Raw genomic sequence first — 46,056 nt, 5'->3', positions numbered from 1 at the left:
GGCTGGTGCCCGAGAAGGTGGCGGTGGAGCGCAACCTGGAGGTGGTGCCGCGCTCCACGCTCGCCGACGTGCGGGTGGAGGATGGCGACGACTACGAGATCGTCCACTTTGTCGGCGGCGGCGATCATCCGATCGCGGGGGTCGGCGGCGGCGATCATGCCGCGGCTGTGGACACCGACAGCTGGACGGTGGCGGGCCGCACCTTCCGCTCGCGGCTGATCGTCGGCACGGGCAAGTACAAAGACTTCGCCCAGAACGCGGCGGCGCTGGAAGCGTCGGGCGCCGAGATCGTGACCGTGGCGGTGCGCCGGGTCAACGTGTCCGACCCGAAGGCGCCGATGCTGACCGACTATATCGATCCCAAGCGCTTCACCTATCTGCCCAACACCGCGGGCTGCTTCACCGCCGACGACGCCGTGCGCACGTTGCGGCTGGCGCGCGAGGCGGGCGGCTGGGACCTCGTCAAGCTGGAGGTGCTGGGCGAGGCGCGCACGCTCTATCCCGACATGCGCGAGACGCTGAAGGCGACCGAGACCCTGGTAGCCGAGGGCTTCAAGCCGATGGTCTATTGCGTCGACGATCCGATCGCGGCGAAGCAGCTGGAAGAGGCGGGCGCGGTGGCGATCATGCCGCTGGGCGCACCGATCGGATCGGGGCTGGGCATCCAGAACCGGGTGACGATCCGGCTGATCGTGGAGGGCGCCAAGGTGCCGGTGCTGGTGGACGCGGGCGTCGGCTGCGCCAGCGACGCGGCGGTGGCGATGGAACTGGGCTGCGACGGCGTGCTGATGAACACCGCGATCGCCGAGGCCAAGGACCCGGTGTTAATGGCGAGCGCGATGCGCGCCGCGGTGGAGGCGGGCCGGCTGAGCTATCGCGCCGGGCGCATGGGGCTGCGGCGCTATGCCGATCCGTCGAGTCCGCTGGCGGGGCTAATCTAGCAGTAGAACCGTCCCCAGGTTGAGCTATCTCCGTTCGGCCTGAGCGAAGTCGAAGGCTAAGCCTTGCGCGCAGCCAAGTGCTTCGACTTCGCTCAGCACAAACGGGCATGGGGTTCAGAGCCCTGAATCGAGCGCGTACCCTGCCGAGCGGACGGTGCGAATGATATCCTGGCGGCCGCCTTCGTTGATCGCCTTGCGCAGGCGGCGGATGTGGACGTCCACGGTGCGCGCCTCGATGTCGCTGTCGTGGCCCCAGACGCTGTCGAGCAGCCGCTCGCGCGAGAAGACATGGCCGGGATGCTCCAGGAAGTGCTTGAGCAGGCGGAACTCGGTCGGCCCGAGCGGGACGATCGCGCCGCCGCGGCGGACCTTGTGGCCGACCGTGTCCATCTCGAGGTCGGCGTAGCTCAGCACCTCGCCGGCGAGCCCAGGACGCACACGGCGCAGCACCGCACCGACGCGCGCGACCAGCTCGCGCGGGGAGAAGGGCTTGGTGACGTAATCGTCCGCGCCCGTCTCCAGCCCGCGGACGCGATCCTCTTCCTCGCCGCGCGCGGTGAGCATGATGATCGGCACGTTCTGCGTCTCGGCGGCGCGGCGCAGCCGGCGGCACACCTCGATCCCCGACAGACCCTCGACCATCCAGTCGAGCAGGACGATGTCGGGCACCTTCTCGCGCGCGAGGAGCAAAGCCTCCTCGCCATCGATGGTGTGCGCGACCTCGAAATCCTCGCGCTTGAAGTGCCAGACCAGCAGTTCGGCGAGGCTGGCATCATCCTCGACCAACAGCATGCGCGCCTTTGCCATCAGCCGTGCGCCTTCTCACGATCCGCCATGCGGGTACCGGTGGCGGCGAAATAGACCATCTCGGCCACGTTGGTGGCATGGTCGCCGATGCGTTCGAGGTTCTTGGCGACGAACAGCAGGTGCGCGACCTGGCTGATCGTCTTCGGATTCTCCACCATATGGGTCACCAAAGTCCGGAAGATGCTGTCGTAGAAATCGTCCAGCGCGTCGTCACGCTCGCAGATGGAAAGCGCTGCGTGGGCGTCGCGGGCGGCAAAGGCATCGAGCACGTCGTGCACCATCTCGGCCGCCATCTTGGCCATGGCGGGCAGGATCGAGATTGGCTCGATCCGGTGCTCGCTCTCGATCTGGGGCACGCGCTTGGCGATGTTCTTGGCATAGTCGCCGATCCGCTCGACCACGCCGGCGATCTTGAGCGCGGCGACCACCTCGCGCAGGTCGTTGGCCATGGGTGCGCGCAACGCGATGGTGCGCACCGCCATCCGCTCCACCTCCGCCTCGATTGCGTCAATCTTGGCATCCGCAGCCTTCACCTCGGCGGCGAGCTCGGCGTCGCCGCGCTGGAGCGCGCGCATCGCCTGCTCGATGGCCTCCTCCGCCATGCCGCCCATCTGGCTGATGAGGCCGCGCAGGGTGACGATGTCCTGGTCGAACGCCTTGAGCGTGTGGTCCTGCCCTTGAGCCATGGTGCGATCCTTCACCCGTATCGCCCGGTGATATAGTCTTTCGTGCGTTCTTCACGCGGATTGGTGAAGATGTCCGAGGTCGGGCCATGCTCGATCAGCCGGCCGAGATGGAAGAAGGCGGTCTGCTGGCTGACGCGCGCCGCCTGCTGGAGATTGTGGGTGACGATCACGATGGCGTAGCGGCCGCGCAGCTCGTGGATCAGCTCCTCGATCCGCGCAGTGGCGATCGGATCGAGCGCGCTGCACGGCTCGTCCATCAGGATCACCTCTGGGTCGACCGCGATCGCGCGAGCGATGCACAGCCGCTGCTGCTGGCCACCCGACAAGGCGGTACCCGAATCGTTCAGGCGATCCTTGACCTCGTTCCACAAGCCGGCGCGGGTGAGCGAGGCCTCGACGATGCGGTCCATCTCGCTTTTCGAGGAGGCGAGGCCATGGATGCGCGGGCCGTAGGCGACGTTCTCGTAGATCGACTTGGGGAACGGATTGGGCTTCTGGAAGACCATGCCGACGCGGGCGCGCAGCTGGACCACGTCCATGTCCTTCGAATAGATGTCCTCGCCGTCGAGGCGGATGTCGCCCTGCACGCGCGCCGAGGGCACGGTGTCGTTCATTCGGTTTAGGGTGCGGAGGAATGTGGATTTGCCACAGCCCGAGGGGCCGATAAAGGCGGTAACGTCCTCCTGATCGATGTCGATCGAGACACCGTCGATCGCCTGCTTGTCGCCGTAGAAGACATTGACGTCGTGGGCGGTGATCTTGTGTGTCACCAGCGGACCTCGAACCTGTTGCGGAGATAGATGGCGAGCCCGTTCATCGCCAGGAGGACGACGAGGAGCACGATGATCGCGGCGGAGGTCTTCTCCACGAAGCCGCGGTTCACCTCGTCCGACCAGAGGAAGATCTGGACGGGCAAGGCGGTGGCGGGATCGCGCAGCCCCTCCGGCGGAGCGGCGATGAAGGCGCGCATGCCGATCATCAGCAGGGGCGCTGTCTCGCCCAGCGCGCGCGCCATGCCGATGATCGTGCCGGTGAGGATGCCGGGCAGCGCCAGCGGCAGCACGTGATGGAAGACGACCTGGACGGGCGAGGCGCCGATGCCGAGCGCGGCGTCGCGGATCGAGGGCGGCACCGCCTTGATCGCGTTGCGCCCGGCGATGACGATAACCGGCATGGTCATCAGCGCGAGCGTGAGCCCGCCGACGATCGGCGCGGACCGGGGCAGGCCGAAGGTGCCGAGGAACACCGCCAGGCCGAGCAGGCCGAAGATGATCGAGGGCACCGCCGCCAGATTGTTGATCGACACCTCGATCAGGTCGGTCCAGCGGTTCTTGGGGGCATACTCCTCAAGATAGAGCGCCGCGAGCACGCCGATCGGGAAGGCGAGGCCGAGCGTAACCACCATGGTGAGCAGCGAGCCCTTGAGCGCCCCCCAAATGCCGACGCGGGTAGGGTCGGTGGAGTCGGCGGCGGAGAGGAAGGTGCCGTTCCAGCCGCGCGACAGGCGGTCGCCGAGCGTGGCGACGATCTTCTCGGCCGCCGGCGCGCCATCGCCCTTGTAGGCGACGTCGACATCGGCGTTGACCGGCACGGAGATGGAGGCGCGACGGCGGAGCAGCGAGGAATCGTTCTTGAGCGCCTCGCGCACCACCTGCCAGGCGCCGTCCGAAAGCAATTCCGCGCCGCCTGCCTGGGGGAAGGCGGCGGACGCGGCATTGTCCACCGCATCCTCAAGGCCAGCGCCGGCGAGCGCAAGATCGGCGCCGCGGCCGCGCAGCTGGGCGCCATCCACCTTCAGGTTCGCGGCAGCGAAGTCGATCGGCAGCGCGATCTCGGTGCGGGTGAAGCCGCTCGCGCCTTGCGCCAGCATGGTGAACAGCAGGAAGGCGAGGAACCCGGCCGACAGCGCCACCGCGGCGAGACCGAGGAAGCGGAAGCGGCGCTCGGCGCCATAGCGGCGACGGATGCGGCGCTGCATCGCCTCCGTCCGCCAGTCGGTCGGCGTACGGTCGGCGGGTTCGGCGCCGCCGGTGGGCAGCTGCGCGACGAGCGACTTACTCATACGCCTCCCGGTAGCGTTTCACCACGATCAGGGCGACGATGTTGAGCAGCAGAGTGATGACGAACAGCGTCAGCCCCAGCGCGAAGGCGGCGAGCGTCTTGGCCGAGTCGAACTCCGCCTCGCCGGTAAGCAGGTCGACGATCTGGCGGGTGACGGTGGTGGCGCTGGCGAAGGGGTTGAGCGACAGGGTCGCCACGCCCGAGGCGGCCATCACCACGATCATCGTCTCGCCAATCGCGCGGCTGACCGCGAGCAGCACGCCGCCGACGATGCCGGGGAGGGCGGCGGGGACGAGCACCTTCTTGATCGTCTCGGACGAGGTGGCGCCCATCGCCAGGCTGCCGTCGCGCATCGCGGTGGGCACCGCCGCTATCGAGTCGTCGGCCATGGAGGAAACGAAGGGGATGATCATGATCCCCATGACCACGCCCGCCGCAAGTGCGCTCTCGGAGGACGCCCAGGAGACGCCGATCGAGACCGCGAAGCCCCGGATCGCGGGGGCGACGGTGAGTGCGGCGAAATAGCCATAGACTACGGTGGGGACGCCCGCGAGCATCTCCAGCACCGGCTTCATCCAGCGGCGCGTGGTGGGGCGGGCATATTGGGTGAGGTAGATCGCGCTCATCAGCCCGAAGGGGATCGCCACCGCCATCGCGATCACCGCGCCGATGAAGAACGTGCCCCAGAACAAAGGCACCGCGCCCAGGCTAGCGCCGGGATCGCGCGCGTCGATCACCTGGGGCGACCAGTGCAGCCCGAACAGGAAATCGGTGATCGGCACGATCGCGAAGAAGCGCGCGCTCTCGAACAGCAGGGAGGCGACGATGCCGATGGTGGTGAAGATCGCGATCAGCGAGGCGGCGAGCAGTACGCCCATCGTCACCCGCTCCACCTGCGTGCGCGCGGAGAAATCGGGCCGGACGCGCAGGAAGGCGAGCGCGCCGCCAGCGAAGGCGAGCAGCAGCACCAGCGCGGTTGCGATCCAGTCGTAGCGCGCCTGGGCATCGCGATAGGCAGGGGCGAGTTGCTCGGCGAGCGGGTTGAACGCGCCCGACATGCGCCCGGTGGCGAGCGCCCGCGCTTCGGCGAGGATCGCGCCGCGCTCGAACCCGGGCGGGGGCAGGTGTGCTCCGGCGGGCGTGGCGATCACCGCTTCGGTGACCAGCGCAGGCGAGGTGAGCGCCCAGACGAACAGGAACAGCAGCGGCGGCAGCACCGTACACAAAGCGACGAACCAGCCGTAATGGCGTGGCAGCGACGAGAAGCGCCGTGCGGTGCTGGCGCGGAACCGCCGCGCGCGGGTGCGGGCGCTTGCCCAGCCGACCAACGCCAGGCCGACGATCAGGATCACGAGCGCGGTGCCTGACATCAGTGTAGTTCCGCCGGATCGAGCGGGGTGCCGGTGCGGATGATCGCCGCCGAGCGCGCGCGGATCGCCTGGGGCGCGGCGATCAGTCCGCGCTTCACCATCGGACCGTCGGGATTCCAGAGCGTCGCATAGACCTCCAAGAAGCGTTGCAGGCCGGGGATGGCGCGCAGGTGCGCCTTCTTGACGTAGAGGAGCAGGGGGCGGGCACCCGGATAGGCGCCGCTCGCGATCGCGTCATAGGTCGGCTCGATGCCGTTCAGCGGGACGCCCTTCACGGTGCCGGCATTCTCCTCGAGATAGGAATAGCCGAACACGCCCAGCGCATTTGGGTTGGCGGAGAGCTTCTGGACGATGAGGTTGTCGTTCTCGCCCGCATCGATGTAGCCGCCGTCTTCGCGCACGCGCAGGCAGCGCTGCTTGTAGGCGTCCTCGTCGCGCTCCTTAAGCGCCTTGGCCTGCGGATCGGTGGCCTCGCAGCCGGGAGCGAGGATCAGTTCGGCGAGCGCATCGCGGGTGCCGCTGGTGGCGGGCGGGCCATAGACCTGGATCGGCACCGCGGGCAGCGCGGAATTGACGTCGCGCCAGGTGCGCGCGGGGTTCGGCCGACCCAGCGGGGTGGCGGCGAGCGCGCGATAGATGTCCGCCGGGGTCAGCGCCATCGCCGGGCCGCGCATCGCCTCGGCAAAGGCGATGCCGTCGATGCCGACCTGGATTTCCAGGATCGGGCCGACCCGGTTCTTCTGGCAGGTGTCGTACTCGCTGCGCTTCATCCGGCGCGAGGCATTGGCGATATCCGGGTGCGCGGCGCCGACGCCGGCGCAGAACAGCTTCATTCCCGCGCCGGTACCGGTCGACTCGATCACCGGCGGGCGCGCGTCAGGATCGGCGGCGACGAAGCGCTCGGCGGCGATGGTGGTGAAGGGATAGACGGTGGAGGAGCCGACGACAGCGATCTGATCACGGGTGCCGCCCCCGCCGTTCGCCTGATCGCGACAGGCGACGAGCGAAAGCGCGGCCAGCGCGACCATCGCAGCGATGCGTTTCATCGAGTCCCCTTGTGGCGCAGTGCGCCGCCGCCCCCATGTGACGCTCCGGTTACGCCTTGATGACATCGAGCACCGGCAAGGTGACCGTGACGCGGGTTCCCTTGCCCACCACGCTGGCGATGTCCAGCCGTCCGCGGTGCCGTTCGACGATGTGCTTGACGATAGCGAGGCCGAGGCCGGTGCCGCCCAGCGAACGGCTGCGGCCGGGATCGACGCGGTAGAAGCGCTCGGTCAGCCGCGGCAGGTGCTCGGGGGCAATGCCCTCGCCCTGGTCGGTGACGGTGAGCCGAATCGCGCGTGGCCCATCGAGCGCGACGATGATCGATACCGGCGTGCCGGGAGCGCCATATTTCAGGGCGTTACCGACGAGATTGTGGATCATCTGCGAAAGCTGCACGCGATCTCCGGCAACGGGCGGCAGCGGCGCTTCGGCGGCGATCTCGATCGCGCGGTCACGCGCGGCATGGCCGACCGCCAGCTCGTCACGTGCCTGGCACACCAGATCGATCAGGTCGACGGGCGCGGACGGCGAGCGGTACTTCTCCGCCTCGATCCGCGACAGCGACATTAGGTCCTCGACCAGCCGCTGCATGCGGTGTGCCTCATCGAGCACCACGCGCAGGAAGCGCTGGCGCAACGCGGGATCCTCCCCCGCTTCGTCGCTGAGCGTCTCGACATAGCCGAGGATCGAGGCGAGCGGGGTGCGCAGCTCGTGGCTGGCGTTGGCGACGAAATCGACGCGCATCCGCTCGGTCGCGTAATTGCCCGTCTGGTCAACCAGATAGACGACGCGGGTGCCGTCGCCCACCGGGGTCACGTGCATCTGCCAGCGCTGGTCGAGCGTGCCGATGCCGACCAGGTCGACCGGGGTCAGCGTGGCACCGTCCAGATTCGCGGTCAGCCGCTCGGCCGCAGCGGGGTGGCGGATCGCGGTGCGTGCGTCCTCCCCTGCGACATGCTCGCCCAGCAGCGTGCGTGCGGCGCGGTTGGCGATGGCGATACGGCCGTCCTGTACGACAAGGACCGGTGCGACGATCGCGTCGAGAACGGTTTCCACCGGCTGCGGCAATGGTGGCGGAGGGGGAGCATCGACATCCTCGTCCTCCTCTTCCTGCTCGGCGGCGAGCAGCACCGCCACAGCGCCGAACACGAGCGTCGCCGCCGCCCCGACCAGCGAGGATGCGACCGCACCCACGATCGCAGCGGCAATCACGACGATCCCCAGCGCAGGCCAGACGCGGAACGGCAGATCGAACATGCGCAAGCCGTAGTCCGCCGCTGCCCGTTGTCAAAGCGGCGCAAGCGTGCGGGCGATCACGGTTAACGTGCCGGGCCGGGACGCCGTACTTCGCCTGCCTTGCCGACGCGTTACGATTATGAAAGGCCCGCCGACTGATAAGGACGGCGATGCGCGACCAGGACGATTCCGAGCTTGCCCCCGCGAACGCCGCGCGCCGCCGCGTGCTGCGGCTCGGCGCCACCGGTGCCGCCGCGGTGGTGACGATCCGGCCGGCGCTGGCGGCGACCGCGGGATCGGTGCTCAACTGCGACATCGCGGTGCCCGAGGCGGCGAACCGCTCGAAGTGGATCAAGGCGGACGGCACATTGGTGCCGGCGGGAACCTGGGGCTCCTATCCGCCGGCATGGCGGACCTATTCGGGCGAGGAGGTCCGCTCCGCACTGTACGAGGGCGACAACCTGCCCTGGACCACCAGCGGCCAGACCAGCGCCTATCTGAATTATATCCGCAGGCTGCAACGCGGCAACAGCGGCTTCACCTGCTTCGCCTCGATCCAAAACCCGCGCGGGTGAGCTGCTATCGCGCGCCATCCGCCGAGGCGATGGGGGTGGCCGAACTCGACGACCTGGCCGTGATCTATCATCGGCCTTCCGGCATGACCCATGTGGTCGAGCCGCTTGTGCCCGAGCTGCTTGCGGCGCTGGGACGCGATTGGACTTCGGTATCAGAACTGCTGGAGCGGCTGCGCGCGCAGTTCGAGATGCCCGATGCGGATGCGGGCGTGCTCGCCGCGCGGCTCGACGAACTGGTCGAGGCCGGGCTAGTCGAGCGCGGGTGAGGCACCAGACCAAGCTCCGCATCGGCCCGGCGAGCTTCCGCATCGGCAGCGACTGGCGGGCGCCGATCGCGGCGTTGGAGCGACTGTACGCGGAGTATCCACGCTTCGACGACGTGCCCGACTATACCGTCCGGCTGCGCGCGCCGCGGCCGTGGCGGCGGGTGATCCGGCCTAGCGTGCTGATCGAGGGCGATTTCATGCTGCCCGACGCCGCGCCGCTGCCGCTGGCGCATGGGCTGCTCGCGGCGGAGATGGGGATGAACCTACAGCTTGCGCTGGGGCACCGCCGCCACCTGCTGCTCCATGCCTCGTGTGTCGAGCGCGACGGGCGGGCGCTGGTGATGACCGGCGAGTCGGGTTCGGGGAAGTCGACGCTGGCGGCGCTGCTGTCGGCGCGTGGCTGGCGGCTGATGGGGGACGAGTTCGCTTTGCTCGATCCCGAGACGGGGCTGATCCATGGTTTCCCCCGGCTGGTCAGCCTCAAGAACGCCTCGGTGGCGGAGGTGGAGCGGGCGGTGCCGGGCGCGCGGTTCGGGCCGCTGCTGGCGGGCACGCCCAAGGGCGACATCCGCCACCTGGTGCCCGACGCGCGGGCGATCGCGGCGATGGACGTGCCGGCGACGCCGGCGCTGCTGCTGTTCCCGCGCTACGGCGCCGCCGCCGACGCGCGGCCGGTGCCGCCGTTGGAGGCGTTCGTGCGGCTGACGCAGGCGTCGACCAATTACGTTTCGATGGCGGAGCGCGGGTTCGCGGCGTTGACGCGATTCGTGCGCGAGGTGCCGGCGCTGGCGGTCGACTATCCCGATACCGCGGCGGCGCTGGCGGCGGTGGAGCGGGCATGGGCGTGAGCGACGCGGCTCTGCTGGTTCGCGCGCTCGCAGAGCCCGAGACGGTGCTGGCGCTGGATGTGGAGAGCTGGACCGCGCTGCTGACGATGGCGCGGGCCGAGCGGCTGATCGGCAGCCTCGCCGAGCGCTGCGCGGGGCTGGAAGTGCCAGTCGCGGTGTCGCGGATCCTGGCGGACGCGCGCGACGCGGCGGTCGAGCAGCGGCGGGCGGCGCTGTGGGAAGCGGAGATGGCGCGCCGGGCGCTGGCGCCGCTCGGCTGCCCGGTGGTGCTGCTCAAGGGCACGGCCTATGCCGCCGCGGGGCTGGCGGCGGGGCAGGGGCGCTTCATCGGCGACCTCGATATCCTCGTGCCGCGCGGGTGGCTCGACGCGGTGGAGCGCGCGCTGCTGGCGCATGGCTGGGAATGGGTGAAGCCCGACCCCTATGACGACGCCTACTACCGGCGCTGGATGCACGAGCTGCCGCCGCTGATCCACCGCGAGCGCGACCGGATGATCGACGTTCACCACACGATCCTGCCGCTCACCGCCCGGCCGAAGCCCGATGCGGCGGCGCTTGTCCGCCAAGCGGTGCCGCTCGACAACAGGTTGGAGGTGCTGTCGCCGGAGGACATGGTGGTCCACGCCACCGCGCACCTGTTCGCCGATGGCGACCTGGCGGGCGGGCTGCGCAACCTGTGGGACATCGACCGGCTGGTGCGGGAGTTCGGCGAGGAGGAAGGGTTCGAGGGGCGGCTGCTGGAACGTGCCCGTCTCCACCAGCTAACGCCTGCGGTAGAGCGCGGGTTGCGCCTGTCGCATGCGCTCTATGGCACGCCGGTGCCAGAACGACTCGCCAAGCTGAGGTCCTCCGACCGTCTGTTCCGCCGCCGCCTGCTCGCCCGCGACGGCTGGGGGCGGCCGACTCGCCCGGTGACCGAACTCGCCTTCTACGTCCGCTCGCACTGGCTGCGCATGCCGCCGGCGATGCTGGCGCGGCACCTGTGGATCAAGTGGCGGCGCGGCGGCGCGACCGGATAGCGGCGACCAGCAGCAGCGCGACCGCGATCGCGGCGGTATCGGCCAGCCAGTCGAGAATGTCGCAGTCGCGGTGCAGCGCGGGGATCGACTGGACGACCTCGATCATCGCGCCCAGGAACGACAGCCGCTCGCCCACGCGCCACAACGAGGCACTCGGAAAAGCGCGGGCGGCGAGCAGCGACAGCACCGCAAAGGCGGTCATGTGCCGATATTTGTCGCCGAACCCCTCCAGCGCGAGCTGCGGCGGATCGGGCAGCAGCGCCATGGTGACCGCCACGACCAGCGCGGCGGCGAAGAGGACGAGGCGAAGCAGCATGCGGCGGCTCATCCCAGCCGCTCCAGCGCCGGCACCAAGGCGGCGAAATCATCGATCACCGCATCGGCGCCAAGCGAGTCGACCTCGTCCGGGGAGAAGCCGAAGCGGCAGGCGATCACCGGCACGCCGGCCGCCGTCGCCGCCCGCACGTCATAGATCGAATCGCCCACGAATGCCGCTCGTCCGCCGCCGCAGCGCCGCACCATCTCCACGATGCCGTCGGGTGCGGGCTTGCCGACGGGCAGCGTGTCGCCGCCGATCACGCAGGCGAAGCGATCGCGCAGGTCGGTGGCCGCGAGCAGGGTGGAGGCGAAGCCCTCCAGCTTGTTGGTCACCACCGCCAAGGTGACTCCGCGGGCGATCAGAGCGTCGAGCGCCCCGACGACGCCGGGATAGGGCCGGGTATGGACGGTCATGTTCGCCTCATAATGGGCGAGGAGCACCGGCAGCAGCCGGTCGACCTCTGCCGCGGTGGCGCCGCCGCTCACCTCCAGCACACCGGCGAGCATATTGCGCGTGCCGCCGCCAACCCGCGCCAGCACCGCCTCGACCGGCAACGGACCCCGTCCGCCCGCGGCGAGCGCGGCATTGGCGGCGGCGGCAAGGTCGCGGCTGGTGTCCAGCAGGGTGCCGTCGAGATCGAAGCCGACGATGGCGAAGGGGAAGCTCATGCTGCGGCGCGGTGGCGGCTCGCTCTGGAAATGGCAACCCGGAGGTGGCAGGGCATGGCCCATGGCGGACACTCACCAGCGGCCGCTCGCGGCCATCGTGCTCGCGGCCGGCAAGGGCACGCGGATGAAATCGGATCTGCACAAGGTCCTCCATCCGATCGCCGGGCGGCCGATGCTGCTCCACCTGCTCGCCGCGGTGGCGCAGTTGAAGCCCGAGCGGGCGATCGTGGTGGTGGGTGCCGGCCGCGACCAGGTAGAGGCGGCGGTGGCGCCGCACGGTGTGTCGGTCTGCCATCAGGCCGAGCAGCTCGGCACCGGCCATGCGGTGGCGCAGGCAGAGGAGGCGCTGGGCGGCTTCGCTGGCGACGTGCTGATCCTCTACGGCGACGTGCCGCTGATTTCGGCCGAGACGATGCGGCGGATGCTCGATCGGCTGCACGCGCCCGACCTCCCGGCGACGGTGGTGCTCGGCTTCCGCCCTGCCGATGCCGGCGCCTATGGCCGGATCGTTGCCGACGCGGACGGGCGGATCGACAAGATGGTCGAGTTCAAGGATGCCTCGTCTGAGGAACGTGCCGTAACGCTTTGTAACTCTGGACTGATGACGGTGCGAGGCGAGGATCTGTTCGGGTTGCTCGCACGGGTCGGCAATGACAATGCGGCGGGGGAGTATTACCTGCCGGACATCGTCATGCTGGCGGCGCATGACGGACGCGCCTCGGCGGTGATCGAGACCGGCGAGGGCGAGGTCGCGGGGGTGAACAGCCGCGCCGAACTGGCGCGCGTCGAGGCGGCGTGGCAGCAGGCGCGGCGGCAGCGGGCGATGGCGGATGGGGTGTCGCTGATCGCTCCCGACACGGTGTGGTTCGCCTATGACACGCAGTTGGGCCGCGATGTGACGGTGGAGCCCAACGTGGTGTTCGGGCCCGGCGTGGCGGTGGCGGACGGCGCGACGATCCGCGCGTTCAGCCATCTGGAGGGGGCGACGGTAGGGCGCGGCTGCGAGGTCGGGCCCTACGCGCGGCTTCGTCCCGGCGCGGTGCTGGAGACGGGCGCCAAGGTCGGCAATTTCGTCGAGGTGAAGAAGGCGCGGCTGGGCGAAGGAGCCAAGGCCAACCATTTGAGCTACATCGGTGACGCCGAGGTGGGTCCCGATGCCAATATCGGTGCGGGAACGATCACCTGCAATTACGACGGCTTCTTCAAGTATCGAACGAAGATCGGCGCGGGGGCTTTCATCGGGTCCAACTCGGCGCTGGTGGCGCCGGTGCGCATTGGCGACGGGGCGATCGTCGGCGCCGGATCGGTGGTGACCACCGATGTCGACGCGGATGCGCTGCGGCTGGTGCGACCCGCTGCCGAGACCAAGGCGGGCTGGGCGGCGCGGTTCAGGGCGATGTCCCGCGCCAAGAAGGCTGGGAAGTGATATCGGGGTGTGATATCAGCGTGGCATGAGGACGCTGGTCGATATCCCGGAAGATGACATCTCCTGGCTGGACGCGCGGGCGCGAAGCGAGGGAAAGTCCCGCGCGGCGGTGGTGCGTGAGGCAGTCTCGACATTTCGGGCGGAGCGAAGCGACCCGGCTGACACATCGTGGATCGACGAAGGAGCCGGTTACTGGAGCGATCGCACCGACATCGGCGATTCGGTCGAGTATCAGCACGCGATCAGGCACGACTCTGACTTCGTACCCGCCGAGCATTACTCCAGAACGAAATCCGTCCGGTGAGTGAGGCGTTCTTCGACACGAACATCCTGATCGATTGGCTGAACGCCCGGACGGCCGCGGTGGCGGAGCTGAAATTGTACGATCGGTACCGCATCAGTCGGATCGTGTGGACGGAGGTTCTTGCTGGCGAACCGGATGCGACCCGCAGGTCGGTAGAACGACTGATCGCTCCCTTCGAGATCGTGGAAGTGGATGCAGCCATTGCATTGCACGCCGCAGAAATCCGGCATCACAGCCGGCTAAAACTGATGGACGCGCTCATCTACGCCACGGCCCGCGTGCATGGTGCGCTGCTCGTCACGCGCAACACCAAGGACTTCCCGCCCGGCACGCCGGGCATCCACGTTCCCTATACCCTCTACGACTAGGCTCTCCCCATGTGTGGAATCGTAGGTATCCTCGGCACCGAGGACGACGTTGCCGACCGGCTGCTCGACGGGCTCAAGCGGCTGGAATATCGCGGCTATGACTCGGCGGGCATCTGCACCGTGCACGACGGCGACTTCGATCGCCGCCGCGCGCCGGGCAAGCTCGCCAATCTCGCCCGGCGCCTGCGCGAGGAGCCGCTGCCCGGCCGCAGCGGCATCGCGCACACCCGCTGGGCGACCCATGGCGCGCCGACCGAGGACAATGCCCATCCACACATCGTCGGTGACGTGGTGCTGGTCCACAACGGTATCATCGAGAACTTCAAACCGCTGCGCGACATGCTGCTGGCGGAGGGGCGCGCATTCCGCAGCCAGACCGATACGGAAGTGGTCGCGCACCTGATCTCGCGCGAGATCGAGGCGGGAAAGGAACCGCGCGAGGCGCTGGCCGCGGTGCTGCCGCAGCTGCACGGCGCCTTTGCGCTGGGCGTGATGGTGCGGACGCATCCGGACCTGCTGCTCGGCGCCCGGCTCGGCGCACCGCTGACCGTTGGCTATGGCGAGGGCGAGAACTACCTCGGCTCCGACGCGCTGGCGCTGGCGCCGCTGACGCAGCGGATCGCCTATCTGGAGGAAGGCGACTGGGTGGCGATCACCCGCGAGGGCGTCGAGGTCTATGACCGCGACAACACGCGGGTGGAGCGGCCGATCGTCAACTCCGGCGCATCCGGGCAGTTGATGGACAAGGGCAACCACCGGCACTTCATGCAGAAGGAGATCTACGAGCAGCCGGTGGTGGTGGCGCAGACGCTGCGGTCTTACCTGCGGCCGCTGGAGGCGCGGGTGGCGCTGCCCGACATGGAATTTGACCTTTCCACCGTCGAGCGGGTCGCGATCGTCGCCTGCGGCACCGCCAGCTATGTCGGCATGATCGGGAAGTACTGGATCGAGCAGCTCGCGCGCGTTCCCGTCGAGGTCGATGTCGCCTCCGAATATCGCTATCGCGATCCGGTGCTGCTGCCGGGTACGCTTGGCGTGGTGATCTCGCAATCGGGCGAGACCGCGGACACGCTGGCGGCGCTGCGCCACATGAAGGCGGCGGGGGTGACCACCGCGGGGATCATCAACGTGCCGACCAGTTCGATGGCGCGCGAGGTGGACTTGCTGCTGCCCACGCATGCGGGGCCCGAAATCGGTGTCGCTTCCACCAAGGCGTTCACTTGTCAGCTGGCGGTGATGGCGGCGCTGGCGACCAACCTGGCGCGGGCCAAGGGCAAGCCGTTCGACGAGGCGGACGTGGTCGCGCATCTGCAACAGGTGCCGGAGGCGATGAGCCTGGCGCTGGCGCATGACGAGGAGATCGCCGCCATGGCGCCGCGCATCGCCCAGGCGCGCGACGTGCTGTACCTGGGGCGCGGGCCGGAGTTTCCGCTGGCGCTGGAGGGTGCGCTGAAGCTGAAGGAAATCAGCTACATCCACGCAGAAGGTTATGCATCAGGCGAGATGAAGCATGGGCCGATCGCGCTGATCGACGACCAGGTGCCGTTGATTGTGATTGCGCCCTCCGGCCCGCTATTCGACAAGACGGTGAGCAACATGGCCGAGGCGCAGGCCCGGGGCGCGCAGGTGGTGCTGATCTCCGATGCGGCGGGCATCGCCCAGGCCGGCGAGAACACCATAGCCACCATCGAGATGCCGCAGGTGCACCCGCTGATCGCGCCTCTGGTCTATGCGGTGCCGGTCCAGCTGCTGGCCTATCATGTCGCGGTGGCGAAGGGGACGGATGTGGACCAGCCGCGCAATCTGGCGAAGAGCGTGACGGTGGAGTGATCGCGGTCCGTTGACGGGGCGTGTCACTGGAGTAGATCACCGGGCAATCGACTGGAAGGATTGCCCGAAGATGCGTTTCCTCGTTCCGGCGCTGCTCGCCTGCGCCTCCACCGCCGTTGTCGCGCAGACCGCGCCCGAGAAAGCGGAACAGACCGCGACCGTCGGCCAGGCCGCCACCGGCCCGGTCGCGCCTGCCGATGCGAACAAGCCGCAGATCGGCACGTTCGGCTTCGACATGGCGGGGCGTGACCTGTCGGTGAAGCCGGGCGCCGACTTCTACGATTTCGCGAACGGCACCTGGCAGAAGGCGACCGAGATCCCGGCCGACCGCGCCGCTTACGGCATGTTCCACGTCCTCCAGGACCTGTCGCTGTCGCGCACCCGCGAGATCCTGGAGGACGCAGCCAAGCGGCCCGGCGACAAGACCGGCGACTTCTACACCAGCTTCATGGACGAGGCGGCGGTGAATGCCGCGGGGATCACTCCGGTGAAGCCGTGGCTGGTCTCGATTGCGGGCGCCGTTGATAAGACCGCGCTCGCGATGGAAATGGGCAGGCTCCAGCGGCGCGGTGTCGGCACGCTGTTCGGCGTGGGCGTCGGACAGGACGACAAGGCGCCCGACCAGTATATCGTCAGCATGCGCCAGGCGGGCCTCGGGCTGCCCGACCGCGACTATTACCTCAAGGACGACGCCAAGCTCGCCGGCATTCGGACCGCCTACCAAGCCTATCTGGCGGAGATGCTGACGCTGGCAGGCGAAGCCAATGCGGCGGCGCGCGCCAAGGCGGTGTTCGACTTCGAGACCCAGATCGCCACCGCGCATTGGACCCGCGAGGAAAGCCGCGACGCCGACAAGACCTATAACAAGTTCACGCCGGCGGACTTCCTGGCCAAGGCACCCGGCTTCCCGTGGCATGATTACGCCAAGGCGCTCGGCCTGCCGCAGGTGCCCGCGCTGCTGGTGGCGCAGCCGACCGCGCTCGCCGGAGAGGCCAAGGCGTGGGGCGCGGCACCGCTGCCGGTGCTCAAGGATTATGCGATGCTTCGCGTGCTGCGGACCTATTCGCCCTATCTCTCGCGTCCCTTCGACAAGGCGACCTTCGACTTTTACGGCACGACGCTGACCGGCGCGCCCGAGCAGCAGGCGCGCTGGAAGCGCGGTGTGACTTTGGTGTCGAACGGTATGGGCGAGGCGGTGGGCCAGGCCTATGTCGCCAAATATTTCCCGCCTGAGGCTAAGGCGCAAGCCGATGCGCTGGTGAAGAACCTGATCGCGGCGATGGGCGATCGCCTCCGCAAGCTCGAATGGATGGCGCCGGAGACAAAGGAGAAGGCGCTCGCCAAGCTGGCGTCGTTCACGCCCAAGATCGGCTATCCGGAGACGTGGCGCGACTATTCGGCGCTTCAGATCAGGCGCGGCGACCTGGTCGGCAACACCGCGCGGGCGAACGAGTTCGACTTCCAGCGGGACCTGAACAAGCTCGGCCAGCCGATCGATCGCGGCGAATGGTTCATGACGCCGATGACGATCAACGCCTACGCCAACCCGACGATGAACGAGGTGGTGTTCCCCGCCGCGATCCTCCAGCCGCCATTCTTCGACCCCAAGGCCGACCCGGCAGTGAATTATGGCGGCATCGGCGCGGTGATCGGGCATGAGATCAGCCACCATTTCGACGACCAGGGCCGCAAGTACGACCCCACCGGCAAGCTCGCCGACTGGTGGACGCCGCAGGACGTGACGCGGTTCAAGGCGTTCACCGACAAGCTGGTGGCGCAGTATGACGCCTATGAGCCGCTGCCCGGCCTGCACGTAAAGGGCGGCAACACGCTGGGCGAGAACATCGCCGACCTCGCCGGGCTGACCGTGGCGATCGACGCCTATCATCGCTCGCTCGGCGGCAAGCCTGCACCGGTGCTCGACGGCGTCACCGGCGACCAGCGCTTCTATTATGGCTGGGCGCAGGTGTGGCGACAGAAGCTGCGCGAACCGGCGGCGCGCCAGCAACTGATCGCGGACGAGCACGCGCCTGGCCACCAGCGCGTGCTGACCGTGCGCAACCTTGATCCCTGGTATGCCGCCTTCGGTGCCAAGCCGGGCGATCCGCTGTACCTGGCCCCGGCCGAGCGCATCCGCATCTGGTGATCGCTTGACGCGCGGGCCCCGCGTGCGAAGACGCTCGGCATGACACCGTCCCCTGCCATCGCCACCCCGCGTGCCGCCTTCGGTCTCGCGGCGGTGGCGGGGCTGGTGGCGGCGCTGCTGGTGCTGTGGCTGGTGGACAGCGTCGCGATCGGCGCCGGGTTCCTGGGTGCGGCGGTGGTGATCGGCGGCGCGGTGGTCGCCCGGTCGGCGCTGTCGCGCGACCCCGTGGCCGAGGCGCCCACGATCGACTGGAGCATCGTGCGCGCGGCGGTGCAAGCGGCGGACGACGCGGTGGCGGTGACCGACCGGGCCGGGCGGCTGGTCTGCGCCAACGACATCTATGAGGCGCTGTTCGGCGGCTTTCCAACGCCGCCGGGCCTGCCGCTCGACAGCGGCGGGGTGGAGGCGCTGACCACCGCCGGGCGACAGGCTTGGCGCGACGGCTATGCCACGAGCCCGGCCGTGCGGTATCGCGGCGCCCCGCTCCACGTGTCGGTAGCGCGGGCGGGCGAGACTCAGGACATGCTGGTCTGGCGCTTCGGCGAGTCGGAAGCGTCCGAGCGGACCGCCGCCTTCATCGAGTCGCTGTCCGGCGCGCTGGGCGATCGCTTCGCCGGCGCGGGGATCATGGCGGCGCTGGTCTCTGCGGACGGGCGGGTACTGGCGGCGAATGGCGTGCTCCACGCGCGCGCAATGGGCGCGGGGGCCGGAGCGATCTCCGGCCGCGACTTTGCGGCGCTGCTCGTCACCGACCAGCATGGGCGCATCCGCTTCGAACGCGAATGGCCTGGTGCCGGCAATCCGCTGCGCGTCATCCAGATTCCGTTCCTCGACGAGCCCGATGCACCGCTCCTCGTCGCCCTGCTCGACGAGGAGGAGCCGCAGGCGATCACCGCCGCGGGAACTAGCCATGTGCGCACGCTGGTCGGCCTGCTGCCGTTCGGCATGGCGCTGGTCGACCGCGACGGTCGCTTCCTGAAGCTCAATGATGCCTTCGTCCGCGCTGCCGGCATCGACTCCGCGGCGCTGCCGCTCTATCCCGGCGACCTGGTGGTCCGCGAGGACAAGGCGGCGGTGGCGGACACCGTGCGCCGCCTCGCCAGCGGCGTGCAGCACACCACCGATCTGGTGGTGCGGCTGAAGTCCCATCCCGAGGAACCGGTGGCGCTGACCATCGCAGGGGTGCGCGGGCTGGGCGAGGCGGCGGTGCTGCTGAGCCTCAAGGACAACAGCGAGGAGAGCCGGTTGAAGCGCGAGGTGGCGCAGGCCACCAAGATGCAGGCGGTGGGCCAGCTCGCCGGCGGCGTCGCGCACGATTTCAACAACATCCTCACCGCAATCCTAGGCCATTGCGACCTGATGCTGATGCGCCACTCGCCCGGCGACAGCGATTATGACGACATCCAGCAGATCCGCGCCAACTCCACCCGCGCCGCCAACCTGACCCGGCACCTGCTCGCCTTCTCGCGCCAGCAGACGCTACGCCCGCAGATTCTCCAGCTGCCGGACGTGGTCTCGGAAGTGTCGAACCTGCTCAAGCGGCTCTTAGGCGAGCGGATCGTGCTGGACGTGCGCCATGGGCGCAACCTGGGTCCGGTGCGCGCCGATCCGGGGCAGATGGAGCAGGTGGTGGTCAACCTGGCGGTGAATGCGCGCGACGCGATGCTGGCCAAGGACGCGCTCGGCGGTGGCACGCTGACCATCCAGACCCGCGCGGTTTCGGCCGCGGAGGTCCACCGACTGGACAGCGACATCCTGCCCGCCGCTGACTATACCGCGCTGGAGGTGTCGGATACCGGTACCGGCATCCCGCCCGAGGTGCTGCCCAAGATCTTCGAGCCGTTCTTCACCACCAAGGAGGTCGGCAAGGGTACCGGGCTGGGCCTGTCGACCGTCTACGGCATCGTCAAGCAATCGGGTGGTTACATCTTCGCGGAGTCGCCGCCCGGGCATGGCGCAGTGTTCACCATCTACCTGCCGGTCCACGCCGCCGCCCCGGGCGAGCCCGCCCCCCGCCCGGCGCCCAAGCCCAAGCCGGCCGAACTGTGGGGGACGGGAACCGTGCTGCTGGTGGAGGACGAGGACATGGTGCGGGCGGTGGCGCAGCGCGCGCTTAGTCGGCAGGGGTATACCGTGCTCACCGCGGAGAACGGCGAGGTGGCGCTGGAACTGCTGCGCAGCGAGCCGCAGCCCGACCTGATGATCTCCGATGTGGTGATGCCGCTGATGGATGGCCCCACGGTGGCCCGGCACGCGCGGGCGCTCTACCCGGACCTGCCGATCCTTTTCATGTCCGGCTATGCCGACGACCAGATGCGCCGCTCGATCAATCTCGACCGGGTCGCCTTCCTGTCAAAGCCTTTTTCGGTACAGCAGCTGGCCGAGGCGGCACGCGAGGCGCTTGCCGCGGTGTGAACTTGCTTTATGGGGCGCAGCTTATGGCGTCTGCAAAACGGGTGCTGCTCGTCGAGGACGAGCCGCTGATCGCGATGATGGTCGAGGACTTCCTGGACGTGCTCGGTCACCAGGTCGCGGGCACGGCCGACGATGTTGCGGGCGCGCTGCCGCTGGTGGAGGCCGGCGGGATCGACGTCGCGATCCTCGACGTCAACCTGCGTGGCGGCGAGAAGAGCTGGCCCATCGCCGACGCGCTTGCCGAGCAGGGCATCAGCTATGTGCTTGCGACCGGTGGCGGCGACGACGGCATCCCCGATCACCATCGCGACGCACCGCGCCTCCTGAAGCCATTCACGATCGAGGGTGTGGAGCAGGCGCTCGCGGCAGCGTAGCGCCTCCGGTCAGCCATCCTTGTCGCGCTTGGCCCTGCGCCTGGGTGCCGCCTTGGAGTCCTTGGCGGCCTCAGTATTCGCCTTAGCGCGCTTGCCGCGCTTACGCCCCGGTTCCTTGTAGCCCGACTGGTCCACGGGCACCGCGATCACCGGCGCCTTCTTGGCCGGGGTATCCGCCTCCTTCGCCTCGTTCCGCGCCACGCGCCTGGCACGCCGGGCCTCGCCTGTGGCCGTGCCACGCTTCGGGGCGGCACTCGCAGCTTTGGGAACCTTACCCGCTGTCGCGGCCCTTGCCCTGCGCCCTCTCGACTTGGTCTCGGCCACAGGTTCCTCTGTCGGAGTGGGCGCGGGCGCGTCCGGCGCCGAGGCATCGGTGGGCGGCGTGGCTGCCCCTGTGCGACGGCCGCGAACCTTCTTCTTCTCGGCTTGGGGTTCCGGTTCGTCCTGCAACGGCGCAACGTCCGGCTTCGATGCGTCGATTTCGGCGGAGATCACGGCCTCGCCAAGCGCCGAAAGGAAGGCAGCGTTGGTAACGGCCAATTCGGCCGGCACCTGCATCGCCCACGCAAGTTCCAGCGCGGGCACGTAGAAGACCCCCTCAGCGTTCGAAACCCGCTCGACCGCCACCCGCAGCGTCGCCTTTGCCAGCATGTCGGCAAGCAACACGTGGCGCGGCGCATGCGTGGCGGGAATGGGCTCGGGTGAAACCATCAGGAGCACGTGGATGGCGGGGTTGATCCGGCGCAACGTCTCGACTGCGACCTGAAGTTGATCGCCGATCTCCTTGGCGCCGAGCGCACGGATGCGGTAGCGATCGGAATCGATGCGTGCCGGCCAGACCGGAAGCACAGCCCCGTCCGCCACCGCCTCGCAAATCTCGATGGTGTCCAGTGCGATCACCACGGCCTGCGCGCGCCGCAGCGCCGAGCGCAGCCCGGTCAGGAATCGCTCCCCGAGCACATCGAACTCGCGGTCGCTGCGAGCCGGGTAGCGCAGGCCCGGGCGGAACGGATCGACGATGACATCACCTTGCGGCCAGCGATCCTCTGCCGGGCGGAACTCGCCCAAGCACCGGCGCAGCAGCTGCTCGATCGCAGTGGAGTTGCCCGTGGGCCCGGCGAGCGTACCATAAGAGGCATATTCCTCCGCCTCGGGCTCGATCGGGGGCAATGCGGGATGGGTCGTGTCGGTGCGGATCCGACGATAGCCGCGCGTCTCCAGTACCGCGCCGAGCGCCGGTGCAAGCCGGCTGCCGAGGCACACGATCTGGGCGTCCTCAGGCAGGGGCGGGGCGGGGGCGATCATCAGTTTTGCCGGCGACTCCCCAGACATGGGTGCCCGCGCGCGTACCTGGCGATCGGGGAGGTCGTCGATCGTCGTCATGCCGCATGCTCCAGCATCTTTGCGGCGGCGGCGAGCTCCGCCGCCATCTCCTTTCCAAACGCATCGTTCGGGTATAGCGCCTCGCCCTGGAAGCGATCCGGCAGGAATCCGTCGGCGGACCGCAGTCGATCGGGCACCGGCACGAACCGCGCTCCGGCACCCTCCGCGATCTCGGCGGTCATGGTCTGCACCAGCGACCACAGTTTCTGCATGGTGAAGGCGGAGGTCATCGCAGTCGTTCCGTCATCGACCAGCTCGGCCAGCCGGGGATCCCGAACGGCGCGCGCCAGGCGCGACTCCGTGTCGGCGAGCGGCGGCGTGGTGCCGGCCACCAGCACCCGGGCACCCGCGCGGCGCAAGGTGCCGATCAGCTCGGCCAGCCCCGTGAAGGATGGTGCGAATACCGCCCGGAGCTGGCTTTCGCTGACGTAGGAGGCGCGTGGGTCGAGCGGCAGGTCCGGCGCGGTCGAGAGCACGAAGTCGAGCGGCGGCTGGCGCTCCACCAGGAAGATGTCGTGCTGATCTCCGCCCCAGACAATCGCGACGGTGCCGTCGCGCGCCGCTTTCGCGACCTGCGTCCAATAGGCTTCGTCGCGCGGCAGCGGCCCGTCGAGGACCAGCGCGTCGCCGAAGCGCACGTCCGCCGGGCCGTCGGCAGGCGGCGTGCCGGCGGGTAGATAGGATTGCAGATGGGTTTGACCGGCAATGACCAGGGATGGGTGCACGAACGCCTCGGAGGCAGGAGATCGCCGCAGCTAGTCCCGCGCGGTCGCGGACACAAGCGCTGCCGCTTGCGTCGGCGCGACTGACGACCTAGCCGAGACCGATCATGACCCACGTCTTCGACAAGTCCCGCCTGCCCAGCCGCTACGTCTCCGTCGGCGTCGAGAGCGCTCCACACCGCAGCTATTATTATGCGATGGGCCTTACGGAGGAGGAGATCGCGCGCCCGTTCGTCGGCGTGGTCTCGGCGGGGAACGACAGCGCGCCGTGCAACACCACGCTGGACGCGCAGGCGGACTGGTGCCGGCGCGGGGTGGAGGAAGGCGGCGGCATGCCGCGCCGGTTCAACACCATCACCGTCACCGACGGGATCGCGATGGGCCACCAGGGGATGAAATCCTCGCTGGTCAGCCGCGAGGTGATCGCCGACTCGGTGGAGCTTAGCGTCCGCGGCCATTGCTATGACGCGCTGGTGACCTTCGCGGGATGCGACAAGTCGCTGCCCGGCATGATGATGGCGATGCTGCGGCTCAACGTGCCGTCGATCTTCGTCTATGGCGGCTCCATCCTGCCCGGCCGCTACCAGGACCGCGACCTCACCGTGATCGACGTGTTCGAGGTGGTCGGCCGCTATGCCGCGGGCAAGTGCCCCCTTTCCGAGGTGACCGCGATCGAAAAGGCGGCCTGCCCCGGCCATGGCGCGTGCGGCGGGCAATATACCGCCAACACCATGGCCTGCGTCGGCGAGGCGATCGGACTGTCCCTGCCGAACAGCAACATGGCGCCCGCACCGTATAAGTCGCGCGAGGAGGTGGCGGTCGCTGCCGGGCGCCAGGTGATGGAGCTGATCGCGCGCAACCTGCGCCCGCGCGACATCTGCACGCGCGAGGCGTTCGAGAATGCCGCGCGCATCGTCGCGGCGACCGGCGGCTCCACCAACGGCGCGCTCCACCTGCCGGCGATGGCCAATGAATGCGGCATCGACTTCGACCTGTTCGACGTCGCCGAGATCTTCAAGACCACGCCGTACATCGCCGACCTCAAGCCCGGCGGCCGCTATGTCGCCAAGGACATGTACGAGGCGGGCGGCATCTACATGCTGATGAAGACGCTGGCCGCCGAAGGCCTGCTGCACCTCGACTGCATGACGGTGACGGGCAAGACGCTGGGCGAGAACATCGACGAGGTCACCTGGAACCCCGACCAGAAGGTGATCTACGACGCCAAGGCGCCGATCACGCCGACCGGCGGCGTCGTCGGCCTCAGGGGCTCGCTGGCGCCCGAGGGCGCGATCGTGAAGGTGGCCGGCATGCAGCGCCTCCAGTTCACCGGCACCGCCAAGGTCTTCGAGCGCGAGGAGGACGCCTTTGCCGCGGTGGAGGCGAATGCGATCACCGAGGGCACGGTGGTGGTGATCCGCTACGAGGGACCCAAGGGCGGGCCGGGCATGCGCGAGATGCTGGCGACCACCGCCGCGCTCTACGGCCAGGGACTGGGCGAGAAGGTGGCGCTGATCACCGACGGGCGCTTCTCGGGCGGCACCCGCGGCTTCTGCATCGGCCATGTCGGGCCGGAGGCGGCAGACGGTGGGCCGATCGCCTTCGTGCGCGATGGCGACACGATCAGCATCGATGCCGAGGCTGGGACGATCGACCTGCTGGTCGATGCGGACGAGATGGTGCGGCGTCGTGGCGAATGGACGCCGCCGGTGTCCGACTATGGGGCGGGCGCATTGTGGCGCTATGCGCGCAACGTCGGCCCTGCGTACAAGGGCGCGGTCACCCATCCCGGAGCGGCCGCCGAACGCCATGTCTACGCGGATATCTAGCCTGGTCCTGCTGTTCACCCTTTCCGCCTGCCAGGAGTCGCAGACCAACACGCAGGTGCTCGCCGAGGCCGAGGTGAACCAGATGGCCGAGGCGGCCGACGACGGGAAGATCAACTGCGCCCTCGCGGGCTCAGACGCGTTCGCGCGCGTCTGCACGCTGGATCGCGAGCAGGGGCCCGAGGGGCTGATCCTGGTCGCGCGCCATCCGGACGGCGGCTTCCGCCGGCTGCGTGTTACCGGCGATGGCCATGGCGTGGTCGCGGCGGATGGCGCCGAACAGGCCGAGGTGGCGATCGCCGGGCGCGACGAGATCGAGGTGGCGCTAGGCGACGATCACTATCGCCTCCCCGCGACGATCAAGGGCCAGGCGGCGCCGTGATCCCGATCGAGGGACTGCCGATCCTGACCGCGGCGCAGATGCGCGCCGCGGAGGAGGCGGCGATCGCGGCAGGTGCCAGCGTGAGCACGCTGATGGCACGTGCCGGCGAGGGCGTCGCTGCGGCCGTGCACCGGCTTGCGGCGGGTGGCGAGGTGCTGGTGTTGTGCGGGCCGGGCGACAATGGCGGCGACGGTTATATCGCGGCGGCGGCGCTGCGGCGGGCGGGGCATCCGGTGCGAGTCGCCGCGCTGGGTGAACCGCGCGGCGATGCGGCGGTCGCGGCGCGGAACGGCTGGACGGGGGGCGTGGAGCGCCTTTCCGCCGATCTCGCGCCCGCGCCGGTGCTGGTCGATGCGCTGTTCGGCACGGGCTTGAGCCGGCCGCTCGACGCAGCGGTGCAAGAGGCGCTCGGAGCGTTGGCAGCGCAGGCGCGGCTGTCGATTGCAGTGGACCTGCCCAGCGGCCTCGATACGGACAGCGGCGAACCGGTGGGGGAGGGCGTGCCTGCGTTTGACCTGACGCTGGCGCTCGGCGCACTCAAGCCGGCGCATGTGCTTCAGCCGGGCGCGGCGCTGTGCGGCAAAGTGCGGGTGATCGACATCGGACTGGCGCAGGAGGAGGTCGGTCAGGTCCGGGCGATGGACCGGCCGTTGCTGAAGCGTCCGCAGCCCTCCTCGCACAAGTACAGTCGGGGCATGGTGGCGGTAGTCTCCGGGCCGATGCACGGCGCGTCGGAGCTGGCGGCGCGCGCCGCCTATCGCGCTGGCGCCGGCTATGTGCTGCTGCTCACCGGCGGGCTGCCGCAGCCGCCGCATGCGATCGTCCGCAAGCCGTGGCGTGACCAGGCGCTCGCCGACCACCGGATCGGCGCGATGGTGATCGGGCCCGGGCTGGGCCGCGACGATCGCGCGCGGGCGAAGCTGGCGGCGGCACTGGGGAGCGACCGCGCGCTGGTGATCGACGGCGACGCGCTCCACCTGCTCGAACCCGACCGGCTACGCGAGCGCGCCGCGGCCACCGTGCTCACGCCACACGCTGGCGAGTTCAAGGCGTTGTTCGGCGACGGCGAGGGCAGCAAGATCGCGCGGGCGCAGGCTGCCGCCGCGCGCTCGGGCGCCGCCGTCGTGTTCAAGGGCGCCGACACCGTGATCGCGCGGCCCGATGGTCAGGCAAGCGTGGCGCTGAACGCCAGTCCGTGGTTGTCGGTGGCGGGCACCGGCGATGTGCTTGCCGGCACAATCGGCACAATGCTGGCGCAGGGGCCGCATGATCCGCTCGCCGCCGCATCCGCCGGCGTGTGGCTGCACGGCGAGGCCGCGCGGTTGTTGGGCGGCTGCTTCCTCGCCGACGACCTTGCCGAGGCGCTGCCGCAGGCGTTGGCGCGCGCGCGATGAGCGAGATCGTCCGGGTCGCGGCGCGGGGCGAGGGCGTCACCGAGGACGGGCGCTACGTGCCGCTCGCCGCGCCGCGCGACCGCATCGGCGAAGATGGCGCGATCCTGCCCGGGCCGCATCATCAGGTACCGCCGTGCCGGCATTTCCCCGAATGCGGCGGCTGCCAGCTCCAGCACCTCGACGATGCGGCGTGGAGCGGCTTCCTCATCGACCGGATCGCCGGTGCGCTCGCCGCGCACGGGATCGAGGCGCCGATCCGTCCGCCGGCGTTGTCGCCGCCGCGCACCCGCCGCCGCGCGACCCTGCATTTCGATCGCGGCCGGCTCGGCTTCACCGCCGAGGGCAGCCACCAGATTGTCGACCTGCGCGAATGCCATGTGCTGGCGCCCGAACTGTTCGCGCTAGTGGCGCCGCTACGGCGGCTGCTCCAGCGCTTCGGGGTCAAGCGGCGGATCGACGTGCACCTGACGCTGGCGGATCAGGGCGCGGACGTGCTGATCGGCACCGCGCCCGAGGGGCTCGCTGCGGCCGAGGCGCTGACCGCCTTCGCGATCGAGCACCGCCTCGCGCGTCTCGCCGTCGATGATGGGCTCGGCCCGGAGACGCGCTGGGAGCCGGAGCCTGCGACGGTCACTTTCGGCGGGGCCGCGGTGCCGCTGCCGCCCGCTGCTTTCCTCCAGGCAACGCGAGAGGGTGAGGCGGCGCTGCACGCGGCGGTGCGCGAGGCGATAGGAGAAACTGGCGCGGTGGCGGACCTGTTCGCCGGACTCGGCACCTTCGCGCTGGCGCTGCCCGGCCGAGTCTATGCCGCGGAGGGCGCGCGCGATGCGGTCCTGGCGCTCAAGGCAGGGGCGGGCCGCGCGGGACGGGCCGTATTCGCCGAGCATCGCGATCTCTATCGCCGCCCGCTCACCGTTGCCGAACTCGACCGGTTCGACGCGATCGTCCTCGACCCGCCCCGCGCCGGTGCGCGCGACCAGGCAGCGGCACTGGCGGAGTCAAAGGTCGGCGCGATCGCCTATGTCTCTTGCAATCCCAGCAGCTTTGCGCGCGATGCGGAGACGCTGCGGCAGGGGGGCTGGCGGCTCGACTGGGTGCAGCCGGTGGGGCAATTCCGCTGGTCAACCCATGTCGAGCTGGCCGGGCGGTTCAGCCGGTAGGATACTCCGCCGCCAGAAAGTACAGCCCATCCGGCGGGGCATTGAGCGGGAGCGCCTGGCGGTCGCGAGCTGCCAGCGCGGCGGTGACGTCGTCGGGGGTCCAGCGGCCCATGCCGACGAAGGCGAGCGTTCCGACGATCGAACGGACCTGGTGGTGGAGGAAGGAGCGCGCCTCCGCGAATACGGTCAGGCCGTCGCGGGTGGGGGTGACGGTGATCGTGTCCACCGTTTTCACCGGGCTGGCCGACTGGCAATGGACCGAGCGGAAGGTGGTGAAATCGTGCAGGCCGACCAGCCGGTCCGCGCCCGCCTGCATCGCCGCGGCGTCGAGCGGCTGGGGCACCTGCCAGGCAAGGCCTTTCTCCCAGGTGAGCGGCGCGCGGCGGTTGACGATGCGATATTCGTAGGAGCGCTTCACGCAGGAGAAGCGGGCGTGCCAATCGTCCGCCACCGCCTCGCAGGCGAGGATCGCGACCGGCGCGGGGCGGAGCAGCGCGTTGAGCGCTTCGCCGAGGCGGAAGGGGGCGATCGGCTTGGCGATGTCGACATGCGCGCGCATTGCCCGCGCGTGGACGCCCGCGTCGGTGCGGCCGGCGGCATAGACGAGCGTGCGTTCGCCGGTGACCGCGTGCACTGCCGCCTCGATCGTGGCCTGGACGCTGGGGCCGTGGTCCTGCTTCTGCCAACCCATGAACGGGCGGCCGTCATATTCGATCGTGAGCGCGAAGCGGGTCAAAGACGGGTGCCCGGCGGGATGGGGAAGCCGCGGAGGAGGTCTTCGGTGGTGACGACGCTGCGGCCGGCGCGCTGGACAAGGGTGGTGCGGATCGCGCTGGTGGCGCAGGCGATGGTCAGGTCCTCGTCGAGCACCGTCCCCGGTTGTACCCCCGCGAAGGCGGGGGTACAGTCTGGGCTCCTGCCTTCGCGGGAGTACATGGCGGCGAGCACGCGAATGCGTTCGCCATTCACCTCGAACCAGGCACCGGGCGGATTGAACGCGCGGACCTGGCGCTCGACGGCGGCGGCGTCTTGCGTGAAGTCCAGCCGCAGCTCCGCCTTGTCGATCTTGGCGGCGTAGGTGACGCCGTCCTCCGGCTGCGGAGCGGGTGGGTGGCCGGCGAGGTCGGCGAGCACCTCAATCAGCGCCTTCGCACCGATCGCCGCCAGTTCTTCGGTGAGCACGCCGCCGGTCTTGTCCGCTATTGCCGTCCGCCGTTCCAGCCGCACCGGCCCGGTATCGAGCCCCGCCTCCATCTGCATGATGCACACGCCGGTCTCCGCATCCCCGGCCAGGATCGCGCGCTGGATCGGGGCGGCGCCGCGCCAGCGGGGGAGGAGCGAGGCGTGGATGTTGAGGCAGCCGTGGCGCGGCGCATCGAGGATCGCGCGGGGCAGGATCAGGCCATAGGCGGCGACCACCGCAATGTCGGCTTCCAGTGCGGCGAACGCCGCCTGCGCGTCGGCGTTCTTGAGCGACACGGGCGTGCGCACCGGGATGCCGAGCGCCTCGGCGCGGCGCTGGACGGGGGAGGGCACCAGCTCGCGCCCGCGCCGCCCGCCGGGGCGCGGTGGCTGGCTGTAGGCGGCGACCAGCTCGTGTCCGGCCTGCACGAGGGCGTCGAGTGTCGGCACCGCGAAGTCGGGCGTTCCCATGAAGACGATCCGCATGGGATGGGCTCTCGACACGCTGGCGGGGGCGCGCGCAACCCCCTATCTGTTCCCCATGCCCTCTCCCGAGATCGACGCGCTGACCCAGGCGCTGGCGCGGCTGCCGGGGCTGGGCCCGCGATCGGCACGGCGCGCGGTGCTGCACCTCGTGAAGAAGCGCGAGACCGCGCTCGCGCCTTTGCTGTCGGCGCTGGCGGCGGTGGAGGCGCGGCTGTCGACCTGCGGCACCTGCGGCAACGTCGACACCACCGATCCCTGCGCGATCTGCGCCGATCCGCGACGCGACATGCGATCGCTGTGCGTGGTGGAGGAGGTGGCGGACCTGTGGGCGCTGGAACGGTCGCGGCTGTTCCCCGGGCGCTTCCATGTGCTGGGCGGGCGGCTCTCCGCGCTGGAGGGGGTGCGGCCCGAGGACCTCAGCATCGCCGCCTTGGTCGGGCGGATCGAGGCGGGTGGGGTGGACGAGGTCGTGCTGGCGATGAACGCGACGCTGGAGGGGCAGACCACCGCGCATTATGTCGCCGATCGGCTGGAGGCGCTGCCGGTGCGGGTGACGCAGCTGGCGCATGGCCTGCCGGTGGGCGGCGAACTCGACTATCTCGACGAGGGCACGCTCGCCCAGGCATTGCGCGCGCGGCGGCCGGTGGCGTAGGGCCGCCGCGCGGAAGTTGACACGAAGTTGACACCCTCGCGACCCGTCGATGCTGCCGTCGGCGGTGGCTTCGGGTGGGCGAGCATGACGAGCTATAGCATCGCGGGATGGCTGTAGGAAAACGCTTTCCGGGTGCTCCGAACGGGGCGTAGGAAGCCGTTCATATCGCAGAACCAAGTATCGCCTCTGCGGCGTCGATCCCGGTCTGGTACGCCCCGTGTGCGGTGGAGAAATCGTGGCGGGAGCAGGCTTCGCCCGCGAAGAAGATGCGGCCTTCCACCGGGCTCGCCAGCACCGCGCGCTGGCCTGCGCGGCGGATCTTGGCGTGGCTGTAGCTGCCGTGGATGAAGGGCGTGTCCGCCCAGTCCGTCGCGACCAGCGGCGTCAGGCGAGCGCGAATGGCGGTGCCGAACAGGTCGGCGAGCTCATTCGTTACGAAGGCGAAACGATCGCGTGCGGTTTCCGCGCAGGTGCCGCCGAAGAACGCCTCGATCAGCGGCAGGCCGAGCGGCGACAGGCGGTAGCTGGCGGTGTCGGCACGGTGCGGATCGCCGGTGACGTGCGCGTCGGCGGGCCAGTCGACCGGACCGGAGATGCCGACGAACACCTTGTCGGCAAGGCCGAGCGGCAGGTCGGCGGCGGCCTGGGCGTGATCGTCGAGCGGCGGATCGAAGACGAGGTCGCCGCGGGCCAGCGCGGTGGTGGGCACCGCGACGATCACGCGATCCGCCTCCAGCGTGCCCGCGGCGGTGTCGAGCCGCAGCCGCGCACCACACCGGTCGATCCGATTGACCGAGATGCCGAGCCGTACCGGCACGCCCGCGGCATGGCCGGCGATCAGCGTGCCATAGCCCTCGCGAACCGCCCAATTGTCCTGGGTGGCCGCATCCTCATAGGCGGCCCAGTCGTGGAGCGACACGCGGTCGAGCGGCGCGCCATTGGCATAGCCGGAGATCGCGTCGAGCATCGGCCGCCATGCCTCGTCCTGGACGAAATCGGAGAGCGGCCGATCGGGGCCGGCGAGCGCGGCGTGCGCGGCCTGTTCCCACCGCTCCCAGGCTTCGCCGAACGCCTGCTGCTTCTCTCGCGGAAAGCCCAGGTCGCGCCAATGCTCGTCCCAGCGCGCGGTGTCGGTCTCGATGGTGAAGCCGCGCGCGCGGGCGATCTCGGCCCACGGATTGCGGCGCGCGGAATGAAGCCAGCCGCAGCCGAGGTCGATCGCGGCGCCGGCGAGCGGCAGGCTGTGCGCGCGGCCGCCGAGGCGGTGTTGCGCTTCAAGCAGAAGGACGGAATGGCCGGCATCATGCAGGCGACGAGCGGCGGCTATGCCGGCGGCACCGGCGCCGATGACCACTGTTATCATGGCACCTTCAACCAAGGTCTGCCGTGCACCAACCTGGACCTACTCGTCACCCCGGCCTTGCGCCGGGGTCCCGCTGCCTTTGCCCACGTTGGAGAAGAAGCGGGACCCCGGGTCAAGCCCGGGGTGACGGAATGGGAATGGGCCTGCCAAACGCTCAGGCGGGCCCGCCCGGCATTGCCGGGTGGGGCCGAGTGGCAAGGTGAGGGCGACACCGCGAGCCTCACCCTCACCCTTCCGCCGGCTGCGCCGGCTCCCTCCCTCTCCCAAAGGGAGAGGGAAAGAAGTTAAGCCGTCAGCAGCCGCTTCTCGCCGGCCAGGCGCATCATCGCCTTCTGGAGCTTCTCGAAGGCACGCACCTCGATCTGGCGAACGCGCTCGCGTGACACGCCATAGACCTGGGAAAGCTCTTCCAGCGTCTTGGGGTCCTCGGTCAGGCGGCGCTCGGTCAGAATGTGCTTCTCGCGGTCGTTGAGGTCATCCATCGCGCTGACCAGCATGTCGTGGCGCACGTCGGCTTCCTGCGCCTCGGCGACAACCTGGTCCTGCAAGGGGCCGTCATCGGCCAGCCAGTCCTGCCACTGGCCCTCGCCATCCTCACGCATCGAGACATTGAGCGAGGTGTCGCCGCCCATCGCCATACGGCGGTTCATGCTGACGACGTCGCCCTCGGTGACACCCAGGTCGGTGGCGATCTTGGTGACGTCCTCCGGCCGCAGGTCGCCATCCTCGAACGCGTCGAGCTTGGACTTCATCCGGCGCAGGTTGAAGAACAGCTTCTTCTGCGCGGCGGTGGTGCCCATCTTCACCAGGCTCCACGACCGCAGGATATATTCCTGGATCGAGGCGCGGATCCACCACATCGCATAGGTGGCGAGGCGGAAGCCGCGATCGGGCTCGAACTTCTTCACGCCCTGCATCAGGCCGATGTTGCCCTCGGAGATGAGCTCTGACGTGGGCAGGCCATAGCCGCGATAACCCATCGCGATCTTGGCGACGAGCCGCAGGTGACTGGTGACGAGCTGCGCGGCCGCATCGGGATCGCCATGCTCCTGGAAGCGCTTGGCGAGCATATATTCCTGCTCGGGCGCCAGGATGGGGAACTTCTTGATCTCGGACAGGTAGCGGTTGAGGCTCTGCTCCCCGCCGAGCGCAGGGATCGTCGCGGGGACGTTGCTGCCGGTTGCCATGATCAAAATCTCCCTTTCCTGGGGAAGCGTACCGCCGCCCTGTTGCGGCGCGGCGAAACGCTTCCGACCTATACGATGAGGTGACTGAACAGTTCCTGCATGTCAGCAGGCATCGCGCTTTCGAACGCCAAAGGCGTCCTTGTCACCGGATGGATGAACCCCAGATGCGCCGCATGGAGGGCCTGCCGGTGGAAGCCGAGGCGGTCCAGAAGCGCTTTCTGATCGCCTTTCGTTCTACCATAGACCGGGTCGCCCAACAAGGCGTGGCCGATCGAGGCCATGTGGACGCGCACTTGGTGGGTGCGGCCCGTCTCCAGCCGGCATTCGACCAGAGCGGCGCCGCGCAAGCGCTGCTCGGTGGTGAAATGCGTCACGGCGCGCTTGCCGTGCGGCTGGATGGCAATCTTCTTGCGATCGGCGGGCGAGCGCGCGAGCGGCGCGTCCACCTTGCCCGCGGGCGGCGTCGGCGCGCCGTTGGTGATCGCTTTGTAGCGCCGGTCGATCGAATGAACCGCGAACTGCTTGGCGAGGCCCTCGTGCGCGCGGTCGGTTTTGGCGGCGACCATCAGCCCGCTGGTGTCCTTGTCGATCCGGTGGACGATCCCGGGCCGCGCGACGCCGCCGATGCCCGACAGCGAGCCGCCGCAGTGATGGAGGAGGGCATTGACCAAAGTGCCGTCGAGATTGCCCGCGGCGGGATGGACGACCAGCCCGGCCTGCTTGTCGATCACGATCAGGTGATCGTCCTCAAACACGATTGTGAGCGGGATCTCCTGCGCCTCGTTGTGCGCCGGAGCGGGGGTTGGGACCGCTACCTCGAACCGCTCGCCCGCGATCGCCTTGGCGGAAGGCTGGCGCACCGCGACGCCGTCGCGCGTCACCGAGCCGGCGTTGATCAGCACCTTGAGCCGTTCGCGCGACAGGGTGGGCACCGCATCGGCGAGCGCACGGTCGAGCCGCCAGCCATCGGCGGCTTGCCCGATCGTCGCTTGCAGGATGTCGACCCCCCGGTCCATTATGTGTGTTAGATGGATAGGACGCTCCGGATTTCAAGATCGGCGCTGACTGCAATCCGCGCTGAGGCGGATGCAGCGGGCGACGAGATCTGCGGCCTGTTGCTGGGCGTCGACATCGCGCAGGCGCGCGCCTGCCGCAACGTCCATCCGCAGCCGGCGCGGCACTTCGAGATCGACCCTGCCGCGCTGCTCGCCGCCCACCGGGCGGCCCGCAACGGCGGTCCGCCGGTGATCGGTCACTATCATTCGCACCCATCCGGCGATCCGCGGCCATCTCTGGTCGATGCGGCCGACGCACCGCCCGACGGCGCGATTTGGCTGATCATCGGAGTCGGCGCGACGGCCGCCTGGATCGCAGTGCGCGACGGAACGGTGCACGGACGCTTCGATCCGGTGGCGATCGTCCCGGCGTGAGGTTGCACCCGCGGAGGTGTTGGGTCACATCCGCTTCCCCGGCGAAGGCCGGGGCCCAGCCTCGGGCCGCTCGCAACTGGGCTCCGGCCTTCGCCGGAGAGGCGCATCGCCGTTAGGAAGACCGTTCCCATGACCATCGCCGCCGTCGATTTCGCCAGCCTGCTCTGCTCGCGGCTGTGCCATGACCTGCTCTCGCCGGTGGGCGCGCTCAACAACGGGCTGGAGTTGCTTGCCGACGAGACCGATCCGGCGATGCGCGAACGATGCATGGAGTTGCTGGCCGAAAGCGCGCGCGCGTCCGCGGCGAAGCTGAAGTTCTTCCGCCTCGCCTTCGGTGCCGCCGGAGGCCTGAGCGAGATGATCGACACGCGCGAGGCGCAGGGCGCGCTGGTCGGGCTAGTCGATCCGCGCCGGGTGGAGATCGCCTGGATGGTTGCCGAGCCGGCCTTGCCCAAGCCGGCGGTGAAGGTGCTGCTGAACCTCGCCATGCTCGCCTCGGACGCGCTGGTTCGTGGCGGACGGCTGGATGTCGGCGCCGAATCGGGCGAGAATGGCGTCGAGATCGTTCTGCGCGCCGAGGGGCCGCGCCTGGTGCTCGACGACGAGCTCCGCTCCACCTTGGTGAACGGCCGCCCGGGCGGGCAGGTCTCGCCGCGCGCCGCGCCCGCCTATCTCGCGCATGCGCTGGTTTCAGCAGCCGGCGGGCGCATCCAGCTGGGCGATGGCGATGGCGAGCAGCCCTCGCTTCTGGTCGGCGCGATCATGGGGGCCGGGTAAAGGCGGTCTTAACCGACGTCGGGCCATGGCAGTCGATAACAGGGCTGCCCGGAACCGCTTGTGGACGATCTGCTTCAGGAGTTCATCATCGAAACCCGCGAGACGCTGGAAGCGCTCTCGGGGGAGATCGTCGCATGGGAATCTGATCCGGGTGATCGTGGTCGCCTCGATGCGATCTTCCGCTTCGTCCACACGGTGAAGGGCAGCTGCGGCTTTCTGGACCTGCCGCGGCTCGAACGGCTGAGCCATGCCGCCGAGGATGCGCTCGCCGCGGTACGCGCGGGGAACCGCCAGCCCGATCGGCGGCTGGTCGATGCGGTGCTCGCCATCGTCGATCGCATCGGCGAGATCGTCGAGGCGATCGATGCGGGCAGCAGCCTTGACGATTCGGGCGAGGAACTGCTGCTCAATGCGCTGGAAGAGCGGGTCGACGTGACGCAGCCGGTCGGCATCGCACCGCAGGCCGTGGTCGCCCGTGCCCCCACCCGCAGTGTGCGCCTCTCGGTCGATCTCCTCGACCGCATGATGAGCGGCATGTCCGAGATGGTGCTCGCCCGCAACGAACTGGCGCGGCGGCTGCGCGACGAGGCGGGCGATCCGGGGCTCGAATCGGCGCTGGGACGGCTCAGCGCAACCGTCGCCGACATGCGCGACACGGTGACCCGCACGCGCATGCAGCGGATCGAGGCGCTGTTTTCGTCGCTTCCGCGGATGGTGCGCGACCTGGCGGCGCAGACCGGCAAGATGGTGGCGCTCTCGATCGACGGCGCGGACGTGGAGCTCGATCGCGAGATGATCGAGATGATGCGCGATCCCCTGGTTCACATGATCCGCAATGCCATCGATCACGGCATTGAGCCGCCCGCTGAGCGCCGCGCAGCCGGAAAGGGTGAGACGGGGAGGCTGGCGATCTGCGCGCGGCAGTCCGGCAACCGAATCATCGTGGAGGTTTCGGACGACGGGCGCGGCATCGACACGAACCGGCTGGTCGCCAAGCTGTCGCGCCAGGATCCCGCGCGGGCGCCGACGCTGCACGCGCTTTCTGAGCAGGCGCGCGCCGATCTGGTGTTCGAGCCCGGGCTGACCAGCCGCGACGACGTGACCTCCATTTCCGGGCGCGGCGTCGGCATGGACGTGGTGCGCGCGAACGTCGAGCAGATCGGCGGACGCATCGCGCTGGAGAACCGGCCGGGCGCCGGGCTCACGGTATCGATCGAGGTGCCGCTGACCCTGGCGATCCTGTCGGCGGTGGTGGTCTCGGTGGGCGACCAGCGGTTCGCGATCCCGCGACAGGCGGTGGAGGAGATTGTCGCGTCACGCGGCAGCGCGATCCGGCTTGACGCAATCGGCGACGAGCATCTCGTCACCGTCCGGGAGCGCCGCATGCCGCTGGCCGATCTCGGCCGGGTGCTCGGTTGCCAGGACCGGCAGAACCTGCCGGCGATGCTGGTGATCGTGGACGTGCCGGGTGGTGCCTTTGCGATCGGCGTGGACGGGATCCTCGACACCGAGGAACTGGTGGTCAAACCGGCCGCGCCGGCGATCATGTCCGCGGGCATCTATGCGGGCCAGACCTTGCCGGACAATGGCGTCCCGATGTTGCTGCTGGACTGTTCGGGCGTGGCGGCACGGGCGGGGCTGTCGTTCCGGCGCGAGGAGGAGGCAGAGGAGCCGCCCGCGCCGGCCGCGCCCGCGCCCGAGGTCCTGGTGTTCGACGATCTCGATGGTCGGCGGCGCGCGGTGGCGCTGGCGGCGGTCGATCGGATTGATCGGGTCCAGGCCGAACAGGTCGTGTCCACCGCCGGGATGTGGCGCATGGTGGTGGACGGCCGCACCGTGCCGTTGGTCGCAAACGGGCCGGTGCCGGATACCGGGCAAGCAGCGGTACTGCGCTTTCACGATGCCGCGGGCGAGATCGGCTATCTCATTCGCGGCGCTTCGGACATCGTGCCGCTCACCAACGCGGTGGTTCCCGCGCTGGGCGCCGGCGCGATCCTGGGCGTGACGGTCATCGCCGATGCGCCGGTGGAGATGCTCGATCCGCTCTGGATCCTCGGCCAGCGGCCCGCGGTGGTTCCTGCGGCCAAGCCGACGTTCCGGTTCGAGGGCGCTGAGGCGCAGTGGATGTCCAGCTTCCTGGCGCCCGCGCTGGAGGCGGCGGGATATCGGCGCGACGATGCGCATGGAGAAGTCGTGCTGACGCTGGACGATGCGGCGCCGCCGGCGGAGCGGCTGGTGCGCCTGAGCCGCGATCGGGACCGCGGCGTCTATTGCTACGATCGTGCCGGACTTGTGGCGGCGGTCGCCTCGCACGTGGGAGGACGACGGTGACCCTGTTCCTGCTTGCCCGGATCGGCGGCCGCGGGCTCGCGATCGACGCGGCCGAGGTCGATTCGGTGATCGATATCGGCGCGGTCGTGCCCGCGCCGGGCGCGCCCGCGACGGTGGTGGGAATCGCGGCGCTGCGCAGCAGGGTGGTCACCGTGGTGGACACCTGGACGGCGCTCGGTCTGCCGACGACGCAGCGGTCGCCCCGGGCCGTCGTGACCAGGGTGGAGGGCCACGACTATGCAATGCTGTTCGACGCGGTGGACGATATCGCCGATCTTGAGATGACCCCGCTCGCCAACGGAATGACTCTGGACGGCGCATGGAGCGCGGCTGCCCACGGCCTTGTCGAACATGAGGGCGAGCCGATGCTGGCGATCTCGCTCGCCGGCCTCGTTCCGCAGGGAGCCTCGTTTTAACCGGTCTCTTACTCCTCGCAGTGCATGTCCCTGCGATCCTACGGAACGGAAAGCACAACCATGAAGACGTGCCTCGTCGTCGATGACTCCAAGGTGATCCGCAAGGTAGCCCGCCATATTCTCGAAGCGCTGGGGTTCCGCGTCACAGAGGCGGGTGACGGCTGCGAGGCGCTGGATCGCTGCCGGACGGACACGCCCGATGTCGTGCTGCTCGACTGGAACATGCCGGTGATGAACGGCATCGACTTCCTGCGCGCGCTTGGTGATGCGGGCCTCGCCTCCCGCCCGAAGGTCGTCTTCTGCACGACGGAGAACGGCACCGCCTACATCCGCGCGGCCATCGAGGCGGGTGCGGACGAATATGTCATGAAGCCGTTCGACCGCGAGACGCTTGAGAGCAAGCTGCAGATCGTCGGCGTGGCCTGAGGCGGGCAGGGAGACCAGCCGGATGGCCTCGCAGCCTGTAACAGAGGCGCCACTCGCCTCCGTTCTGATCGTCGACGATTCGGCGGTCGCGCGGGCGGTGCTGACCCGCATCATCGAGGGTAGCGGTCGCTTCACGGTCGCCGCCGCGGTGCCGGATGCACCACGCGCGCTGGAGATCTTGCGCGGCACCAGAGTGAGCCTGGTCCTGCTGGACCTGGAGATGCCGCGCGTGCACGGGCTTGCCGCGCTCCCCGATCTGCTGGCGGCCGCCCAGGGTGCCCGCGTGTTGGTGGTCAGCTCGGCCTGCGAGGTCGGCGGCTCCGCGACGATCGAGGCCCTGGCGCGCGGTGCCGCGGATACGCTGGTCAAGCCACCGTCGGGAGCCGCGTTCGGGCGCTTCGCGGAGGCGCTGATCGCACGGCTCGAACGGCTGGTGGACTCCGGCGAACCGCACGAGGTGGCGCGCGTCGCTCCTGCCGGGCTTGCCACCGCCGCTGACGTGATCGCGATCGGTGCCTCCACCGGCGGCATCCACGCGCTCGCCCGTCTGCTGGGTGCGCTGGACCCGGCAGTGCGGACGCCGATCCTCATCACCCAGCATCTGCCGCTGGCGTTCAGTCGACACCTGGCCGCGCAGATTGCGGTATTCGCGCGCCGGCCGTGCACCGTCGCGACCGATGGCGAATCGCTGCGGGAGGGGGCCATTCTGGTCGCACCGGGGGATGCGCATCTGATCTGCGCCCGCAACGGCGGGCGTGTGGTCGTCCGCCTCTCGAACGAACCCCAGGCGAATGGCTGCCTTCCGTCGGTCGATCCGATGTTCTCCTCGGTCGCGGCGGTTTTCGGGGCCGGCGCACTGGGCATCGTATTGAGCGGAATGGGGCGGGACGGCTCAGCGGGCGCGCGCGAGATCAGGCAACGGGGTGGTACGATCATGGTTCAGGATCAGGCGAGCTCCGTCATCTGGGGGATGCCCAAGGCGGTGTTCTCGGCCGGTGATGCCACTCTGGTGCTGCCGCCGGAGGCGATCGGCGCGGCGTTGCTGCCGAACCGGCGCGTAGCGTGATGCCTGGCACGTCTCCCGAGGCGCCGAACGCGCTGGGTGTGCTCGCCTCGCTGCTGGAGGCGCGCACTGGCCAACAGCTTGCCGCCAATCGATCCTGGCGCATCGACACCGCCCTTCGTCCCCTGTTGGCGGCAGAGAACCTGCCTGATCTCGACGCGCTGGTCTGGCGGCTCGTGGAGACCAATGGCCAGCGACTGGCGGAGCGGGTGATCGACGCGTTGCTCAACCAGGAAACCTCCTTCTTCCGCGATGCCGGTGTGGTGGAGAATGCCGCGCGCGCGGTCGAGACCGCCGTTGCGGAGCGCGGCTCGGCGCGTGCGCGGATCTGGTCTGCGGGCTGCTCGACCGGCCAGGAACCGCTCAGCCTGGCGATGCACTTCGCGGAGGCGGGCGGGCCGATGCCGGAGTTGATCGCCACCGACGTCTCGAACGCGGCGCTCGAGCGTGCGCGCGCCGGCCGCTACTCGCAGTTCGAGATCCAGCGCGGTTTGCCTGTCCGCCGGATGATGCGCTGGTTCGACAGTGTAGGTGGCGACTGGGTCGCGCGCCCCGAGCTTGTCCGCGCCGTCACCTTTCGTCGCCACAATCTGGTCGACGAGGCGCCGCCCGCAGGCAAGTTCGACGCCGTCTTGTGCCGGAACGTGCTCTTCTACCTGGCCGCGCCACGCCGTGCGCAAGTGCTGGAGAAGCTCGCCGCCGCCCTAACCCCCGGCGGGCTGCTGGTGCTGGGCGCGGGCGAGACCGTGATCGGGCAGACGGAACGCTTCCGGCCCAGCCAGCGCTTCCGCGGATTGTACGAGCGGGTGCCCGACGACGCGCCGCCACGCGATTGCCTGCGCTTGGCGGTTTAGCCCCGAGCCGCTAGGCGGGCGCGGCAACTGCCGGACGACCCCATGGACATCATCGACGCGCCTTCGCCCAACCATGACGAGCGATCCGCGCCGGTTTCGATGATCGTGCTTCATTACACGGGCATGCAGACCGGCGAGGCCGCTCTGGAGCGGCTGCGCGACCCGGAGGCGAAGGTGTCGAGTCACTATCTCGTCGCCGAGGACGGCACCGTGCTGCGCCTGGTCGACGAGGCGAGGCGCGCCTGGCACGCGGGCCGCTCACACTGGCGGCACTTCGAGGATGTGAACGATGTCTCGGTGGGAATCGAGATCGTCAATCCGGGGCATGAATGGGGCTATCGGCCGTTCCCGGACGAGCAGATCGAGGCGGTGATCCGGCTGGTGGACGCGATCAAGCAGCGGCACGGCATCACCCGCGGCAACATCGTCGGCCATTCCGACGTGGCGCCGGCGCGCAAGCGCGATCCGGGTGAGCTGTTCCCCTGGGGCAAGCTGGCGCGGCTGCGACTGGCGCTGCCGCGGCCGACCAAGAACCTGATGGACCCGAACTGGAGCGAGGGCGGCTTCCTGCTGGCGCTGGAGCGGTTCGGCTATGACGTGCGCGAGCCGATGTCCGCGATCATGGCGTTCCAGCGCCGCTTCCGTCCCGAGCTGGTCGACGGCGAGGTGGATGCCGAATGCCGGATGATCCTGCTCGCGCTGCTGCTTCCCAAGCCGCAGGGGGATGACTGAGGCCGTCCGGTCTCAGCTCGCGATCCGGGCATCCCAGCCGCATAGCGCGATCTCCGCGACGGCGCGCAGGTCGTCGTGACTGGCGCCATCGCGGGCGAGCAGCGACATGCCGCCCTGCACCGCCTGCACGAACCGCGCGAGGCCGTGGATGTCGATGGAAGGCGGGATCTCCCCGCTCGCCTGCGCGCGCGCGAAACGCTCCTCCAGCCGGTGCAGCGTGTCCCGCCGCGCGGTGGCGACCAGTTCGCCCAATCCGGCATGACCTTCGGCGCCGACCGCCGACAAGGTTACCATGCAGCCGCGGGCGGCCTGGCCGAGCCCCAAGGCGGTGTCGTTCAGGAACGCCGCCACCGCGTCCCGCGCGGTAGGCGCCGCGAAGAAACCGTCCCACACCACCGACTGGTTGGTGCGCGCATAATGCGCGAGCGCCTCGGCATAGAGGGCCTCCTTGGAGCCGAAGGCCGCGTACAGGCTGGGTGAACCGATACCCATCGCGGTGGTGAGATCACACATCGACGTGGCGGTGAAGCCCTTCTGCCAGAAGAGGTCCATCGCGGCCGAAAGCGCCGCCTCGCGATCGAACGCCCGAGGTCGGCCGCGGCGCACCGCGCTGCACGCCTGGGTGCCGGATGCTGTGGCGCTGCCTTTCTTCATCGATCGATATATAAATTCATTGACGTCGGGGTACAACGCGCACATCTATTCTGTATCAATCCACACAGAAAGGTCGTCCCATGCAGGAATTGGCAGGGAAGCGTGCGCTCGTGACCGGAGCCGCACGCGGTATCGGAGCCGCCATTGCGGTCGCGCTCGCCGACAAAGGGGCAGATGTCGCGATCACCTTTGAACGATCGGCCGGACAGGCGGCGCGGCTGGTGCAGGAGATCGAGGCGAAGGGTAGCAAGGCTGTCGCGATCCAGGCCGACAGCGCCGACCCGGCGGCGATCCGGCGCTCGGTGGACGAGACCGTCGCGGCGCTCGGCGGGCTGGATATCTTGATCAACAATGCCGCCATCGCGCGCTACAGCCCCATCGCGGACTTCGCGGTCGAGGACATCGACGCCTTGTTGGCGGTCAATGTGCGTGGACCGATCCTGGCGGCGAAGGCGGCGATCCCGCATCTGGGGCAGGGCGCCCGCGTGATCAACATCGGCTCTGCCGGAGCGGAGCGCATCGTGGGCGCCCCCGGCACGGTCTATTACATGACCAAATCGGCATTGCAGTCCTTCACCCGCGGGCTGGCGCAGGAACTCGGGCCGCGCGACATCACGGTGAACCTGGTCCAGCCCGGGTCGACCAACACCGACATGAACCCGGAGGATGGCGAAACCGCCGCGTTCCAGCGCGCGCTGATCCCGCTCGGCCGCTATGGCCAGCCGGAGGATGTCGCCGCCGCGGTGGCGTTCCTGGCCTCTCCCGCTGCGCGGCAGATCACGGGCACAACGCTGACGGTGGATGGCGGCGCGCTGACCTGATGGGGACGCTGGGGAAGCGGCGGCTTCCGCTTCCCCAGCGCAGGCGAGTTCGCTATCGAGGCGCCGCCAGAGGGCCGGGCGGCCGCGTCATGCAGCGATGCATGCCGAGGAAAGTCCGGGCTCCACGGAACAGCGGTGGCGGGTAACGCCCGCCGGCCCGGGGTTCGCCCCGGGTTAGGGACAGTGCCACAGAGAGCAGACGGCGAAGGCTTCGGCCCCGCCACGGTGAAAGGGTGCGGCAAGAGCGCACCGCGCGCGCCGGTAACGGCCGCGGCACGGCAAACCCCACCGGGAGCAAGACCGAATAGGGGCGGCATATGGGCCTTGTTCCGGCCCGTCGCCCGGGTTGGTTGCTGGAGCGTGTCGGCAACGGCACGCCGAGAGGAATGGTCGCCTATCCCCGCAAGGGGTGGACAGAACCCGGCTTACAGGCCCTCTGGCGCTTTCGTGAGCCGATCAGCGGCGCTGATCGGCGGCTCGCACGAAAGCACGGTCGGCCTCCGCCAGCGAGGACCGACGACGCGCGACTCACGCGCGCGGCGGGCTCGGCGCCGGGCGGATTTCAGGGATATGCTTCGACTTCACTCAGCACGAACGGAGGGGAGGCGGGCGGAGGGCAGCGCCTCAGGCGACCTCCGCTTCCAGCTCCTCCGTGGTGAGCAACACGCGCTCCGGCCGCGCGATGTCGGCAAGGTCGGTGGTGCGGTTGATCTTCATCAGCGGCTTGAGCAGGCCGTCGCGAATGTCATAGACCCAGCCGTGCAACGTAAGGTTCCGGCCAGCGGCGAAGGCCGCCTGGACCGTGTCCGTGCGGGCGAGCTTGACCAGCTGATCGCGGACGTTGACCTCGACCAGGCGGTTGACCTTGGCCTCGGGCGTCGACTGGGCCTCGATCTCGTCGCGGTGGTCCGCCAGCACGTCGCGCGCGCGGTCCAGCCAGCGGTCGACCGGCCCGGTGACGCCGCCGTCGAGCGTCGCCTTGATCCCGCCGCAGCCATAATGGCCGCAGACGATGATGTTGGGCACCTCCAGCACGTCCACCGCATATTGCAGGACGCTCATCAGGTTGAGGTCCTCGGGGCAGACGAGATTGGCGATGTTGCGGTGGATGAACATCCGGCCGGGCAGCGACTGGGTCTTCTGCTCGGGGCTGACGCGGCTGTCCGAACAGCCGATCCACAGGAATTCCGGCTTCTGTCCTGCCGCCTGACGACGGAAGAACTGGGGATCGTCGTCAGTGAGTTCGGCCGCCCACGCCTTGTTGGCGAGGAGGAGCTGCTTCGATTCCTTCATGCGTAGACCACCTCGGTGAGCGGCGCCTTGACCAGCGGGGCGCTGCGCCGCGCGATGTCGCCGCGCACGACGACGTTGATGTTGCGGTAGGCCGCGCCTTTGATGAAGGCGTTGATGATCTCGATATTGTCGAGATCGACATAGTTGGTGGAGGACAGGTCGATCAGCAGGTTGCTGTTGTCCGGCACCCGGCCAAGCTCCCGTTGCAGCTCGTACTTGTGGATGAAGTACAGGTTGCGGCGGGCGCGGATCAGGCAGTCCTCGCCGTCGCAGGCGAAGGTGATTGCGGTGCGGAAGTTGCGCGCCACCACGAAGACGAAGCCGATGCCGAGCCCGATGACGATGCCGATCAGCAGGTCGGTGAACAGGATCGCCGCGACGGTCGCCACGAAGGGCACGAACTGCGTCCAGCCCTGCTTCCATCGATCGAGGAACAGCTTGGGCTTGGTCAGCTTGTAGCCGGTGGCGATCAGCACCGCGGCGAGCGCGGAGAGCGGGATCAGGTTCAGCACCACCGGGATCAGCAGCACGCTCAGCAGCAGCCAGATGCCGTGCAGGATCGACGACAGCTTGCTGTCCGCGCCCGAATCGACGTTGGCCGAGGAGCGGACGATCACCGAGGTGACGGGCAGGCCGCCGATCATGCCGGAGACGAAGTTGCCGCCGCCCTGCGCCATCAATTCCCAGTTCTTGGGCGTGGTGCGACGCTTTGGATCGAGCTCGTCCACCGCCTTGACGCTGAGCAGGGATTCGAGGCTGGCGACGATCGCCAGCGTGATCGCCGCCGTCCACACCGCGCCATTGCCGATCTGCGAGAAGTCCGGGACCGAGAAGAAGGAGGTGAACTCTCCAAAGCTGTTCGCCACCGGCACCTGGACGAGGTGGCTGGGCCTGATCGCCAGGCTGGGGGCCACCGCGCCGAACAGCGCATTCAGGCCGATGCCGAGCACCACCACGACCAGCGGGCCGGGAAGCAGGCGGAGCGGTCCCTCCTTGGGCTTGGCGGCATCCCACCAGAACAGGAAGAGAAGGCTGAGCGCCGCGATGATCACCGCGCCCGCCGAGACGCTGCTGCTGAGCGTGTTGAAGATCGCCGAGATGGTGTTCTGGCCGTCGCGCTGGAAGAATTCGAAGCTGCCTTCGTAGTCGGCGTCATAGCCGACCGCGTGTGGAATTTGCTTGAGGATCAGGATCAGGCCGATCGCGGCGAGCATGCCGGTGATCACCGAAGAGGGCACGAACTCCGCGAGCACGCCCGCGCGGGTCGCAGCGAAGGCAACCTGCATCGCGCCGGCGAGTACCACCGCAAGAAGAAAGGCCTGATAGCTCGGCAGGCTCTCGATCGCGCCGAGCACGATCACGGTGAGGCCTGCGGCGGGGCCAGCGACCGACAGCGACGATTTCGAGAGCGCGCCGACGATGAGGCCGCCGACGATGCCCGCGATCAGCCCGGAGAAAAGCGGTGCGCCCGAGGCGAGCGCGATGCCGAGACACAAGGGCAGCGCCACCAGCGCGACCACGATCGAGGCTGGCAGGTCCTGTCGCCAGGATTTGAAAAGGGACATCATCGGGACACGCTCCGCCAGAATTCAGCAACAGCTAGGGATGGCCAAGGGGAGCGTCGAGGCGGATCGGCTTTCTGGCGCGGTGCAGCAAAACTTTATAACAGGCGGGAGACGGAACAGCGGGCAAGTGTTTCCGCCGTTGAGAGCCCTCGGCGGAACGCCTATCTGCGACGCGATGGCCCGACCTTCCCGAACCAACGACTGGGGTTTTCCACGCTGGCGCGGCTATGGCAGCGAGCGCGGCGCCACGCGCGTTCGCTTGTGCGATCGCGAAGGCTGCACCGAGCCGGGCGACTGCCCCGCGCCCAAGGCGCCCAACAGCCCCGAGCGCTGGTATTTCTGCCAGACCCACGCCGGCGAATATAACCGCGGATGGGATTACTTCGCCGGGCTCTCCGCCGAGGAGGCGGCCCGGCGCGAGGCGGAGGAACAGCAGGGCGCGTCCGCCTATACCCAGTCGCGCCACCAGCAATGGGCGGGGCCAGGCGACGGCAGCCGCAGCGGCGACGAGATCCGCGCCCTGGGCGTGCTGGAGGTGGAGGTGGACGCGACGTTCGAGGAGGTCCGCGCGGCGTGGAGGCGGCTGGCCAAGGCCAACCATCCGGACGTGCGGCCCGACGATGCCGCCGCGGCCGACCGCTTCCGCGCGATTCAGGCGGCGTGGGACGTGCTGCGCACCGCGGAGGAACGGCGGAGCTGGAAGCCAGCGTGAGGTGCGCGTGAAGCCGGCCAAGACGGGCTGGGAGACGGCCTTCCTGGTCTGCGGCAAATGTTCGAAGAAGGCAGGTGGCGGCTTCGGCAAGAAGGGCCGCACCCCGCTCGCCAAGCTGCTGCGCAAGCTGGACGGCTTCGGCAAGGGGCGACGCGCGCGCTACGGCGTGGTGGAGACCAAGTGCCTGGGGCTATGCCCGCGTGACGCGGTAACTTTGGTGGACACGCGGCGCCCGGGCGAATGGCGGATCGTGCGGCCGGGGGCGAATGTGGCAGCGCTGGGGGCGGAGTTGGTGGGTGGAGCAACGGTCTTCCCTCCCTGCAAGGGAGGGGCTGGGGGTAGGTCGCGTGTTCGCGATACGGATGAGCCTGGCGCCGGTGCTGCCGTGTCTTCAGGCCTCCACCCACCCCCGACCCCTCCCTTGCAGGGAGGGGAGTGCTAGCGCCTCCTACGCGTACCGTGCCGCCGTTTCGCGGATCAGGGCGATCATGTTGGGGATGCCCTGGGTGCGGTTGGAACTCAGCTGGTTCCTGAGGTCG

At 69.2% G+C, this 46,056-nt stretch carries 47 protein-coding genes, 1 other RNA gene and 1 pseudogene; 29 read left to right on the top strand and 20 right to left on the bottom strand.

All coding sequences use genetic code 11. The features are described 5' to 3' along the window. Positions 1 to 941 (top strand): sulfur carrier protein ThiS (gene thiS / locus ACFDTH_RS06175; protein ID WP_375286641.1); only part of this gene is annotated, 941 nt, incomplete at its 5' end. 114 nt (positions 942 to 1,055) lie between these two features. Here thiS and phoB read toward each other — a convergent pair. From phoB to ACFDTH_RS06140, 7 genes are read right to left on the bottom strand one after another with little or no spacing between them, the layout of a single operon-like run. Next, the gene (phoB, locus tag ACFDTH_RS06170) at positions 1,056 to 1,748 is read right to left on the bottom strand and encodes a phosphate regulon transcriptional regulator PhoB (protein WP_375286640.1); all 693 of its coding nucleotides are present in this window, start codon (positions 1,746 to 1,748) and stop codon (positions 1,056 to 1,058) included. Next, complete coding sequence (gene phoU / locus ACFDTH_RS06165) at positions 1,748 to 2,434, bottom strand: phosphate signaling complex protein PhoU (RefSeq protein ID WP_375286639.1); 687 nt, start codon at positions 2,432 to 2,434, stop codon at positions 1,748 to 1,750. Before phoU ends, phoB begins: the two co-directional genes overlap by 1 nt. Before the next feature lie 11 nt (positions 2,435 to 2,445). Further along, entirely contained in the window at positions 2,446 to 3,204 is a 759-nt protein-coding gene (gene pstB, locus ACFDTH_RS06160; RefSeq protein WP_375286638.1) for a phosphate ABC transporter ATP-binding protein PstB, read from the bottom strand. Then, the gene (gene pstA / locus ACFDTH_RS06155) at positions 3,201 to 4,496 is read right to left on the bottom strand and encodes a phosphate ABC transporter permease PstA (protein ID WP_375286637.1); all 1,296 of its coding nucleotides are present in this window, start codon (positions 4,494 to 4,496) and stop codon (positions 3,201 to 3,203) included. Before pstA ends, pstB begins: the two co-directional genes overlap by 4 nt. Continuing rightward, positions 4,489 to 5,865, bottom strand: a complete 1,377-nt coding sequence (pstC, locus tag ACFDTH_RS06150) for a phosphate ABC transporter permease subunit PstC (protein WP_375286636.1) — start codon at positions 5,863 to 5,865, stop codon at positions 4,489 to 4,491. Before pstC ends, pstA begins: the two co-directional genes overlap by 8 nt. Beyond that, positions 5,865 to 6,911, bottom strand: a complete 1,047-nt coding sequence (locus ACFDTH_RS06145; RefSeq protein WP_375286635.1) for a substrate-binding domain-containing protein — start codon at positions 6,909 to 6,911, stop codon at positions 5,865 to 5,867. Before ACFDTH_RS06145 ends, pstC begins: the two co-directional genes overlap by 1 nt. A 49-nt stretch (positions 6,912 to 6,960) precedes the next feature. After that, on the bottom strand, positions 6,961 to 8,169 hold the full coding sequence (locus ACFDTH_RS06140; RefSeq protein WP_375286634.1) for an ATP-binding protein: 1,209 nt from the start codon (positions 8,167 to 8,169) through the stop codon (positions 6,961 to 6,963). A gap of 149 nt (positions 8,170 to 8,318) precedes the next feature. Here ACFDTH_RS06140 and ACFDTH_RS06135 point away from each other — a divergent pair, with 149 nt between their 5' ends. Genes ACFDTH_RS06135 through ACFDTH_RS06120 form a run of 4 tightly spaced genes read left to right on the top strand, consistent with a single transcriptional unit; the run spans position 8,319 to position 10,856 of the window. Beyond that, positions 8,319 to 8,723, top strand: a complete 405-nt coding sequence (locus ACFDTH_RS06135) for a hypothetical protein (protein WP_375286633.1) — start codon at positions 8,319 to 8,321, stop codon at positions 8,721 to 8,723. Then, entirely contained in the window at positions 8,720 to 8,989 is a 270-nt protein-coding gene (locus ACFDTH_RS06130; protein ID WP_375286632.1) for an HPr-rel-A system PqqD family peptide chaperone, read from the top strand. The genes ACFDTH_RS06135 and ACFDTH_RS06130 overlap by 4 nt, the downstream gene beginning before the upstream one ends. After that, positions 8,986 to 9,837, top strand: a complete 852-nt coding sequence (locus tag ACFDTH_RS06125; RefSeq protein ID WP_375286631.1) for an HprK-related kinase A — start codon at positions 8,986 to 8,988, stop codon at positions 9,835 to 9,837. The genes ACFDTH_RS06130 and ACFDTH_RS06125 overlap by 4 nt, the downstream gene beginning before the upstream one ends. Next, entirely contained in the window at positions 9,828 to 10,856 is a 1,029-nt protein-coding gene (locus ACFDTH_RS06120; protein ID WP_375286630.1) for a nucleotidyltransferase family protein, read from the top strand. The genes ACFDTH_RS06125 and ACFDTH_RS06120 overlap by 10 nt, the downstream gene beginning before the upstream one ends. Here the strand turns inward: ACFDTH_RS06120 and ACFDTH_RS06115 are convergent. Together ACFDTH_RS06115 and ACFDTH_RS06110 are read right to left on the bottom strand one after the other, a co-directional pair. Next, a complete protein-coding gene (locus ACFDTH_RS06115; RefSeq protein ID WP_375286629.1) occupies positions 10,825 to 11,184 on the bottom strand; it encodes a hypothetical protein in 360 nt (119 codons plus the stop codon). The two genes, ACFDTH_RS06120 and ACFDTH_RS06115, sit on opposite strands and share 32 nt — an antisense overlap. After that, positions 11,181 to 11,843, bottom strand: coding sequence for an HAD-IA family hydrolase (locus tag ACFDTH_RS06110; RefSeq protein WP_375286628.1), 663 nt, complete (start codon positions 11,841 to 11,843; stop codon positions 11,181 to 11,183). The genes ACFDTH_RS06115 and ACFDTH_RS06110 overlap by 4 nt, the downstream gene beginning before the upstream one ends. A 61-nt stretch (positions 11,844 to 11,904) precedes the next feature. On the opposite strand from ACFDTH_RS06110, the gene glmU reads away from it, so the two are divergent. From glmU to ACFDTH_RS06075, 7 genes are all read left to right on the top strand, one after another. Next, a complete protein-coding gene (glmU, locus tag ACFDTH_RS06105; protein WP_375286627.1) occupies positions 11,905 to 13,269 on the top strand; it encodes a bifunctional UDP-N-acetylglucosamine diphosphorylase/glucosamine-1-phosphate N-acetyltransferase GlmU in 1,365 nt (454 codons plus the stop codon). A gap of 25 nt (positions 13,270 to 13,294) precedes the next feature. Then, positions 13,295 to 13,573 (top strand): ribbon-helix-helix protein, CopG family, encoded by a 279-nt coding sequence (locus ACFDTH_RS06100; RefSeq protein WP_375286626.1) that lies wholly within the window; start codon positions 13,295 to 13,297, stop codon positions 13,571 to 13,573. Beyond that, complete coding sequence (locus ACFDTH_RS06095) at positions 13,570 to 13,941, top strand: type II toxin-antitoxin system VapC family toxin (protein ID WP_375286625.1); 372 nt, start codon at positions 13,570 to 13,572, stop codon at positions 13,939 to 13,941. Before ACFDTH_RS06100 ends, ACFDTH_RS06095 begins: the two co-directional genes overlap by 4 nt. A gap of 9 nt (positions 13,942 to 13,950) precedes the next feature. Continuing rightward, entirely contained in the window at positions 13,951 to 15,771 is a 1,821-nt protein-coding gene (gene glmS / locus ACFDTH_RS06090) for a glutamine--fructose-6-phosphate transaminase (isomerizing) (RefSeq protein WP_375286624.1), read from the top strand. A gap of 70 nt (positions 15,772 to 15,841) precedes the next feature. Further along, positions 15,842 to 17,917, top strand: coding sequence for a M13 family metallopeptidase (locus tag ACFDTH_RS06085; RefSeq protein WP_375286623.1), 2,076 nt, complete (start codon positions 15,842 to 15,844; stop codon positions 17,915 to 17,917). 39 nt (positions 17,918 to 17,956) lie between these two features. Beyond that, complete coding sequence (locus tag ACFDTH_RS06080) at positions 17,957 to 20,332, top strand: response regulator (protein ID WP_375286622.1); 2,376 nt, start codon at positions 17,957 to 17,959, stop codon at positions 20,330 to 20,332. A 23-nt stretch (positions 20,333 to 20,355) separates the two neighbouring features. Then, positions 20,356 to 20,706, top strand: coding sequence for a response regulator (locus tag ACFDTH_RS06075; protein WP_375286621.1), 351 nt, complete (start codon positions 20,356 to 20,358; stop codon positions 20,704 to 20,706). 9 nt (positions 20,707 to 20,715) lie between these two features. On the opposite strand, the gene ACFDTH_RS06070 is transcribed toward ACFDTH_RS06075, so the two are convergent. Next, on the bottom strand, positions 20,716 to 22,089 hold the full coding sequence (locus ACFDTH_RS06070) for a GSCFA domain-containing protein (protein ID WP_375286620.1): 1,374 nt from the start codon (positions 22,087 to 22,089) through the stop codon (positions 20,716 to 20,718). Then, positions 22,086 to 22,814 (bottom strand): hypothetical protein, encoded by a 729-nt coding sequence (locus tag ACFDTH_RS06065; protein ID WP_375286619.1) that lies wholly within the window; start codon positions 22,812 to 22,814, stop codon positions 22,086 to 22,088. The genes ACFDTH_RS06070 and ACFDTH_RS06065 overlap by 4 nt, the downstream gene beginning before the upstream one ends. Positions 22,815 to 22,918: 104 nt before the next feature. On the opposite strand from ACFDTH_RS06065, the gene ilvD reads away from it, so the two are divergent. The 4 genes from ilvD to ACFDTH_RS06045 are packed head-to-tail and all read left to right on the top strand — an operon-like array spanning position 22,919 to position 27,573. Then, positions 22,919 to 24,640: a dihydroxy-acid dehydratase gene (ilvD, locus tag ACFDTH_RS06060; protein WP_375286618.1), complete on the top strand. Its 1,722-nt coding sequence runs from the start codon at positions 22,919 to 22,921 to the stop codon at positions 24,638 to 24,640. Further along, positions 24,621 to 25,019: a hypothetical protein gene (locus ACFDTH_RS06055; protein ID WP_375286617.1), complete on the top strand. Its 399-nt coding sequence runs from the start codon at positions 24,621 to 24,623 to the stop codon at positions 25,017 to 25,019. The genes ilvD and ACFDTH_RS06055 overlap by 20 nt, the downstream gene beginning before the upstream one ends. Further along, positions 25,016 to 26,413 carry an NAD(P)H-hydrate dehydratase gene (locus ACFDTH_RS06050; RefSeq protein ID WP_375286616.1) on the top strand — a complete coding sequence of 466 codons (1,398 nt, stop codon included), beginning with the start codon at positions 25,016 to 25,018 and terminating at the stop codon, positions 26,411 to 26,413. Before ACFDTH_RS06055 ends, ACFDTH_RS06050 begins: the two co-directional genes overlap by 4 nt. Next, a complete protein-coding gene (locus ACFDTH_RS06045) occupies positions 26,410 to 27,573 on the top strand; it encodes a class I SAM-dependent RNA methyltransferase (protein ID WP_375286615.1) in 1,164 nt (387 codons plus the stop codon). The genes ACFDTH_RS06050 and ACFDTH_RS06045 overlap by 4 nt, the downstream gene beginning before the upstream one ends. On the opposite strand, the gene truA is transcribed toward ACFDTH_RS06045, so the two are convergent. Further along, positions 27,563 to 28,309, bottom strand: coding sequence for a tRNA pseudouridine(38-40) synthase TruA (gene truA / locus ACFDTH_RS06040; protein WP_375286614.1), 747 nt, complete (start codon positions 28,307 to 28,309; stop codon positions 27,563 to 27,565). The genes ACFDTH_RS06045 and truA overlap by 11 nt on opposite strands. Then, positions 28,306 to 29,241, bottom strand: coding sequence for a methionyl-tRNA formyltransferase (fmt, locus tag ACFDTH_RS06035; protein ID WP_375286612.1), 936 nt, complete (start codon positions 29,239 to 29,241; stop codon positions 28,306 to 28,308). Before fmt ends, truA begins: the two co-directional genes overlap by 4 nt. Positions 29,242 to 29,296: 55 nt before the next feature. Between fmt and recR the strand changes: the two genes are divergently transcribed. Beyond that, positions 29,297 to 29,893 carry a recombination mediator RecR gene (recR, locus tag ACFDTH_RS06030; RefSeq protein ID WP_375286643.1) on the top strand — a complete coding sequence of 199 codons (597 nt, stop codon included), beginning with the start codon at positions 29,297 to 29,299 and terminating at the stop codon, positions 29,891 to 29,893. A gap of 160 nt (positions 29,894 to 30,053) precedes the next feature. Here the strand turns inward: recR and ACFDTH_RS06025 are convergent, their stop codons facing one another. The 3 genes from ACFDTH_RS06025 to ACFDTH_RS06015 all read right to left on the bottom strand — a co-directional run bounded on the left by ACFDTH_RS06025 (position 30,054) and on the right by ACFDTH_RS06015 (position 33,459). Further along, positions 30,054 to 31,256 (bottom strand): flavin monoamine oxidase family protein, encoded by a 1,203-nt coding sequence (locus ACFDTH_RS06025; RefSeq protein WP_375286611.1) that lies wholly within the window; start codon positions 31,254 to 31,256, stop codon positions 30,054 to 30,056. 284 nt (positions 31,257 to 31,540) lie between these two features. Next, the gene (gene rpoH, locus ACFDTH_RS06020) at positions 31,541 to 32,443 is read right to left on the bottom strand and encodes an RNA polymerase sigma factor RpoH (protein ID WP_375286610.1); all 903 of its coding nucleotides are present in this window, start codon (positions 32,441 to 32,443) and stop codon (positions 31,541 to 31,543) included. A 68-nt stretch (positions 32,444 to 32,511) separates the two neighbouring features. Further along, positions 32,512 to 33,459 carry an RluA family pseudouridine synthase gene (locus ACFDTH_RS06015; protein WP_375286609.1) on the bottom strand — a complete coding sequence of 316 codons (948 nt, stop codon included), beginning with the start codon at positions 33,457 to 33,459 and terminating at the stop codon, positions 32,512 to 32,514. Between the two features lie 12 nt (positions 33,460 to 33,471). Here ACFDTH_RS06015 and ACFDTH_RS06010 point away from each other — a divergent pair, with 12 nt between their 5' ends. The 8 genes from ACFDTH_RS06010 (at position 33,472) to ACFDTH_RS05975 (ending at position 40,472) form a co-directional block, all read left to right on the top strand. Further along, positions 33,472 to 33,873, top strand: a complete 402-nt coding sequence (locus tag ACFDTH_RS06010; RefSeq protein WP_375286608.1) for a Mov34/MPN/PAD-1 family protein — start codon at positions 33,472 to 33,474, stop codon at positions 33,871 to 33,873. A 129-nt stretch (positions 33,874 to 34,002) separates the two neighbouring features. Next, positions 34,003 to 34,650 (top strand): histidine phosphotransferase family protein, encoded by a 648-nt coding sequence (locus ACFDTH_RS06005; RefSeq protein WP_375286607.1) that lies wholly within the window; start codon positions 34,003 to 34,005, stop codon positions 34,648 to 34,650. A gap of 60 nt (positions 34,651 to 34,710) precedes the next feature. Next, positions 34,711 to 36,981 (top strand): chemotaxis protein CheA, encoded by a 2,271-nt coding sequence (locus tag ACFDTH_RS06000; RefSeq protein WP_375286606.1) that lies wholly within the window; start codon positions 34,711 to 34,713, stop codon positions 36,979 to 36,981. Further along, positions 36,978 to 37,397, top strand: a complete 420-nt coding sequence (locus ACFDTH_RS05995; protein ID WP_375286604.1) for a chemotaxis protein CheW — start codon at positions 36,978 to 36,980, stop codon at positions 37,395 to 37,397. Before ACFDTH_RS06000 ends, ACFDTH_RS05995 begins: the two co-directional genes overlap by 4 nt. Positions 37,398 to 37,457: 60 nt before the next feature. After that, a complete protein-coding gene (locus tag ACFDTH_RS05990; protein ID WP_375286603.1) occupies positions 37,458 to 37,823 on the top strand; it encodes a response regulator in 366 nt (121 codons plus the stop codon). 22 nt (positions 37,824 to 37,845) lie between these two features. Beyond that, entirely contained in the window at positions 37,846 to 38,889 is a 1,044-nt protein-coding gene (locus ACFDTH_RS05985; RefSeq protein ID WP_375286602.1) for a chemotaxis protein CheB, read from the top strand. Further along, complete coding sequence (locus ACFDTH_RS05980) at positions 38,889 to 39,740, top strand: CheR family methyltransferase (protein WP_375286642.1); 852 nt, start codon at positions 38,889 to 38,891, stop codon at positions 39,738 to 39,740. Before ACFDTH_RS05985 ends, ACFDTH_RS05980 begins: the two co-directional genes overlap by 1 nt. A gap of 42 nt (positions 39,741 to 39,782) precedes the next feature. Beyond that, positions 39,783 to 40,472 (top strand): N-acetylmuramoyl-L-alanine amidase, encoded by a 690-nt coding sequence (locus ACFDTH_RS05975; protein WP_375286601.1) that lies wholly within the window; start codon positions 39,783 to 39,785, stop codon positions 40,470 to 40,472. 12 nt (positions 40,473 to 40,484) lie between these two features. On the opposite strand, the gene ACFDTH_RS05970 is transcribed toward ACFDTH_RS05975, so the two are convergent. Next, positions 40,485 to 41,126 (bottom strand): TetR/AcrR family transcriptional regulator, encoded by a 642-nt coding sequence (locus ACFDTH_RS05970; RefSeq protein ID WP_375286600.1) that lies wholly within the window; start codon positions 41,124 to 41,126, stop codon positions 40,485 to 40,487. A gap of 110 nt (positions 41,127 to 41,236) precedes the next feature. Here ACFDTH_RS05970 and ACFDTH_RS05965 point away from each other — a divergent pair, with 110 nt between their 5' ends. Next, positions 41,237 to 41,947, top strand: a complete 711-nt coding sequence (locus ACFDTH_RS05965; protein WP_375286599.1) for an SDR family NAD(P)-dependent oxidoreductase — start codon at positions 41,237 to 41,239, stop codon at positions 41,945 to 41,947. Between the two features lie 66 nt (positions 41,948 to 42,013). Next, positions 42,014 to 42,391: RNase P RNA component class A (gene rnpB / locus ACFDTH_RS05960), an RNA gene on the top strand. 180 nt (positions 42,392 to 42,571) lie between these two features. Here rnpB and ACFDTH_RS05955 read toward each other — a convergent pair. Together ACFDTH_RS05955 and ACFDTH_RS05950 are read right to left on the bottom strand one after the other, a co-directional pair. Continuing rightward, complete coding sequence (locus tag ACFDTH_RS05955; RefSeq protein WP_375286598.1) at positions 42,572 to 43,240, bottom strand: carbonic anhydrase; 669 nt, start codon at positions 43,238 to 43,240, stop codon at positions 42,572 to 42,574. Next, complete coding sequence (locus ACFDTH_RS05950; protein ID WP_375286597.1) at positions 43,237 to 44,808, bottom strand: SulP family inorganic anion transporter; 1,572 nt, start codon at positions 44,806 to 44,808, stop codon at positions 43,237 to 43,239. Before ACFDTH_RS05950 ends, ACFDTH_RS05955 begins: the two co-directional genes overlap by 4 nt. A gap of 172 nt (positions 44,809 to 44,980) precedes the next feature. Here ACFDTH_RS05950 and ACFDTH_RS05945 point away from each other — a divergent pair, with 172 nt between their 5' ends. Both ACFDTH_RS05945 and ACFDTH_RS05940 read left to right on the top strand, forming a co-directional pair. Further along, a complete protein-coding gene (locus ACFDTH_RS05945; protein ID WP_375286596.1) occupies positions 44,981 to 45,517 on the top strand; it encodes a J domain-containing protein in 537 nt (178 codons plus the stop codon). A 7-nt stretch (positions 45,518 to 45,524) separates the two neighbouring features. Continuing rightward, positions 45,525 to 45,959 (top strand): hypothetical protein, encoded by a 435-nt coding sequence (locus tag ACFDTH_RS05940; RefSeq protein WP_375286595.1) that lies wholly within the window; start codon positions 45,525 to 45,527, stop codon positions 45,957 to 45,959. 6 nt (positions 45,960 to 45,965) lie between these two features. Here the strand turns inward: ACFDTH_RS05940 and ACFDTH_RS05935 are convergent. After that, a pseudogene (locus ACFDTH_RS05935) lies at positions 45,966 to 46,056 on the bottom strand (SufE family protein); the annotation flags it as partial.

Source organism: Sphingomonas sp. (assembly GCF_042096255.1).
Taxonomy (GTDB): domain Bacteria; phylum Pseudomonadota; class Alphaproteobacteria; order Sphingomonadales; family Sphingomonadaceae; genus Sphingomonas.
This window is presented reverse-complemented; position numbering and strand designations above follow the sequence as displayed.

Bases quoted from the DNA above. Each gene is read 5' to 3' on its own strand.
- ACFDTH_RS06005 (WP_375286607.1), top strand. From the start codon at position 34,003: ATGACCATCGCCGCCGTCGATTTCGCCAGCCTGCTCTGCTCGCGGCTG.
- ilvD (WP_375286618.1), top strand. From the start codon at position 22,919: ATGACCCACGTCTTCGACAAGTCCCGCCTGCCCAGCCGCTACGTCTCC.
- ACFDTH_RS05990 (WP_375286603.1), top strand. From the start codon at position 37,458: ATGAAGACGTGCCTCGTCGTCGATGACTCCAAGGTGATCCGCAAGGTA.
- ACFDTH_RS05980 (WP_375286642.1), top strand. From the start codon at position 38,889: ATGCCTGGCACGTCTCCCGAGGCGCCGAACGCGCTGGGTGTGCTCGCC.
- ACFDTH_RS06140 (WP_375286634.1), bottom strand. From the start codon at position 8,169: ATGTTCGATCTGCCGTTCCGCGTCTGGCCTGCGCTGGGGATCGTCGTG.
- ACFDTH_RS06145 (WP_375286635.1), bottom strand. From the start codon at position 6,911: ATGAAACGCATCGCTGCGATGGTCGCGCTGGCCGCGCTTTCGCTCGTC.
- ACFDTH_RS06010 (WP_375286608.1), top strand. From the start codon at position 33,472: ATGGATAGGACGCTCCGGATTTCAAGATCGGCGCTGACTGCAATCCGC.
- ACFDTH_RS05970 (WP_375286600.1), bottom strand. From the start codon at position 41,126: ATGAAGAAAGGCAGCGCCACAGCATCCGGCACCCAGGCGTGCAGCGCG.
- ACFDTH_RS06015 (WP_375286609.1), bottom strand. From the start codon at position 33,459: ATGGACCGGGGGGTCGACATCCTGCAAGCGACGATCGGGCAAGCCGCC.
- ACFDTH_RS06045 (WP_375286615.1), top strand. From the start codon at position 26,410: ATGAGCGAGATCGTCCGGGTCGCGGCGCGGGGCGAGGGCGTCACCGAG.
- glmS (WP_375286624.1), top strand. From the start codon at position 13,951: ATGTGTGGAATCGTAGGTATCCTCGGCACCGAGGACGACGTTGCCGAC.
- ACFDTH_RS06120 (WP_375286630.1), top strand. From the start codon at position 9,828: ATGGGCGTGAGCGACGCGGCTCTGCTGGTTCGCGCGCTCGCAGAGCCC.
- ACFDTH_RS06075 (WP_375286621.1), top strand. From the start codon at position 20,356: ATGGCGTCTGCAAAACGGGTGCTGCTCGTCGAGGACGAGCCGCTGATC.
- ACFDTH_RS06025 (WP_375286611.1), bottom strand. From the start codon at position 31,256: ATGATAACAGTGGTCATCGGCGCCGGTGCCGCCGGCATAGCCGCCGCT.
- ACFDTH_RS06085 (WP_375286623.1), top strand. From the start codon at position 15,842: ATGCGTTTCCTCGTTCCGGCGCTGCTCGCCTGCGCCTCCACCGCCGTT.
- ACFDTH_RS05975 (WP_375286601.1), top strand. From the start codon at position 39,783: ATGGACATCATCGACGCGCCTTCGCCCAACCATGACGAGCGATCCGCG.
- glmU (WP_375286627.1), top strand. From the start codon at position 11,905: ATGGCGGACACTCACCAGCGGCCGCTCGCGGCCATCGTGCTCGCGGCC.
- ACFDTH_RS06135 (WP_375286633.1), top strand. From the start codon at position 8,319: ATGCGCGACCAGGACGATTCCGAGCTTGCCCCCGCGAACGCCGCGCGC.
- pstA (WP_375286637.1), bottom strand. From the start codon at position 4,496: ATGAGTAAGTCGCTCGTCGCGCAGCTGCCCACCGGCGGCGCCGAACCC.
- ACFDTH_RS05945 (WP_375286596.1), top strand. From the start codon at position 44,981: ATGGCCCGACCTTCCCGAACCAACGACTGGGGTTTTCCACGCTGGCGC.
- ACFDTH_RS06110 (WP_375286628.1), bottom strand. From the start codon at position 11,843: ATGAGCTTCCCCTTCGCCATCGTCGGCTTCGATCTCGACGGCACCCTG.
- ACFDTH_RS05950 (WP_375286597.1), bottom strand. From the start codon at position 44,808: ATGATGTCCCTTTTCAAATCCTGGCGACAGGACCTGCCAGCCTCGATC.
- ACFDTH_RS06080 (WP_375286622.1), top strand. From the start codon at position 17,957: ATGACACCGTCCCCTGCCATCGCCACCCCGCGTGCCGCCTTCGGTCTC.
- ACFDTH_RS06115 (WP_375286629.1), bottom strand. From the start codon at position 11,184: ATGAGCCGCCGCATGCTGCTTCGCCTCGTCCTCTTCGCCGCCGCGCTG.
- fmt (WP_375286612.1), bottom strand. From the start codon at position 29,241: ATGCGGATCGTCTTCATGGGAACGCCCGACTTCGCGGTGCCGACACTC.
- rpoH (WP_375286610.1), bottom strand. From the start codon at position 32,443: ATGGCAACCGGCAGCAACGTCCCCGCGACGATCCCTGCGCTCGGCGGG.
- phoU (WP_375286639.1), bottom strand. From the start codon at position 2,434: ATGGCTCAAGGGCAGGACCACACGCTCAAGGCGTTCGACCAGGACATC.
- ACFDTH_RS06055 (WP_375286617.1), top strand. From the start codon at position 24,621: ATGTCTACGCGGATATCTAGCCTGGTCCTGCTGTTCACCCTTTCCGCC.
- phoB (WP_375286640.1), bottom strand. From the start codon at position 1,748: ATGGCAAAGGCGCGCATGCTGTTGGTCGAGGATGATGCCAGCCTCGCC.
- ACFDTH_RS05955 (WP_375286598.1), bottom strand. From the start codon at position 43,240: ATGAAGGAATCGAAGCAGCTCCTCCTCGCCAACAAGGCGTGGGCGGCC.
- ACFDTH_RS06070 (WP_375286620.1), bottom strand. From the start codon at position 22,089: ATGACGACGATCGACGACCTCCCCGATCGCCAGGTACGCGCGCGGGCA.
- ACFDTH_RS05985 (WP_375286602.1), top strand. From the start codon at position 37,846: ATGGCCTCGCAGCCTGTAACAGAGGCGCCACTCGCCTCCGTTCTGATC.
- recR (WP_375286643.1), top strand. From the start codon at position 29,297: ATGCCCTCTCCCGAGATCGACGCGCTGACCCAGGCGCTGGCGCGGCTG.
- ACFDTH_RS06100 (WP_375286626.1), top strand. From the start codon at position 13,295: ATGAGGACGCTGGTCGATATCCCGGAAGATGACATCTCCTGGCTGGAC.
- pstC (WP_375286636.1), bottom strand. From the start codon at position 5,865: ATGTCAGGCACCGCGCTCGTGATCCTGATCGTCGGCCTGGCGTTGGTC.